Source organism: Acinetobacter sp. AS5 (genome assembly GCF_048957595.1).
Lineage (GTDB): Bacteria > Pseudomonadota > Gammaproteobacteria > Pseudomonadales > Moraxellaceae > Acinetobacter.
Window position 1 is genome coordinate 1 of the sequence record NZ_JARDAL010000018.1, and the last position, 57,671, is coordinate 57,671.

A 57,671-nucleotide genomic window follows, 5' to 3' on the forward strand; every position below is an offset into this window, starting at 1 on the left:
CTTAGCGCTGATGGTAGTGTGGGGTTACCCATGTGAGAGTAAGTCATCGCCAGCTCATTATTCAAAACACCCCCAACTTAACAGTTGGGGGTGTTTTTTTATGTGCGGGATTTAGTCAAATCACTGTTATTTACATGCCATTTCGACCGAAACATCACATAAAAATAATATTGAGAGGCGTATACTGAACCGGTCTATGGAGCGGATATGTCCTCAAATTCATCTTCAAGCCATATTGAATATGGCTCTTCTGCTTTTAAAGCAGTGCTCTTTTCCTTATTTCTTGCTGGCTTTGCCATTTTTTCATCACTGTATTGCGTACAGCCCATGATGCCGATTCTGGCTGATTATTTCCAGGTCAGCCCGACTCAAAGCAGTTTCCCTTTATCTTTTTCTACCATTGCCTTGGCAGTTGGTCTTATTTTTACTGGGCTGATCTCGGACCGATTTGGTCGTAAGCCGATTATGGTCTGGTCTCTATTTTTAGTCTCAGTATTATTACTATTAAGTGCAATATTGCCGATCTGGTCCGTGTTTCTGACTACACGAATAATGATTGGATTGACAGTCAGTGGTGTCGCTGCAGTCGCGATGACTTATATCGGGGAAGAAATTGCAGAAAAAGATATCGGTTTTGCTATGGGTTTGTATATTTCTGGCACAGCGATTGGCGGTATGGGCGGACGTTTAATTGCTGGGGTGTTAGTCGATTTTATCTCTTGGCAATCTGCTACTTTGATGATTGGTATTTTAAATCTCTGTATTGCAGGCTTATTTTATTACCTATTACCCGCTTCACAACATTTTAAAGCCTATCCAATCAAGCTGAATCGTTTTAAAAACTCATTTAGGCAGAATCTCGCTGATCCGAAACTTCGGGTTTTATTCCTGCAAGGTTTTATCTTGATGGGCTGCTTTGTCTCGGTATTTAATTATCTGAGTTATCGCTTGATCCAAGCGCCATTTGAGTTATCTCATGTCTGGATTGGCGTGATTTCGATTACTTATTTGGCTGGTATTTATAGCTCCCCTCGAGCAGCACACTGGGGACGGCATTATGGCAAATTCAGAATATTGGCAGCCATGATCCTGATGATGCTTGTGGGCTTGGCGCTGATGCTGATTGATCAGTTGGTTATTGTTTTTATTGGATTGCTGATTTTTACTTTTTCTTTCTTCGCTGCCCATTCGACCGCCAGTAGCTGGGTGTCGATCCAGTCGCTACAGTATCGGGCAGTCGGTTCGTCGCTGTATTTATTTTGCTATTACCTGGGTTCAAGCGTGTTGGGGAGCTCAAGCGGATTGGTGTGGGAAAGCTATGGCTGGATAGGATTAACTGTGTTTATTGCCGCGTTATTACTGACGGGTTTGTCATTCAGTTTAAAACTCCGTTCAAATTAGAGATTCTGTCCAGTCTTTCAACCTAATAAATAAGATAAATTTCTTTTTTGAAATATTTAAACTTTAGATTTAAGGGACAAATAGAAAGTGATTCAGTTAGTCTCTGATTTTGTATAAATTATAATCAAGCAAGCTAGGGCTGATTCATGGTAAAATAATCGGCTTTCATCTTTGATCTTATTTTTAGATCTCCTATCATCTGCCAGCCGAGAATTGCTAGCCATGTCTACTGCTTATACCATGCAGACTGCGCCAAAAGCGTTGTTTGATTACGACAAATATTGGGCGTCTTGTTTTGACCCTGCGCCATTTTTGCCGATGTCACGCGAGGAAATGGATCAACTCGGCTGGGACAGCTGTGATTTTATTTTAGTTTGTGGTGATGCTTATATCGATCATCCATCTTTCTGTTCAGGCATTATTGGCCGTACTTTGGAAGCCCAAGGCTTCCGTGTCGGCATTATTGCACAGCCAGACTGGACCAGCGTGGATGCGTTCCGCGTTTTGGGTAAACCGAATATTGCCTGGGGTGTGACGGCAGGTAACATGGATTCCATGATCAACCGTTATACGGCTGACCGTAAAATCCGTTCTGATGATGCCTATTCACCAGACAATCAGCCAAACAAACGTCCAGACCGTGCGGCAACCGTGTATTGTCAGCGTGTCCGTGAAGCTTATCCGGATGTACCGGTATTGCTCGGCGGTATTGAAGCATCGTTACGTCGTATTGCGCATTATGATTACTGGTCAGACAAAGTCCGTCGTTCAGTCTTGATGGATTCAAAAGCCGATCTTTTGATGTACGGCAATGGTGAACGCTCAATCACTGAAATTATGCATCGTCTGGCGCGTGGCGAGAAAATTCACGAGATTACTGATGTTCGCGGTACAGCGTTTATTGTGAATAAACACAACCGTGCCTCTAAAGCCAAATTTGTTGAAATCGCATCGAATGATGTGGATGCGATTGGCCGTGTGGATCCAATTATTAACCCTTATGTCATGACTGAAGATATCGACGGTTGTGAGATTGAACAAGGGAAAGATTCTAGCCAGTACCAAGGTTTTCAAAAAGAACATGTAGCTAATCCGATTGTGCGAGCAGGGGATGACTTAGATCCTGATACGCAAATTGTGCAACTGCAACCGGCTTCTAAAGCGATTAAACATAAGTTACCGCCGCGCGAATTGGCCGTAATTCGTTTGCCTGCTTTTGAAGAAGTGGCTGCAGATCCAGTGCTCTACGCACATGCCAACCGTATTCTGCATTTGGAAACCAATCCAGGGAATGCGCGTGCCATGGTGCAAAAGCATGGTGAACGTGATGTCTGGCTGAATGCGCCGCCAATTCCGTTGACTACCGAAGAAATGGACTATGTGTTTGACTTGCCTTATGCACGTCTGCCGCATCCTGCTTATGGCAATGCACGTTTCCCGGCATTCGACATGATCAAGTTCTCTGTGAATATCATGCGTGGTTGTTTCGGTGGTTGTACTTTCTGTTCAATCACAGAGCATGAAGGTCGTATTATTCAGAACCGTTCTGAAGAATCAATTTTGCGTGAAGTAGAAAAAATCCGTGATACCGCACCGGGCTTCACGGGTATTATCTCGGACTTGGGTGGCCCAACAGCCAACATGTACCGTTTGGCCTGTAAAGATCCTGAGATTGAAAAGAACTGTCGTAAACCGTCATGTGTATTCCCGGGCGTGTGCCAAAACCTGCATACCGACCATGCGCCATTGACGCAGTTATACCGTAAAGCGCGCTCTTTACCAGGCATTAAAAAGATTCTGATTGGTTCAGGCCTACGTTATGACCTGGCGGTTTTAAACCCTGAATATGTCAAAGAACTTGTAACCCATCATGTGGGTGGTTACTTGAAGATTGCACCTGAGCATACCGAGAAAGGCCCACTCAATAAAATGATGAAGCCGGGTATTGGGACGTATGACCGCTTCAAGCAAATGTTTGATCGTTATAGTAAAGAAGCCGGTAAGGAACAATACTTGATTCCTTACTTCATCGCGGCGCATCCGGGTACCACCGATTACGACATGATGAATCTGGCGATTTGGTTGAAGAAGAATGGTTTCCGTGCTGATCAGGTACAGACCTTCTATCCTTCACCAATGGCGACTGCAACCACCATGTACTACACTGGTAAAAACCCGCTGGCGAAAGTGGCGCGTTATACTGAAAATGTCGACATTGTGAAAGGTGAGAAACGTCGTCGTCTGCACAAAGCTTTCTTGCGTTATCATGATTCGAACAACTGGCCGTTATTGCGTGAAGCCCTGAAAGAAATGGGTCGTCAGGATTTGATTGGTAATTCGAAACAGCATTTGATTCCGACTTATCAGCCTGTAGGCAGCGCAGACGGTCAGTATCAATCGGCGCGTAAGAAAAACTCGACGGTTGCAGGTGATTCGCAAAAACGTACCGGTGAGCAAGGTAATCGTAGCAAGGCTGCACAAGCTCAGTCACGTCCTTCAAATACCAAGAAACGTCCTGAACGTGGTCAAATTCTGACCCAGCACACTGGTTTACCACCACGTGAAACAGGCGATGCCAAAAAACCGTTTGGTGGGCCAAAGCCTAAAGCGAAGTCCAAATCACGTGCATAATTAAGTTAATAAAAAAGACACTTCGGTGTCTTTTTTTAGCTCTTGGGTAAAGTAACGTAGCCTGAGCTTGTTCGGTGAAAGTGTAAAAGAATATATTATTTGGACTAAGTTCTTTAAAAAAGTGATATAAAAATAACACTTTGTCGGAATTGTCCTACAGTTGGGCAGATATGTATTGCGATCAATTCCATGGATGTTTTAGAGTGCATTATCAGTACTTTAAATCCACTTTCATTGGCATCTAGAGAGATGTCACTTTAGGTAACACAGAATCGAGTTTTGATACTGGTTGTATGGGTATTTAAACAGATTGGTTGTTAGCTCTATTTAAAATAAAGCGTGGGTTTATACTGCACAACAATAAAACAAAAATGATTATAAGAATGCAAGGATTTAGGCATGACCACCTATATTATGATTGGGAGTTTCCTGCTCTTCTGTGTCGTGCTCATGGCATGGAAAAAGCTCGGAAATAATTCCAAACCACAAGACAGCGCGTTAAAGCAGCGTGCTATTTTTAACCTGAATGAGCAATTGACCTTCACTCGCCTGAGAGAAGTATTACCTGAATACATTATTCTGGCACATGTTTCCTATGATGCCTTAATGACGACTAAATTTAACCGGACTCGACATAAGTACCGCAACCTGACTGCAGATTTTGTAATTCTGGATCAGCAGCACCAGATTCTAGCCGTGGTGGGAGTAGATGACCCATTAATTTTGAAGCGTCCCCAGCAGACGGGTTTTCAGGATGCATTACTAACCATGGCAGGTTATCGGGTAATTCGTTACGATGATGTGCCAGAATATTATCAGTTGCGCCAGGACTTCTTGCAGGAGCAAGCGCAAATGCAGAAAATGCCCAAATATACAGTTAGCAATGATCTGAAAAAATATTATTTATATTCGGATTTAGAGCGCAGTAAAATCAAAGCAGTCGGTTAAAACAAAAAGGCATGCCAGAAGCATGCTTTTTTTTATGAATATCGATCTTGAAACATTATTCCGGTTTAACCGCCACGACAGTCAGTTCGACCAATACCCGTGGATCATAGAGTTTTGCTTCGACACAGGTACGAGGCAGGGCTTCGATATCAGCGACCCAGGCATCCCAGACTTCATTGAAGGCTGCATAATCTTTTTCAATGTCTTTCAAATAGATAGTTACCGACATGATGTGACTTTTGTCGGTACCGGCATCTGTCAGAAACTGGTCAATAATATCTAAAGTCTGTTGGGTTTGCCCTTTAATATCCAGTTCAACATCTGTGGCCAGCTGGCCGGCAAGATGTACCAGATTACCGGCAATAGCAATTTCCGAAAAGCGTTTCGATACGTGTAAACGTTCAACTGTCATGTTGTTCATCCTGAGTTTTGGGCATCAGGGCTGCGACCAATGCAGTCAGCAGACAACCCACCGCCAGATAGATGGCTACATAATGCCATGAACCATCCGCCCAAATCACCAGTGCCGCTGCAATAAATGGGGTAAAACCCCCACCAATGATACTCGCCACCTGATAACCAACTCCGGCACCGCTGTAGCGGTATTCTGTGCCAAACAAGGAGGTGAAAATCGGTTGATGGACACTAACCACCATATCGTGTGCGATGTTCGCCAGTAAAATTGCCCCGACGATAATCATCCAGGTGTTTTGTGCATCGAGTGCCATAAAGAAGGGAAAGGCTGAAAGCGCACCAATCAAACCACCCCAGACACACATTTTCTGATGATTGAATTTATCCGCCAGCCAGGCAAAAAATGGAATACTGAAACAGCTAATAGCTCCGACCATCAGGGTGATATTCAGAAAGAACTGTTTATCCATGCCCAGATTACTGGTCGAATAGTTCAGGGCAAAGTTGGTAACCAGATACATGGTCAGCAATTCGGTTAGACGTAAGGCAATGATATAAAAGAAAGCTTTAGGATGTTTGCTAATGGCCTGCAAGATCGGCAGCTTTTCTGGCTGATGGTCTGCTTTCACCACCTTTTCTACAAACTCTTGCGATTCATCCTGATCACGGCGGATCCACATTGCCACAGCTAACAGTACGATGCTGGCCAGAAAGGGAATACGCCATGCCCACTCGGCAAAGGCTTCTTCACCCAGTGTCGCAATAATAATCGACACTGCACCGGTCGCCAGAACCAAACCGACGCCGTAACCGACCTGAACGCCACTGCTATAAAAGGCTTTTTTACCCTTGGGTGCATTTTCAACTGCCATCAGAGCTGCGCCGCCCCATTCACCACCGACAGCAAAGCCTTGTAAGGCACGGCAAAACACCAGCAGTACCGGAGCCCACCAGCCAATTGCTTCAAAATTTGGCAGCAGACCAATCCCGACCGTGGAAATTCCCATCAGGATTACCGTAAGTACCAGCATTTTTTTACGGCCGAGCTTGTCACCAAAGTGACCAAATACCACACCACCTAAAGGACGAAACAGGAAGCCGACCCCAAAGGTGGCCAGTGCCGCCAAGGTGCCCATGTTCTCGCCAATACTGGGGAAAAACTGATCTTTAAAAATTAAGGCTGCAACAATGCCATAAAGGAGAAAATCATACCAATCGACAACAGCACCAACAAAACTAGACAGCGCAGCTTTACGTGCGCGTTGTTCTTGAACAACAGAAGAATTTACAGAAGACATGCAGGAGGGGATTCCATGAGTTACATCAGAGTTGCCCTGCAATATTCGGATTTGATCGTCACGCTAATCACAGGACAGCATGCTGAAAGTAAAGGTGATTTTCAGCATCTCAGCACATACATGGATAATGCATTGCGCAGATAGAGTACTCTAAAAAATCAAAATGTAAAAACAAAGTTGCCGTATTTTTAAACTGATGCCTAAAACGTGATCAAAAAAGGTTTAGAGTAGCAATAACTGGGTTTCAGTTTCGGGGACGCTGAGCTGATACACGCCGACGCCGATCAGCCGAAATTGCATCTGCGGGGCAATATGCAGGTCGTCGAGCAGTAAGTCCAAGGCTTGGGCTAATTCCTGTGGGCTACGCAGCACCTGTTTAAAACTTTTACTGTGTTGCATCACCTGAAAATTCTTGAGTTTTAATTTGACCGTAACGCCGCGAGCTGAAAGCTGTTTCTTTTGCAGACTTTGCCATACTTGTCCAAGTAAAGGTTCCCAATAGGGGCGACATTGGTTCAGATGCAGGTCATCATCAAAAGTGGTTTCTTTGGAAATTTGCTGGCGTTCCCGTTCCACTTCGACCGGCCGTTCATCAATGCCTTGAGCATACAAAAATAGCCGCCGTCCATATTTGCCAAATTGCTGAATCAGTAAGGCTTCATCAATTTGCTGTAAATCGCCTAAAGTTTCTAGATTCAGGCTTTTCAGTTTTTCTTGGGTGACTTTCCCCACACCGGGAATTTTTTTCAGGGGTAGATTCTGGATAAATCCCTGAACTTGTGACGGCTTAATCACACAGATCCCATTCGGTTTGTGCCAGTCCGAAGCAATTTTAGCGAGAAACTTGTTAGGTGCTACTCCAGCAGAAGCGGTTAATCCGGTGGCTTGAAGAATATCCTCGCGAATTCGCATGGCGACTTCGGTAGCACTTGGGATTTGTTTTAAATTTTCTGTGACATCCAGAAAGGCTTCATCTAGAGACAGTGGTTCAATCAGGGAAGTATATTGTTGGAAGATCTGATGAATCTGTGCCGATACCTGCCGGTATTTGGCAAAATCTGGCTCAATCACGATAACTTGAGGACACAGTTTGCGCGCCTGCCCCATGGACATGGCAGAACGCAGGCCATAAACCCGTGCCGGATAGGAGGCAGCCGCGACCACCGCCCGAGGATGATGCGAGGCTATCACCACAGGTAAGTCTTTCAGTTCTGGACGTTCACGCAGCTCAACCGAGGCATAAAACGCATCCATATCGATATGAATAATTTTGCGCATATCCGCTATCTTAAGGGGCTTTAATCGGATTGGGAAGCGAAGGCTGAGTTGAGTAAATAGGGCTGCGGTTCGCTGAGCAGGACGACTTTTGTCCCTTGTCTCTCGGCAGCCTGAATCAGAAGTTGCAAACTTTTTGGGGTGTCATCGGCAAGACGGGGTAAAAATTGCAGCGGCTGGTTTAAAGGCTGAAAAAAATCATCCCAATGCACCGGAATCACCACTTTGGGTTTGAGCATTTTCAAAGTTTCAGCCAGATATTGTTGCTGATAGGCAGAAGATTGTCTGGAGAGCTGGGCAATGCCTAAAAATAAAGTATCGACCTGTAGGTTTTTAAATTGATCTGGTATAAATCCGGTACTGGCCTTGACCAGAATCTTATGTCCCGCATGTTCAATTAGGTAATCGAAACTGCCACCTTCCTTAAATTCGGAAAATTTAGCCGGAAGCGTTAAAGGCTGCAGCAGCTCTTCGCCTAAATCATCATTTACCGCTGTGGGTGGGGTATGTTGTGAGGGAATTGCCGTGATCTGAAAATGGCCCCATTGCTGTACTTGCCTTGGCTTAACCAGCTGTAATTGCTGTGGAGTAACTTTGGGATTTTCCCGGGCGATATTCAGGGTGCTAGGCGAACCGACGACAACGGTTTCGGGAAGCATCTCCAGTAAGAGTAAGGCCGGTACATCCAGAACATGGTCATAATGCGAATGACTGACCAGAATGGCTTGGGTTCGGCTCAATTCATGGTGCTGCACCAGTTGTTCAAGGAGTAGCCTGTCACTTTGAATAGGGCGGCTAAGCACTTGCCACAAAGATGGCCGGCTAAAGAAACCATCGATCAGAATCTGATCGTGGCCATCATCGAGTAACAGGGTGGACACACCGAAAAATTTAACGGTGAGACCATGAATGGATGTACCAGTTTTCGGCTGCCAAGCTTTAAAGTCGCTGAGTTTTCCTGAAGCTTGCAACAGATAAGCCAGCATACCCGCGATGAGCAGGAGAAGAATCACCAGACCGAGTAAAACGCCTTTTATCCATTTCAATCTTTTTATTTCCTTATTGTTTTGTTTTTATAAAGAACCTATTTTCAGGCGATCAACTTTATTTCACCTGCTCTTCAGATGAAGGTGCTGCAATCGCATTCTTCTTGAGAAAATCCAGCCATTGCTGTTCTGAGCCATAAAATACATTCAGGTCTACAGGAGTGGTAATGCCGGAAATTTCCCCCTGACTGGTATGTTGCCAAAACGTCCATTTGGGCTGATCTTTTAAATCAGGCAGACCCTTGTATTCACGTACCCAGAGCGGTACATCAGGAAAATGTCCTGCCAGTACAATATTATAAAAAGCTTTAGAAATATAGAAAATCGGCTGCTTGCCATAATGTTTTTTCAGGGCATCGTGCATCACCTGAATTTCGTTTAAAAGCTGCTCTTTAGAATAGGTATTGATGCATTTGCTGTCATATTCCAGATCAATCACTGGCGGTAAGGCATCTGGTTTATTGGGAACAGAGTCAATAAAGTTCTGTGCCTGAATGCTACCCTCGCGGCAGAGGCGATAGAAATGATAGGCACCGACCAGAAAGCCGCGTTCCCGGGCCTTGAGCCAGTTTTCCTGAAAACGGGTGTCTTTAAAGTTGCCGCCTTCAGTGGCTTTCAGATAAACAAAACGGTATTTTTCAGGCGAAATCTGCTGCCACTGAATCTCTTTTTGATGATGCGATACATCAAAACCCTGAATAGGATAATCGGCTGCATGGGCAGACGGTGCTTTCATCAGGCAGAGATAGACCATGGCGATCGTGATCACAGTGATCAGAATGCCCAGCCCAATCAAGAGCGATTTATGAACTCTGTTCGGAGCCTGATTTTTTTGCATTTTCAGTCCTTGCCTATATGTGATTTAGCCTAAAACTTACAATCAGCCCAAAGTGAATATAGCGCATCAAACCGGGGTGTTTTTAGGAATATGCCAGAAAATATAGGCCGCAATAATATTGATGCAGCCTAAACAGATCAGTGATACATGAAAAGCAGCCACCAGATTGTCAGCGCCGTAATAGGCACTCAGCATGTTCACCAGTGTTCCTGCCAGTGCCACCCCGATACTCATTGACAGCATCATGATCATCGACAGGAAACTGTTGCCGCTACTGGCATCCTGCTGGCTTAAGTCCTTTAAGGTCAGGGTATTCATCGACACGAATTGCAGTGAATTTAAAATGCCGAAGATAAAGAAATGAATCGCACGGAGCCAGATTGGGGTTTCCGCCGTGGTCAGGGCAAAACTGGCAATACATAGACCTACCAGTAAGGTATTGACCAGCAAGACCCGACGGTAGCCAAAACGCTGAATGATGTTGCGGATAATCGGTTTGGAGGCCAGCGAACCAAGCACAGTCGGAATCATCAATAAACCGGTAATAAAAGGTTCGAAACCGAAAGCCACCTGCAACATCAGCGGCAGTAAAAACGGAATCGAGTTACCGCCGAGACGGGCAAAGAAATTACCCAAAATACCAATCGCATAAATTTTATTTTTAAACAGCCGGCTGCGAAACAGGGCGTTGCTATGGGTATGCGAATGATAGGCATAAACCAAGGTGGCCAATAAACCGGCTAGAATCAGGCTCAGGCTCCACCACAGCGAGTTTTGTGGACTGGCAAAATTTTCAATTCCCAGACAGAGGCCCACCATGGCCACGACCAGCAAGATAAAGCCCCAATAATCAAAGCGAGCGACTGTAGGTTCAAGTACATTCGGCATGGCCTTAAAGGTAATCAGTGCGCCCAGCAAGCCAATCGGCAAATTGATCAGGAAAATCCAATGCCAGGACAGATATTCGACCATCCAGCCACCTAGGGTCGGCCCAATTAAAGGACCAATCAGGCCGGCCAGACTCATCAGGCTCATAGCGGCCAGAAATTGGGTACGGGGAATGATCTTCAGCATCGCCAAACGGCCGACCGGCAGCAATAATGCACCACCGATCCCTTGAAAGATCCGGTACACCAATAATTCATTCAGGCTACTTGACCAGGCACAGCCCAAAGAGGCCAAAGAGAAAATAATAATCGCAGCAAAATAGGTATTTCTAACCCCGAACCGGTCTGCCAGCCAGCCACTTAAAGGAATGCAGGCTGCCACAGACAGCACATAAGCCACAACCACACTATGCATGCGTAGCGGATCTTCCTGCAAATTTTGGGCAATTGCAGGTAGGGCGGTATTAATAATGGTGGTATCCAGCCCCTGCATGAAAAAGCCAATCGAGACCAACAAGACCAGCAGTCTGAACTCGGGATCTAAGGCTTGATGCGTAGGCGTGGCATTCATAATTCTGGAAAACTGAAAATTTTGAATAGTTTAAAGGAATCAGTCGAGTCTGTCGTATATAAAGCGTGTCAACTTTTATAGCAGTGTTGTGTCAAGTAACTGCAACCGATCTGTCATGGCACTGCAATGCTCTGGTTATAAATTGGTCACGAATTCTTCATGATAGATCAACAAAAAATGAAATTAAAATTAAAGTCTTTGATAGTGGCCATGCTGGCTGTGGGGATGGTGGCATGTGGAAGTGAGAATGAAAATGAAACACCGGTTCCAATCGTCGAGGCTACACCGAACTCGATCGAGTTAAGCAAATTAGCTGCTTATGAATCGGGTATGTTTGCGCAAAGTGCAGCAGAAATTCCGGCCTTTGATGCCGAGAGTCAACGCCTATTCGTGGTCAATGCCAAAGAAGGCGTATTGGATGTACTGGATTTAAGTCGACCTGATCAGCCGAAAAAAATAACATCTATCACGGTCGATGACATTGCGCCAGAGGCTGAGGTCAACAGTGTCGCGGTACATAATGGCATTGTCGCCATTGCGATTCAGGCTGCTGTGAAAACCGATCCTGGCTATGTGGCCTTATATCAGGCCAAAGACCTGAGTAAGCTGGCCCACGTACAGGTGGGTGCCTTGCCGGACATGTTGACTTTCACACCGGATGGTCAAAGCTTGCTGGTGGCCAATGAAGGCGAGCCTTCTGATGATTATCAGGTCGATCCAGAAGGTTCAGTGTCTGTCATTAGTCTGGCCAATTTAAAAGCCCCGATCGTTCGTACAGCAGACTTTAAGGCCTTTAATGGATGGGAAGCAGCATTGCGTGAACAGGGCATCCGCATTTTCGGACCAAAGGCCAGCACAGCTCAGGATTTTGAACCTGAGTACATCACTGTTTCAAAAGATGGAAAAACCGCCTGGGTTGCCTTACAAGAAAACAATGCCTTGGCCAAAATTGATGTGGCTTCTGCCAAGGTACTCGCTGTTTATCCATTTGGCTTCAAAGATCATGGCATGAAGGGTCATGGCATGGATGTCAGCGATGCGGATGGTGTCGACGGTAAAGGCAAAATCAATATTCAAACTTGGGCCAATGTACGTGGCTTATATATGCCAGATGCGATTGCAAGTTTTGAGGTCGCCGGCAAAACCTATATTGTGTCTGCCAATGAAGGCGATGCCCGTGCCTGGGTTGAAAACAATCCTGCATATTTCAATAACGATACCAGCCAGGGCTTTGTAGAAGAATGGCGGGTGAAACACTTGGTCCATGCCAAAGGTTTTGACCGCCGTCTGGGCGATGATTTACCAGCCCATCTTCGGGTATTGGCCAAAGGTGCAGAACTCAATCCAACTAACTTTGCCTACTGCGGTGCTATTGTAGGGGATGCCAAAGACTGCCGTGAAGATCATCTGTTGGGCCGTTTAAATATTACGTGGACCGAAGGCTATCAAAAAAATGCCGATGGTACAGCCAAACTGAATGAACGGGGCAATCTGGTCTATGATCATTTATATAGCTTTGGTACACGCTCGGTCAGTATCTGGGTGGAAAATGATCAGCAGACCGGTTTAGAACTGGTATGGGATTCGGGCGATCAGTTTGAGCAGTATATTGCCAAACATCATCCTGAGATTTTCAACTTTAATCATGAAGAAGCCGGACTGGATAATCGCAGTGACAATAAAGGGCCGGAACCTGAAGGGGTGACCTTGGGGCAGATTGGTCAAAAAACCTTTGCCTTTATTGGGCTGGAGCGTGTCGGTGGCATCATGGTATATGATGTGTCTACACCTGCATCACCAGTCTTTGTGCAATATATGAATTCACGTGATTTTAAAGCGACTACAGCGCAGATTGAAATGGGACAAGCCGGTGATTTAGGACCGGAAGGTTTGGTATTTATCCCCGCCAAAGACTCCCCGAATAAGAAACCCCTCCTGGTGGTCGGCCATGAAGTCAGTGGCAGTACCACGATTTATCAAGTAAATCTCAAGTAGTCAAAAGCTTTTAAATTCAGGGCACTTCGGTGCTCTTTTTTGTAAGGTGACCATATATATGACAGTCTTGTCATTAAAATGAAATAAAACCGTCATAATCTTGGGCCAACTTTTCAGCACTGCTGAAATCTCCTCGCGTATAGGTTTGTTTTTATGACAATCGAGATTTTGATGGTGATCGGCTTCTGTTTGGCCGCTTACTCTATTGTCGGAAATGATGTACCTCAAACCTTAGGGACATTTATTTCTTCGAATTCACATCGCCCATGGTGGGTATTGTGGATTTATATCAGCTCAATTTTAATTGTCGTATTGGTCTATGGTTGGTATGCATCTGGGGTGGGTGATGCCTCATACGGTCGTTTAGAAACGATTCCTTTCCCTGAAGGTGGCATTACCTGGCTGTACATTGTGCCGCCAATTCTACTGTTGATGCTGACCAAATACGGGATTCCAGTCAGTACCACTTTCCTGGTGCTTACGATTTTCTCTCCCGCCAGCTTAGGCTCGATGATGGTCAAATCGATGATGGGCTATGCGGTGGCCTTTGTGGTGGCGATTGTCATCTATCGTTTTGTGGTCAAGCAGCTGGCACGCCATTTTGCCAAGACACGTCATCAGGAACACTCCAAGGTCTGGATGGGCTTGCAGTGGGTATCTACCGGTTTCCTGTGGAGCCAATGGCTGATTCAGGATCTGGCCAACATCTTCGTGTATGTGCCGCGTCAGGTACCGTTTGAATTCCTGATGTTTGCGATTACGGTATTCGTAGTCTTGCTGGGTGTGATTCTGTATCAACGTGGCGGGGCTATCCAAAACATTGTCGACACCAAAACCGGTGTGACCGACATTCGTGCTGCAACGATTATCGACTTCATGTATGCCATTATCCTGTTAGTTTTTAAAGAGTGGAGCAACATTCCAATGAGTACCACCTGGGTATTCCTGGGATTACTCGCAGGTCGTGAATTTGCCATGTCGATGATTCTGGATGAAGTCAACAAACATCGTACTTCACGTAATGTCAGTGCAGATGCCATGAAACTGATGTTCGGTCTGGCCATGTCGGTCATTCTGGCAACAACTTTGCCGATGTTTTATGACTTTGTGACGAATTATGGTCAATAAGTCCTGATATTAAAAATCCAATAAAAAAGCGAGCCAGGTGCTCGCTTTTTTCTTAATTGGAACGGTTTAAACCACAAATCTTTGCGGATGGCCTAAATTGGTTAAAGTTGTATAAATTTCTTCTTCGTGTTCGCAAATGATCAGTTTGGCGCGATGCTGTGGCGGTAAAAAACCATCTTCGACCGCACGGTCCAGCTGTGCAATCAAGGCATCATAGAAACCATTCACGTTATACAGCATCATCGGTTTCTGGTGCTGGTTCAGCTGCCCCCAGGTGGCAATTTCCAGAATTTCCTCAAACGTGCCCAGTCCACCCGGTAGTGCTACAAAGGCACAGGCCCGCTCAGCCATCATAGCCTTGCGTTGATGCATGCTGGTCACCACATGTAATTCAGTGAGCTGGTTATGGGCAATTTCATAATCCAGCATAAATTCGGGAATCACCCCAACGGCTTCACCGCCGTGCTGGATCATGGCATCCGCGACCTGTCCCATCAGGCCGATACTGGCGCCACCATAGACCAGTCCGAAACCATGTTCTGCCAGTCCTTGCGAGAGATGAATGGCTTTTTCTAAATAAACCGGTTTGTTGCCTGCACGTGAACCACAATAGAGTGCCACTAGAGGGCGAGTTGTTTTTGGGGAGTTGTCTTTAAAATAATCTGTCATTTGAATTACGCTTTGCATTTATTTTCTTCACCTTATCATTTTTCTTTCTTGTGACTCTAGCTTAATTAATAAATATGACAATTCTGTGAGCAGCTGCATTTTCACTGCATTACAGCCAGGCAAAATTCATCGATAAACAGCCATGAAAAAGGGTGAATTTCGATTTGATCTTGCTATACTAAAAATTGGTTTCACAACAATAGAACGAAAATGGGTAGTGGTAGTTGGCCGTGTAACTCTATAAATCGCCGTCAAGTAATTGGTATTGTTCAATATCAAAAATATTATGCTGTTTCATTACAGTCTCGGTTCATTCAATGCTGCAGTCCTGAGTTTCAGGAGCCAAGCGTATGATCTTTGAATGGATGTCGGACCCTTCAGCCTGGGTCGGTTTACTCACATTAATTGTTCTTGAGATTGTACTCGGGATCGACAATCTGGTTTTTATTGCCATTTTGGCGGAGAAACTGCCACCAGAACAGCGTAATGCCGCGCGGATTGTGGGCTTAATGCTGGCCCTAGTGATGCGTTTGATCTTACTGGCCTCGATTGCCTGGGTAGTGACCCTCACTGATCCACTATTCCACATCTTTGATCATGCTTTCTCAGGTCGAGATCTGATTCTATTGTTTGGTGGGGTGTTCCTGCTGTTTAAAGGCACCATGGAACTGCATGAGCGTCTGGAAGCCAAACCGGTCATCAAAGAAGAAAATCCGGTCCATGCAGTATTCTGGATGGTGATTGTCCAGATCGTGGTGCTGGATGCCGTTTTCTCATTGGACAGTGTGATTACTGCGGTTGGCATGGTTAAAGACCTGTCAGTCATGATGATTGCCGTGATTATTGCCATCGGGATTATGCTCTGGGCATCCAAAGCCCTGATGGATTTCGTCAACAGGCATCCGACCGTAGTGATTCTGTGTCTGGGCTTCCTGATGATGATCGGTTTCTCGCTGGTGGTCGAAGGCTTCGGTTTCCATATTCCGAAAGGCTATCTGTATGCTGCGATTGGTTTCTCGGTGATTGTCGAATTTATTAACCAGACCATGAAACGCAATCAGGAAAAAATGGTGACTACTACGGATATGCGCTACCGTACTGCTTCAGCAGTGATGCGGATGCTGGGTGGTAAACCTGCTCAGGACAATGATTCTTCTGAACCGGAAGATGTTCTGGCAACCCGTGCCTTTGCCGATGAAGTCTTTAATGATGACAATGGCATCTATCATAGTGTCATGGTACAGGGCGTACTGGGTCTGTCTGAACGTCCGGTCAAATCAGTGATGACACCGCGTCCTGAGCTAGAATGGATTGATCTGGACAATGATGCTGACAGTATCAAAGAACAGTTATTGCAGATGAGTCATTCACGTCTGATCGTTGCACGTGGTGAACTGGACAATATTGCCGGGGTGGTACTGACCCATAAAGTCCTGAATGAATACATTGAAACCGGGGTGCTGGATTTTGAAAAGCACTTACGTGAACCGGTGATCGTGCATGAAAATGCCCAGGTACTGATGGTGATGGAGCAATTGCGTCAGGCTCCATTGCAGATGGCGATTGTCCTGAATGAATATGGTTCGATTGAAGGGATTGCCACCCCAATTGATGTACTGGAAGCGATTGCTGGTGAATTCCCGGATGAAGATGAGCTGCAAGCCGCCGCAGAAAGCCTGGAAGATGGTAGCCTGATTCTGGATGGTTCTACCGATATTCGTCACGTTTCCTTATTGCTGGATCGTGATCTGGTCAATGAAACCGAAGAATATTCAACTTTATCTGGTTATGTATTGTTCCATATGGCACGTTTACCGCATAGTGGTGAAAAGTTTGAAGCAGACGGGCATATCTTTGAGGTCGTGACGATGGACGGTCATAAGATCGACAAAGTGCATATCATTCCGCAGCTTCCTGCACAGGACTAGACTCTAGCCAATGTTTGGCCTGTAAAGTTTGCTAAAATAGCCCGCATTGTCGGGCTATTTTTATGGAACTGAAATGTCAGAAGCATGTCCATGTGGACAAGGCGAATATCACAGCTGTTGTCAGCCACTGCATGCAGAGCAAAAGGTCGCAGAGACTGCACAGCAACTCATGCGTTCCCGTTACAGTGCCTTTGCCAAGCATGAAATCGATTACATTAAAACCACGACTGCGCTGGGTCAGCAACAGGCGCTGGACCTGCAGGCAATTAGTGAATGGAGTAAAGCCAATCAGTGGTTAAAACTTGAACTTGTTCAAATCAATGAAAAACTAGATAAAAATCATGCCTTGGTCGAGTTTAAGGCACATTATCATGATGGCAAGCAGGCACAGGTTCATCATGAAGCTTCGCATTTTGTGAAGTTTGAAGGTCGCTGGTATTTTCTGGATCCGACTACAAACCAGACCATCACCATGAAACAGGCCTGCATTTGTGGCTCGGGGAAAAAATTTAAGCAATGTTGTGCCGGATTCTTATAACTTTCACACAGATTTAGCTTAGAATAGCCGCCATCTCAAAGCCTCAGGTGGAAGCAGGGCGATGTTACTGACCGTCATCTATATTATTGCAATTACCGCTGAAGCCATGACCGGGGCATTGTCCGCTGGCCGGCGCAGCATGGACTGGTTTGGCGTGATGATTATTGCTTGTGTTACTGCACTGGGTGGCGGTTCGGTCCGCGATGTTCTGCTCGGACATTATCCCTTGACCTGGGTCAAACATCCCGAATATCTGGTGCTGACCTGTTGCGCAGCCTTCGTGACGATCCTGATTGCCAAATGGATGCGACAGTTACGTAATGTCTTCCTAGTGCTGGATGCCTTGGGTCTCATTGGCTTTACCATTATTGGCTGCCAGATTGCCCTGGAAATGGGACATGGTTTTGTGGTCAGCGCCGTCGCCGGTGTTTTGACCGGAGTGTCTGGCGGGATTTTGCGTGACATTTTATGTAATGATGTGCCGCTGGTGTTCCGCCGTGAATTGTATGCCAGTATTGCCTTTGTGTCAGTGATCTTTTACTGGCTCTGTAGTCATTACGGTTTGTCGCAGGATCTGACCATTCTGTCTACCCTGATTTTTGGTTTTAGCTTACGTCTAATCGCCATCTATTTTGGTCTGGAAATGCCAAAATTCATTTATAAAGATGATGATGAGCACTCGGCATCTTCCAAAGACGAATCTTGATTTTTAAATGTATGAAGTGCGGCAATAAAAATAGCCGCATTCAGCTCAATTCGTAGTATAAAAAATACAAAGCAGCCCACCTGTTGAGAAAGCAGCATCTCCCGTTCCACCTGATCAGAGATTTTTGTTATGGATTTAGTTTCTCGCATACAACGCTTACCGATTGGTAGGTTTCACTACACCTTGCTGGTGGTGATTGGACTGGGCTGGATGTTTGATGCGATGGATACCGGATTGATTTCCTTTATCCTGGCCAAAATGGCCGAAGACTGGCAGATGACTGCCGATCAAAAAAGCTGGGTAGTGTCGATCGGTTTTGTCGGCATGGCAATCGGGGCGATTTGTTCAGGTGGCCTGGCAGACCGTTTTGGCCGTAAAACAGTCTTTGCTGCGACTCTGGTCATTTATAGCTTGGCTACAGCGGCCTGCGCTTTTGCACCGAATTTGACCTGGTTGTTGGTGTTTCGTTTTATCGTCGGTTTAGGTCTGGGTGGACAGTTACCCGTGGCAGTGACGCTGGTCAGTGAATATATTCCTGCGCATGTGCGTGGCCGTTTTATCGTATTGCTGGAAAGCTTCTGGGGACTGGGCTGGTTGGTTGCGGCTCTGGTATCGCGCTTTGTCATTCCGGATTTTGGCTGGCAAACCGCTTTCCTGATCGGTGGTCTGCCTGCGCTATATGCGATTGTGATCTGGAAAATGGTGCCGGAATCTATTCCATTTCTGATTAACCGTGGCCGTGTAGAAGAAGCTTCGGCACTGGTGAAAAAGATCGAGCGTCAATGCGGCGTTGAAGTTTATGAAATCTTTGAAGTGAAGCCGGTCGCAGAGAAACAGCATATTTCATTTACCCAGTTGTGGTCGGGTATCTTTGCGCGTCGTACCCTCATGCTGTGGCTGATCTGGTTCGGCATTATATTTTCTTATTATGGCATTTTTACCTGGTTACCAAGTTTGCTGGTCAAAGAAGGCTATAGCATCGTCCAGTCCTTTGAATACGTGCTGATTATGATTTTAGCGCAGTTGCCCGGTTATCTGGTGGCAGCATGGCTGGTCGAAAAACTCGGTCGTAAACCGACCTTGGCAGGTTTCATCGGCATGTGTGCCATCTCGGCATATTTCTTTGGCCAGTCGGGCAGTGTCACCGAAATTGTGATCTGGGGCTGTCTGATGTCCTTCTTTAATCTGGGTGCTTGGGGCGTGCTTTATACCTATACACCAGAACAATATCCAACCAATATCCGTGCTTTTGGTTCAGGCTGGGCTGGCGCAGTAGGCCGAATTGGGGGCATCGCAGCACCTTTTGCTGTCACCCATCTGATGGGCATGCCAAATGGTTTCAGTTATGTCTTCACCATGTTTACTGCGGTTCTGGTTGCCGTTGCAATCGTGATTCTGGTTTTGGGTGAAGAAACCAAAGGCAAGACCCTGGAATCGATGGGCTTATAAACAGAATGATTTTTTAGTTGCTTAGGGCCTATAAAGTGGATATTTTTAGGCCATAAGACACAAATTGTCGCGCTGAACGATTTGATGCCCTTGTGTCATCTACAGCCACGACTTAGCATAAGAAACATTGATACAAAAACGAATTATTTAGGACTATAGGTTGTTATGACAAGCCTTGCGCATCATGCGACAGAAAACCGTTCCGTAGCAGAATTTACCGAACAAGCTTATCTAAATTACGCCATGTACGTGATTATGGATCGGGCACTCCCTCATATTAGCGATGGCCTGAAACCGGTACAGCGCCGGATTGTCTATGCCATGAGTGAGCTGGGCCTGAAATGGACCAGCAAACCGAAGAAATCGGCACGTACGGTCGGTGACGTACTGGGTAAATACCATCCACATGGTGACTCAGCCTGTTATGAAGCCATGGTGCTGATGGCGCAGCCCTTTAGTTATCGTTACCCGTTTATTGAAGGACAGGGCAACTGGGGTTCTCCGGATGATCCGAAGTCTTTCGCAGCGATGCGTTATACCGAAGCCAAGCTTTCCCAGTACAGTGAACTGTTGCTGTCTGAGCTAGGTCAGGGTACCTGTGAATGGCAGGACAACTTTGATGGTTCGATGAAAGAACCGGTGAACTTGCCAGCACGTGTACCGAATATCTTGCTGAATGGTACCACTGGCATTGCAGTTGGTATGGCTACTGACATTCCGCCGCATAATTTGCGTGAAGTAGTCAAAGGTACCATTGCCCTGATTCGTAATCCGAACCTGACCGATGAAAAAATCGCAGAATATATTCCTGCGCCAGACTTGCCGACCAAAGCTGAAATTATCACCCCGCCTGCTGAACTGTTAAAAATTCAGACCACAGGTCGTGGCAGCTACCGCATGCGTGCGGTCTATAGCGTCGATAAAAACGAAATTATTATCACTGAATTGCCATATCAGGTCTCAGGTTCCAAAATTATCACTCAGATTGCCGATCAGATGCAGGCCAAAAAACTGCCATTGGTCAGTGATGTACGGGATGAATCGGATCATGCCAATCCAACCCGTTTAGTGATTGTATTGCGTTCGAATCGTATTGATGCCGAATCGGTGATGAGTCACTTATTTGCTACGACTGATCTGGAATCCAGCTACCGCGTCAACATGAACATGATTGGTGCGGATGGTCGTCCACAGGTGAAATCGATTCGTCGTATTTTGCTGGAATGGATTGAGATCCGTAAAACCACGGTAACGCGTCGTCTACAATATCATCTGAACAAGATCGAAAAACGTCTGCATATTCTCGGTGGTCTGATCATTGCTTATCTGAATATTGATGAAGTGATTCAGATTATCCGTGAAGAAGATCAGCCAAAGCCGGTACTGATGCAGCGTTTTAATATTGACGAGATTCAGGCCGAAGCGATTCTGGAACTAAAATTACGCCATCTGGCCAAGCTTGAAGAAATGGAAATGCGCCGCGAACAGGAAGAACTGGAAGCGAAAGCGGCAGTGATTCGTGAACAACTGGCCAATCCGGAATCTTTAAAAAGCCTAATTATTTCTGAGCTGAAAGACGATGCCAAGAAATTTGGTGATGATCGCCGTTCGCCAATCGTACAACGTGCTGAAGCTGCTGCGATCAATGAAACTGAAATGTTGCCGGCCGATCCGGTGACAGTAGTGTTATCAGAAGCTGGCTGGATTCGCTGTGCCAAAGGTCATGAAGTCGATGCAGAAAATCTGAATTTCCGTGCCGGTGATCAGTACTTGAGTCATGCACAGGGCAAATCCAATCAACGCGTTTATGTATTAGATGACACTGGCCGTAGCTATGCCTTGGCCATCAACACATTGCCATCCGCACGTGGTCTCGGTGAGCCGCTCAGTTCAAAACTGTCTCCTGGCAGTGGGGTAGGTTTTAAACAGGTTCTGGTGGCAGAGGATGAAACTGAAATTCTAGCAGCAAGCAACAAAGGCTATGGCTTTAAAACCCAGGCCAAGCAGCTGGATACCAGTGCCAAAGCCGGGAAAGCTTTCCTGAATTTATCTGAAGGGGCAGAGGTCATGAACCTGCAGCCACTCGATGATGCCACGCATGTTGCACTGCTCAGTTCAGCAGGACGCCTGTTGATTGTTGATTTAGCAGAATTACCTGTATTGAACAAAGGTAAAGGAAATAAATTGATACAACTTGAAGGGTGTGATCAAATTTTGTCCATGACAATATTCAAGCTTGATGAAATAATTCAAGTGCTTGCAGGACAACAGCAGTTAAAATTAAAAGGGGATGATTTGCGCAAATATATCGGCAAGCGCGGTACGAAAGGACAGCTTTTACCACGCGGATATCAAAAAGCAAATAAACTGTTGATTCAAAGATAAGACTAGCATCCATCCTGTGAAATACGTTATATATGAACAACGATTCAACAAGATGGATGCAATATTGCACATATACAAGTCTAAAAATGGCGTGTGATATTGAAAAAAACAGTTGAAATACTAAGGATTATGATTGGAGAGATGGCCATTATGGAAAAAATTTGGTTTGCTGAATACCAAAAAACAGGGATTCCAGAAACAGTAGAATTACCAGCAGAAAATACTTCTCTAGTAGATGTTTTTGAGCGTAATTTCCAAAAATTCGGCTCGCGTGATGCCTTTATCTTTATGGATAAGGCCATGACTTTCAATGAACTGGAAGAGGCGAGCCGTAAGTTTGCAACTTATCTACAAAGCTTGGGGTTGGCAAAAGGTTCACGTGTGGCAGTGATGATGCCAAACGTTCTTCAGTATCCGGTTGTGGCACTTGGGGTGTTCCGCGCAGGTTTGGTACTGGTCAACGTGAATCCACTCTACACATCGCGTGAACTTGAGCATCAATTGAATGACTCTGGCGCTGAAGTGCTGGTGATTATTGAGAACTTTGCTTCTGTTTATCAAGCAATTATTGGTAAAACACCAGTGAAGCATGTCGTAGTAGCTTCTGTCGGTGACATGCTGGGTGCCTTGAAAGGAACACTGGTAAATTTTGTATTGCGTTCTGTACGCAAGCAAATTCCAGCTTGGGATATTCCAGGCCATGTGAGATTTAATACGGCGTTATCTAAAGTTAATCCAAGCAACTATAAACGCCCTGAATTGACCCTTAGCGATACAGCAGTTCTTCAGTACACAGGTGGTACGACGGGTGTATCTAAAGGTGCTGAACTGACACATCGTAACCTAGTTGCGAACATGTTGCAGTGTGACGGGATCTTCCAGAGTAAATTTGGTGCGCAAGATGGTCAGCCAGATGACCGTATTTTCTGTGCTTTGCCGCTTTATCATATCTTTGCATTCATGGTATGCGCACTTTACGGTATGTACAAAGGTCAGGCGAACGTTCTGATTCCAAACCCGCGTGATTTACCTGCGGTGATGAAAGAACTACGTAAATATCAACCGACTTTCTTCCCGGCAGTAAACACGCTGTTCAATGCGTTGGTAAACAATGAAGAGTTCAAGCAACTTGATCATAGCAAACTGAAAATGGCGATGGGCGGCGGTATGGCCGTACTTCCTTCTACTGCAGCAGCATGGAAGAAAGTCACTGGAACCAATATCGTTGAAGGTTATGGCTTGTCTGAAACTTCTCCGGTTGCAACAGCAAACCCACCTGCGTCTGAAGAATTCAGCGGCACTATTGGCATTCCATTGCCATTGACTGAAGTGGCTATTCTGGATGATGAAGGCAATGAAGTTCCACTGGGTGAGCAAGGTGAAATTTCAATTCGTGGTCCTCAGGTCATGAAAGGCTACTGGAACCGTCCAGATGAAACTGAAAAAGTCATGGTGAACGGCTTCTTCCGTACCGGTGATATCGGTGTCATGGATTCACGTGGTTATGTGAAAATCGTAGACCGTAAGAAAGACATGATTCTAGTGTCTGGTTTTAACGTCTATCCATCTGAGATTGAAGAAGTTGTAGCAACTCATCCAAAAGTACTGGAAGTGGCCGCGATTGGTGTGCCAGATGAAAAATCAGGTGAAGTACCAAAATTGTTTGTCGTGAAAAAAGATCCATCTTTAACCACAGAAGAAGTTTTAGCATTTGCTAAAGAAAACCTGACCGGTTATAAACGTCCACGTTATGTCGAGTTTATGGATGAATTGCCAAAATCAAACGTAGGTAAAATCCTGCGTAAAGATCTGCGTAAAACAGCCTAATACCTCAAAGAAAAAAAGCGCCGTTAGGCGCTTTTTTTGATTTAGGCTTTTTATTTTTTCATTAACCAGCGGTCAAAATACGGACGGCCTACGCCAACCACCCCCAAGAAGATAAACATGGTGCCAAACTGACGGGTAAATCCGGTTTGATTAAAGCTGCCATAACTTAGAATGTTATCGATCACACAATAAACCAGAATCGCGACCAGCCAGTGCCAGAGAGGCGTACGCTTGATACCTACGAAATAAAAGGCAATCCATAAAATGGCAAAGGTGAAGATTGGCGACCAGATATTCATATTGGCACAAATGACGGCCATTAAAAATGCCACGATCGGTAGGACAATTTTTAATACGCGATCCACTTGACGTTGATGCTGGCGTTGTTTCTCGAGGACATCGAACATTTCATTTTGATCAGGTGCGACCATAGTGAATCCTTAACAAGTAATAAAAAGCACTCTATTTAACAAAATTTATTCACGAAATGCCATGCTATGATAGAGATAAAATTTTCATGAGAAAAAACAGATGCACAGCATTAGTGGGGTTATTTATCTCATTTTGGCCGCTTGTCTTTTGCCTTATGTGTTTACATTGATTGCAAAAAAATCAGCAGGCTTCAGCAGCAAAGACAATCAGAACCCACGGGCATTTTTAGAAAAGTCTTCAGGACTGGCCAGTCGCGCCAATGCTGCCCAGCAGAACAGCTTTGAAAGTTTACCACTCTTTATTGCTGCTATTTTAATGGCGGAATATATGGTAGTGCCGCAAAGTGTAGTGATGACTTTTGGTGTGGCTTATCTGGTTTTTCGTGTGTTGTACGGAATCTGCTATTTGGCCAACTGGGCGACTTTACGCTCCATCGTATGGTTACTCTCGATGTTATGTCCGGTGGCTTTATTGCTGCTGATCATCAAGTTGGTTTAAGTCATCAAGTCAGCGGACATATTTACAGTTCGATATTTTAAAATCCAAAAAAATCTTTAAAAACCGTTATAATTGTCGCGGTTTTTTAAAAGATATAACTTGTTAAAGAGTGATGCTATGAGCTACAGCAATATCCCAGCGGGTAAAGATGCGCCAAACGATATCTATGTGATCATCGAAATTCCTGCAAATGCAGCACCAATCAAATACGAAATCGATAAAGATTCTGATGCGTTATTTGTAGACCGTTTCATGGGTACAGCAATGTTCTACCCAGCAAACTACGGTTATGTACCAAACACACTATCGCTTGATGGTGACCCATTAGACGTACTGGTTGTAACGCCTCATCCAGTAGAGCCAGGTTCAGTCATTCGTTGTCGTCCTGTCGGTAAATTGAACATGGAAGATGACGGTGGTGTTGATGCGAAACTGGTTGCAGTTCCACATGACAAACTGACCCCAATCTACAAAGATGTTCAGGAATATACTGATCTTCCTCCATTGTTGATCAGCCAGATCGAACATTTCTTTCAGCACTACAAAGATTTAGAGCCAGGAAAATGGGTTAAGTTAAGTGGTTGGGAAGGTGCTGATGTTGCGAAACAAGAAGTACTGGACTCAATTGCTGCTTATGCAGAAGCAAATAAATAATTGCTTTTTGTCGTCCAGGTTTTAACTTTTTAAAGCCTGGAATAAAAAAACCTGCACATTGTGCAGGTTTTTTTATGACTTGAAATTCGTGTGAATTAGAATAATTTCACAGGAATGTCTAACCAGATACGCCATTCATTAGTGTCACCAATGTAATTAGATTGATAATCATCACTTGCACGGTAGTAAGAATGACGAAGACGTAAGCTTGCATCTTTCGCAAAACCAGATTGAACCGTATATTTTACCTGGTTAAAGAATTCGCGCTCATGCTCATTATCACTGATCATAGTACCTGCATTGTTAGTAGCTTTAATATCCCAACCATAAACAAAAGCAGATGTCCAAGATAAGCCAGGAACATTTACAGCACCAAAGTCAAATGTATATTGAAGTTGCGCTGATTTTTCGTCATTACCAATAAAGTCAGACAGGTATGAATTCGGCATGTAAATCGATTGTTTGCCATCACCTACGCCCGTACCCAAACCATAATCATAGCCAGTGTTGCCAAAGTTTTGCTGGTAAGCAAGCATGACATTATGTGGACCATGATTATAAGTTGTAGATAAAGCTAAAATAGTATTATCGAATGAATCGTCTGGTGAGCCGATTTGAGAATAAAGATATGGATTTGCTTCTTTATCCCATTTTGTATGGTAACCACTGAAATCATGAGTTAATGTGCTTTTATCTGCCAATGCATAGCTATAGTTGGCATTAACATAGTGGCGGTCTAAGCGGTCTTTAATGTCTGTACCATAATAAGAAGCATTAACTGCATCATTAAATTTATATTTCGCGCCCCAAACCACTGCACGATCCAGCTTTGCACCATCGGAATTGATTTGGTTGGAAAGCTGATTTTCTGTGAATTTACCAGCAATCAGGTTTAAGTTTTCAATTTCGTTACTTTGAACCAATACGCCAGTATAGTATTCAGGCACTAAACGCGCAGTATTGCTTGCAAGTACAGGTAAGTCTAAAACCTGAGTACCGTAAGTCGCAGTCGTATTTGATACACGAGCTTTCACATATGCACCGCCACGAGCCCAGTGGTCATAAGCATCTTTAGTACCATCAGCATTATTTTGAGGGTGGACTGGGATCATATCATTGCCAGTATGACCATTTTCACCCAATTTAAATGAAGCATCACCAATAATACCAGCACCAAAGCCTACAGTACCTTGAGTAAAGCCAGAGTCTAGTTTAACAATCGCAGTTTGTGCAAATGAGCTCGTATCTGGTACGTTATTTTTCTTGTCACGGTGCAAATAGCCGGTACGGAAAAGTACAGAACCTTCAGCATCTTCTACAAAACCTTTAGACTCGCTTTGCTCGCTAGCGAAAGCGGTAGAAACCAAAGCAGCCTGAATCAAAACTGCTAATGTTAATTTTTTTGAATTTTGCATTGGGAAGAGAGCCTTATACAAATTGATCGGAATTTTTTAGGAATTGTATAAGAATTGCTGAAAAAATGTCATTTTTTATTGGATATATTCCACTAAAGTTTAGATTTTTTTAACTCAAATTAAACAATAGCAAGGATTTGAGGTGATTAATTTCTAACCTATCGGTAAAAAGTGAGTAAAAACATAATTTTATTGGAAATTATAAATGATATTTCTAAAGTGGTGAAATGAATGTGATCAGCTTATTTATTTTGAAACGGGAGAAAAATATGATCAAAAATTACGCACTATTTTTTAGCACAAATTTTAATCATTACAAAAATGGAATCAAAATGGGGCAAATTGTAAATGATTATGTATAAGTATTAAAAAAGTGATGAAATAGCCTTAAATACATTTATTTAAAAGAAAGCCTAGATAATTCAGTTTTTTATAATTCAAATTTTAAATTAAAAACAATAACTTAAATTTTATTTATATTTTTAGATTTATTATTTTGGTTCCTTTTATCCAGATTGGCATAGCTCTTGCAGATTTTGAACTTGAGTTTAATCAATGACCATAAAAAACGTCTCAGGACGATCTGGGGGAGTCGAAGAATGAAATTTATATTAAAAACATTATCAATCGCGGTACTAGGAGCCGCATCAACTCTCAGTTTTGCTGAGGAACCTACTGCTGAACATACGGTTTCAGGAAATATCAGCGTGCTTTCAAGCTATAACTTGCGCGGTATTACCAATGCTCCTGAAAATAGCGGAGCGACCTTGCAAGGTGGGCTGGATTACAACCATGCATCAGGCTTCTATGCAGGCTGGTGGGGATCAACATTAGACTATGGCGATGATTTGCCAAATGCCTTTGAAAATGACTTTTATGCAGGTTATAACGGTTCAATTAATGAGGATTGGGGTTATACAGCAGGTTTAGCTTATTATTACTATTATGATATTGGCAATACCGGTTCAAATGGTTTTGAAACCATGCTCGGTCTGACTTATAAAGATTTTGGTGTTACTGCTCAAACATTACTTGAAGATCTTGATTGGGGTAATGCAGGGGATACTTATCTAAAAGGAACCTATAGCTACGCACTGCCAAAAGACTTTAGCCTGGATACCGCACTTGGCTTATATATCTATGCAAAAGATGGGGATATAGAAGGTACGGAAAACAGTTTCGGTTTTCGTCATTTCGATATAGGTCTCAGCAAGCCACTGGGTGATACAGGTGTGACTGCAAGCATGAATTATACGGTTGGAGGTTATGATCGTTTTGAAGAAAAACAAAAGAATAAAGTGGTATTTGGACTTGGCTATAGCTTCTAATTCTATTTAGATAAAAAAGGCGACTTATTAGTCGCCTTTTTTAATGACTTAAATTTGCTGTTGCCCCCGATAAGACAAGGCTTCACTAAGATGTTGACTTTGAATATCTGGACTATGATTTAAATCGGCAATGGTTCGAGCAACCCGTAAAACGCGATGATACCCTCGTGCTGATAAGTTCAGTTTTTGCTGTGCCAATTCAATCATTTTCTGTGCAGACTGATCTAATGCGGCATATTGCTCTAACTGCTTTGGACTCAAACTCATATTCAAGGTATTTTGCCGTTGCATCTGAATTTCATAGGCTGCAATGACGCGTTGTCTAACCGTTTCTGAGTTTTCTGTAGGTCGATTGTCCTGTAATTCATGCGCTTGTAATGGCGGTACATCAATATGCAAATCAATCCGATCCAGCAACGGGCCTGAAATCCGGTTCTGATAGCGTTTAATACTTTCGGGTGAACATTGGCAGCGGATATCTTGATTGAATGCATACCCACATGGACATGGATTCATGGCAGCCACCAACTGGAAATTAGCCGGAAAGGTAATTTGGCGTGATGCCCGGGAAATGACGATTTCCTTGGCTTCCAAAGGCTGACGTAGAACCTCCAGCACTTTGCGGTCGAATTCAGGCAGTTCGTCCAGAAATAAAACCCCTAAATGTGCCAGGGTAATTTCTCCTGGCTTGGGGTGTGAGCCGCCACCGACCAATGCCACCGCAGAAGCAGTATGGTGTGGTGCTCGAAACGGCCGTTGTCCAAAAGGGTGATTGGCATTCGCCACCGAATAAATACTGGCCACTTCCAGATTTTCCTGCGTCTTTAAGGGCGGCAAAATACTGGCCAATCGAGAAGCCAGCAAGGTCTTGCCTGTTCCGGGTGGGCCTCGAAACAGCAGGGAATGACCACCTGCCGCAGCAATTTCCAAGCCACGCCGTGGTCGTAATTGTCCTTTTACATCCGCCAGATCAAACTTATAAAAATGGTCTGTATTGAGTGGACTGGCTTCTATTTGCGGTAAGCGCTGCGCTTGGGAAAGATGTTCACACACTTCTTTTAAATGATTGGCTGCAAAGACTTTAAAGTCTGGGAGCTGACAGGCTTCCTGTGCATTGGGGCCAGGCAAAATCAGTTGATGCTGGTCACTTTGACAGGCAATGGCAATACTTAAGGTGCCGCTGACAGGACGTAATTGACCATCGAGGGCCAATTCTCCAATAAATTCAAGATGCTCGGTGCAATTTTCAGGCAGCTGCCCAGAGGCCACTAAAATACCTAAAGCAATCGGTAAGTCCAGACGTGAGCCATCTTTTGGCAGATCTGCAGGGGCCAGATTAATGGTCAGACGTTTGGTTGGAAATTGAAAGCCGCTATTCAAAATGGCAGAACGGACCCGGTCTTTACTTTCACGTACCGCCGCTTCGGGAAGCCCCACTATAGTGAGCGAAGGCATACCCGAACTGACATGAACTTCGACTTCAATTAAAGGCGCATGCAGGCCCAGCAAGCCTCGCGTATAAATTTTGGCAAAAGACATTATTATTGTTCCAATTTGGTGCGTTATTTTTATAGTTCTGGTGTCTTTTATGCACTGTAGTTGTGCTTATTTTTTGTTCGAAATTCTCTCTTCTAATGCTTCCACCTGTTTGAGCAAATAATTCAGGCGATGATTGGCATTATTTAGGGCAGTACGCTGACGTTCTATTTCTTCTTTAGACACCAAATCCATTTTCGCCACAGCTTCATTTAACAAGGCACGGATATTATGTTCCACATCTTTCTTAGGTTGTTCGACTTGCTGCAAAATTGCTTGTAATAAAGTTTCAATCATCGTCTGATCCATCGCCGTAGAAAGGAGCGCACAGTTTAGCATTGCTAAAATGCAGACTATAGTATTTCAGACAAAATATAGACTTATTCGATTAAAGATATTGTAAAAATCCACATAAAAAATGTCTATTTTTTGAAGATTCGAAGCCTTTATCCGTATAAAATAAGGTATAAATAAACCACATGCCGGGCTTTCTAATTTCCCCCGACCTTAGGAATCTTGGCATGAAATTTGAACGTAAAACCTTACTGGTGAAATAAGCCGAAGGAAAACAAACATGAAGCTCGTAACTGCAATTGTAAAACCTTTTAAATTAGATGATGTTCGCGAAGCATTGTCTGAAATTGGTGTTCAAGGCATCACTGTAACTGAAGTGAAAGGCTTTGGTCGTCAAAAAGGCCATACTGAACTCTATCGTGGTGCTGAATACGTTGTAGATTTCTTGCCGAAAGTCAAAATTGAAATCGCGATTAGCGATGAAATGGTAGACGCGGTGATTGAATCTATTACTCGTGTGGCGAGCACTGGAAAAATCGGTGACGGAAAAATTTTCGTGACTAACTTAGAACAAGTCATCCGTATTCGTACAGGTGAAACAGGTGCAGACGCTGTCTAACTTGGCACGAAGTTTGCTGAGTACCTAATAACTCACAAAAACTTGGTTGGGGGATACGAATGAAAAAAATGCTACTCGCGTTCGGCATGGCCGGCGCTCTTTTTGGTGGTTCTGTTGCATGGGCTGAAGAAGCTGCAACAGCAACAACACCGACAGAAGAAATTGTGCTTGTTGAAGAAGCAGGCGATACAACAAATACAACAACAGACACTACAGCAGCAATTGCTGAAGCAGCGCCAGTTGAAGCTGCAGCACCTGCAGAAGAAGAACCAACTCTAGATACCGGCGATACCGCTTGGGTTTTAACCTCTACCGCTCTAGTTTTACTCATGACCATTCCTGGCTTGGCGCTATTTTATGGCGGTATGGTCCGCAAGAAAAACGTTCTGGCGACGATGGCACATAGCTTTATTGCTGCGGCGGTGGTCAGTATTGCTTGGGTGATTATTGGTTATACCCTAGCTTTCGGTGAAGGCAATGCCTTTATAGGTGGCTTGGATAAGTTCATGTTGGCCGGTATTACCACAGAGGCACTTTCAGGCACGATTCCTGAAATCCTGTTTGTGATTTTCCAAATGACTTTTGCCATCATTACGGTTGCCATCATCAGCGGTTCGATTGCAGAACGTATGAAATTTGGTGCTTTCGTTGCTTTTATCGCACTTTGGGTGGTGATCGTCTATGCACCAATTACCCATTGGGTATGGGGTGGTGGCTGGTTAGGTAACGACGGCGCGCTTGATTTTGCTGGTGGTACGGTTGTACATATCAACTCGGGTGTTGCCGGTCTGGTAGCAGCGTATATGCTGGGCAAACGTATGGGCTTGGGCCGTGAATCTATGGCACCACATAACCTGACCCTTACTGTAATTGGTGCATCTTTACTCTGGGTAGGCTGGTTCGGTTTCAACGGTGGTTCTGCATTAGGTGCCAACGGTTCTGCAGGCTATGCTTTGATCGTGACTCAAGTCGCAGCGGCAGCAGCAGCCATTTCTTGGTTAATCACTGAAAAACTGGCACGTGGTAAAGCTTCTGTACTGGGCGGCGTATCGGGTGCAGTTGCTGGTCTGGTGGTCATTACTCCAGCTGCAGGTTTTGTGACTGTAGGCGGTGCATTGGCGATGGGTCTGATCGGTGGTGTGGTGTGTTTCTGGGGGATTACAGCACTGAAACGCGTATTGAAAGCCGATGATTCTTTAGATGCTTTTGGCTTGCATGGTGTAGGTGGTATTGTCGGTGCGATTTTAACCGCGTTCTTTGCTAGCGAATTCATCATGGGTGACAATGCCCCTGCCAATGTCATGCATCAGCTTTGGGTGCAAGTGGAAGGTGTACTGGCGACAATTGCTTACTCTGCGATCATGACCTTCATTATCCTGAAAGTCATCGACTTGATCATTGGAATCCGTGTGGCATCTGATGATGAGCGTATGGGTCTGGATTTAAGCCAACATGGCGAACGTGTCGAATAATAATAAATACACCATAATCAATATATAGTGTAAAACAGCCCGAATGGGCTGTTTTTTTTCTATATGTTGCGTAAAACTCTACAAAGTTTGTAATTTTTGCTACACTCGGAATCCATCTGGATTTGTTCAATTAAACCGCTATGCATTGCCCATTTTGCAATACTGCAGACAGTAAAGTGATTGATTCACGCCTGGCAGCTGAAGGCTGTCAGATTCGTCGTCGCCGTGAATGTGTCAGTTGTAATGAACGCTTCACTACCTTTGAAAGCTATGAAGTGGTGATGCCGCGCGTCATCAAGTCGGATGGCAAGAATGAACCTTTCGATGAAGCCAAATTACGTCGTTCCCTGATGCATGCCTTGCAAAAACGCCCGGTGACCCAGGAGCAGATTGAAACGGTGCTGAGCGATATTCAGCTACAGATTCGTCGTTTAGGTGAGCGTGACGTGAAATCTCGTACTATTGGTGAAATCGTGATGCAGTCTTTATTTGCTCTGGATCATGTTGCTTATGTGCGTTTCGCTTCGGTCTATCAGGATTTTCAGGATGTTGAAGCTTTTCGTCATCAGATTGAACAGATGCAACAACGAGAATTACAAGAATAAGCATGGTTGAACTGAATCAAGATCAAGTCTGGATGCGCCGGGCCATTGAATTGGCTCGTCAAGGGCAATATTCCACCAAACCGAATCCGAATGTCGGCTGCGTCATTGTTAAAGATGGTGTGATTGTTGGAGAAGGTTTTCATCCTCAAGCCGGCCAGCCACATGCTGAAGTGTTTGCGTTGCGTCAGGCCGGTGAACAGGCACGTGGTGCAACCGCTTATGTGACTTTAGAACCTTGTGCGCATTATGGCCGTACGCCGCCTTGTGCCAAGGGTCTGGTTGAAGCAGGTGTGGCTAAAGTTGTCGTGGCCTGTCCAGATCCCAATCCGCTGGTGGCTGGCAAGGGTGTACAGATCCTGAAAGATGCCGAAATCGAAGTCGAGATTGGCATCTGTGAAGATGAAGCGCATCAGCTGAATCAAGGCTTCCTGAAAGCCATGGCGACCGGTATGCCTTATATGCGTTTAAAAATTGCCTCAAGTCTGGATGGCCGTACCGCGATGGCATCGGGTGAATCAAAATGGATTACCGGTGTAGCAGCACGTCAGGATGTACAGCACTGGCGTGCGATTTCAGGCGCAGTGATTACCGGGATTGATACGGTTCTTGCGGATGACTGTGAACTGAATGTGCGTCAACTGGATGGCCTTGAAGATATCAAGACTGTGGTGCAACCGAAACGGATTATTCTGGACCGTCAGGGGCGTTTACCACTCAACGCAAAAATTTTAGTGCAACCTGAAACAGTGATGGTCATGGGGCCATTTCGTCAAGAGCTTGCAGACCTGGGTGTGCTACACTTGCCGGTACAGCCTTTAGCAGAATTATTAAAGCAACTGGTTCAGCAGCATCAGATTTATGATGTCCTGGTGGAAGCAGGGGCGACCTTATCTACGGCATTTTTACAACAAAAATTGGTTGATGAACTGATCAGTTACGTTGCACCGACCCTATTGGGTCAGTCTGCGCGTACCATGTTTAATGCAGAATTTAGCCATATGGCCGAACAACTCCGATTTAAGCTGCGCGATGTAACTCGCTTAGGTGATGACGTGCGCTTCAGGCTAATTCCTTTTCAAGAGACACTATGAGTTCAGAGTCTACGGTTTATCATAAACGTCGCCATGCGGCACGTACCACCGATGAATATCTTTTCCATCAGCTGGTTCCTTATCTGGGCAATAAACGCCGTTTACTGCATTTAATTCTGGAAGCGTTGGAAAGTACGGGAACTCTGAACCGTGCTGATGGTCGTGCGCCGATTTTTGCTGACTTTTTTGCAGGTTCAGGCGTGGTCTCGCGCTTGGCCCGTCAGAATGGCTATCGTGTGATTGCCAATGACTGGGAGCCGTATAGCCACGCGCTGAATCATGCGGTACTGGCCTGTACTGAAGCACCGGCATTTAAAGAACTCGGTGGCTATCAGAAAGCGATTGATTATCTGAACCGTCTGCCGGAAGTTAAAGGCTGGGTGACGCATAACCTGTGTCCGCGTAATGATGAAATTTATGATCCAGCCCGTGATCGTTTGTTCTTTAAACGTCGTAACGGCATGCGTATTGATGCCATCCGTCAGCAGATTGCAGCCTGGCAGGCACAAGGTGCAATTGATGATGTGGAAATGTCTGCCTTGCTGGCACCCTTGCTGTATTCCGCCAGTTTTGTCAGCAATACTTCAGGCGTTTTCAAAAGCTTTCATCATGGCTGGGGCGGGAAAACCCAAACTGCGCTGGAACGGATTGAATCATTGCTGTGGCTGACTCCAAGCCGTTTTTGCGAGTCGGATCAGAAAAAGGGAATGGCCGCAGAAATGTGGTGTGTCGATGCCCAGCATCTGGCCAACCAGATGAGCGGCTTTGAAGTAGATGTAGCTTATCTGGATCCACCGTATAATCAGCATGCTTATAGCAGTAATTATCATGTGCTGAATGCGCTGACCTTATGGGATCAGGCCGATTTACCGACTCCGGATACCAAGGGCTTTAAGAGCGGGATTGACCGGGCATGGCGCAAAGAGCGTCCGAGCCAGTACAATTCCTCTAAATATGCCAAAGAAGCTTACGAGAGCCTGTTGGCCACCATCAATGCACGTTTCATTCTGACCAGTTATTCAACTGACGGTAATATCAGCGCTACCGATTTGTTACAGGCCAATCTGAAACGTGGCCGGGTGACCTTGCTAACCCAGGATGTGCCGCGTTATCGTGTTAGCAAACAGCGCCAGTCTGAACGTGCCCGCGTGCTGGAATTTATTGTGATTACCGATACCCACGCCAAGTCAGGTCCACCGATCCGTCAATTACTCAGCCAGCTGCATCATTATGCAGAATTGGGTGGTGTGGATACGACCGGCGTTAGTACCCAGTTGGCCCTCTGGTAAAAGAATTGAAAAGGAAATAAAAATGTTTACAGGTATTATCGAAAGCCTCGGCAAAGTCGAAAGTCTGCAAAGCGTTGGAGGCGATGTGCGTTTACGCATCCACACCGATCTAGACATGTCCGATGTACATCTGGGTGACTCTATTGCGACCAACGGCATCTGCCTGACCGTGATCGACTGGGGCGAGAACTGGTATACGGCTGATGTTTCCCGTGAAAGCCTGAACCGGACTACACTCGGCACCTGGAAAGCCGGTCAACCTGTCAATGTCGAAAAAGCCATGTTGCCGACTACGCGTTTTGGCGGTCATATTGTGTCAGGTCATGTCGATGCAGTCGGCGAGATCACGCTGGTTCGTGAAGATGCACGTTCGATTTATTATGAAGTCACTGCACCTGCTGAAATTGCCAAATATCTGGCAGAAAAAGGTTCGGTTACAGTCGATGGTATTAGCCTGACGATTAATCATTTGCGTGGTAGTGTGATTAGTCTGAACCTGATTCCGCATACTGCTGAACGGACCAATATTGGTACCTGGAAAGTTGGCAGCAAGGTCAATCTGGAAGTGGATGTATTGGCACGTTATATCGAGCGTTTATTGCTCGGTGATAAAGCCGCCGAAACCACTGAACAATCGAAAATCAGCATGGATTTTCTGGCTGAAAATGGTTTCTTAAAATAAGAGAAATGTTGATTTACTAAACAGTCTGATTGGAAAATTAGACTGTTTTTTTATTTTTCGGGATAATCAGCAGTTCAACTTGCAAATATTGCCTGGGTGGACGGGTCGAATGCTCGATTTTTTACTTAACTTGGAACAGTCATTGCCGCTATTGCTCGATCAATACGGGGTATGGATTTATGCAATCCTGTTTCTGGTGATTTTTGCAGAAACCGGTTCGGTGTTTTTCTTTTTCCTGCCCGGCGACAGTTTATTGCTGGCTGTGGGCGCTTTGTGCGCCAGCAGCGATCTGGTGACACTGCATTCGATGGGGCTGTTGTTATTCACTGCCTCGGTGCTGGGCTATAGCGTGAATTATTACACCGGAAAAGTTCTCGGTTTAAAATATTTCAATCAACATTCACGTTATTTTAAGCCGGAATATATGGTGAAAACCAATCACTATTTTATGAAACATGGCGGTAAAACTATTTTAATCGCACGTTTTATTCCCTTTGTCCGCTCATTTGGCCCTTTTGCCGCCGGTTCAGCGCATATGAGCTTTGCCACATTCAGCTTTTATAATATTGCGGGTGGCATCCTCTGGATTAGTACGTTATTAAGCATTGGCTACTTGCTCGGAAATGCTGCCTTTATGCTGGCAGATTTTTTCTAAGACGCGACATAGAAGACAAAAAAGCCCGAATTTTCGGGCTTTTTTAATCTGAAAGGATCATTTAAATATTGCGTGGCTGATCAGAAAATTCCGAATTTTTCAGCATATACTCGATTTCTTCTTTGGCCGCCGCACGCATTTTTTCACGCAGTGCATTGACGGTCTGTTCAATCACGGTTTCTGCCTCAAGTTCCAGACGTAAACGCACACTTTCTAATTCGGATAAAATGCTCTGGTCCTCAATCTGGATGCGACCTCTGGCAAAATCAAAAGTCGTCACAGGATTTTTTGCATAACGTGCGACATAGTGCTGCACTTCAGCCTCTAGATGCGTCTTTATTTCAGCGAGCGCCTGACTCTGTTCGCTAAATTTACGCTGTTCCTCATGACGTAGCTGTTCCTGATAGGCCTGTTCTTCAGCACGTTTCTCGGCTAAGGCTTTTTCGAGCGCGAGTTGTTTGCGAATACGGGCTTCTTCAATTAATTCGGCCTTACGCTGTGCATAGGCAGCTTCAATCTTGCGATCAGATTCCTGTTGCAAGCGCTGGTCGCGATTCTGCCATTCTTCCAAAGACGTTTCTGGCTTTAAAATATCGCAGATCCGAGAGAGGTCATCGATAAAGGTCTGACGTACAGCTTCCGGTACATTTAACCAGCGCTGTTTAAAATCGGGACCTACATTTAATGCCACGTGCCTCTCCTTGTGGATGATATCGGTTAAAGCTTATGGGTGTCCGGTTCAATACCTAAACGACGATATTGCTTGAATTTTTCACGACCCAGCTGTTTAGCCGTTTCATGGTTTTCAATGATCTCAATAATGTGACTAAATTTTGCGTAAGGTTCAAGTGCTTCCGGATTAAAATTGAAAATAATCCAGTCGGACTGTCCCGGCAGTGTTGCCGAAATACAGACCGTCGCCTGAGGCTGGTCAATACCATGTGGAATAAAACTGACTGGATCAAAACTCCACAAACATTCATCTAGCTGCTGTTGCAAATCTATATCGGCACACAGTAACCAGATCCGCGCCGGCTGACGCAGAATCTTACGACATAAACGACAAGTGCTGTCCACTTGTCGTTCAGGGCTTTTTTCAAATAAATAAAAGCTGACTTTAGCCATTGCTTTGAACGCGATTCGCCAGGAATTGCATCAATAATGGAACTGGACGGCCAGTCGCTCCTTTATTGGTGCCTGAATTCCACGCTGTACCTGCAACATCCAGATGTGCCCAGCGATATTCACGGGTAAAACGTTGCAGGAAGCAGGCTGCAGTCACAGAACCTGCTTTTGGACCACCGATATTGCCAATGTCGGCAAATGGTGAATCCAGCTGTTCCTGATAGTCTTCCAGTACCGGCATACGCCATACCCGGTCAAAGGAATGCTGGCCGGCAGCTTCAAGTTCTGCTGCCAGTTTATCATCTGGCGTGAACAGACCCGTCAGCACTGATCCCAAAGCGACCACACAGGCACCGGTTAAGGTCGCAATATCAATCACCAAAGCAGGGTTAAAACGTTTTACATAGGTCAAGGTATCACACAGCACCAGACGACCTTCGGCATCGGTATTCAGGATTTCAACCGTCTGACCACTCATGGTCGTTACAATATCGCCAGGACGGGTGGCTTTACCTGAAGGCATGTTTTCTGCTGCAGCGATGGTTCCCACCACATGCAGAGGTAAGCGGGACTCACACAATGCACGCATCGTACCGAGTACAGAGGCTGCGCCGCACATGTCATATTTCATTTCGTCCATGCCTGCGCCCGGTTTAAGTGAAATACCGCCAGTATCAAAAGTAATACCTTTACCCACCAAGACTACCGGTGCTTCGCTACGCTCTGACTGATATTCCATGCTGATAATACGACCAGGACGGTCTGAACCTTTACTTACCGCAAGGAAGGCGCCCATGCCTAAATCCGCCATCTGCTGTTCATCCAGCACAGTGACTTTAAGCAGGTCCGGATATTCAGCCGCCAAAGCCACCGCCTGTTCTGCAAGATATTCAGGGAAACAGATATTGCCCGGACGGTTGCCCAGATCACGTGCCAGGTTTTGTCCGCTCTGCACTGCTTGTACCAGTTGCAACTGTTCGCTGGTTAATACGCTATGAGTGGCAATCAGGTCGATCTGCTCGAGCACAAATTCATTCTTCTTGGATTTATATTCATCATAACCATAGCTGGCCTGAGTCAGGAAGAGCGCAAACAGATAGTGGAATTCTTGTGGAAGTTGTGTCAGATCTACAGAAATCTGTTTGAATTTTTTTTGAGTGACTTGAATAATAGTTTGCGCGATTTTTGCAAGTTTTGCCGGTTGCAGTTCAGCGACCTTGCCTAAACCAATTAGTGCTGCATGGCTGGACTGGCTCACCTGACCAATCAGGCTCAGGCTTTCCGCCAACGCTGCCTTGAATTGAGAGGCTTCAATTAATGTGTCTAAATTATTGATTTGATAGGTTGCGGTTGTATTCTGAAGTTGTTCTGAGTCAACTAAAATCAACAAAGATTGACTTGATCCATTCTCTGGGAATGACGTATTAATTGTAAGTTTCATATTCTGTTTTCACGCCTGTCTAGATGGGTAAATCATTCAGTCATTGAAACATTTATCCGAATAGATTTTCAATGGGCAGGGCGGCCTAGGTTTTATATTTTTGCTATTCGGGTAAACTAGCACTCGTTTTATGGACCTTATTTTGGAAGAATTAATTTGATTATTCGGCGTTATCTGGTCAAGCAAGTTGTCTCGACATCCTTGGTGGTGATTGCCTTATTGACCTTGATCATGATGGGCGGTCGACTGATCAAGTATTTTGGTGTCGCGGCGCAAGGCCGTCTGGATGCAGGCATTTTATTTAGCATTATTGGCTACCGTTTGCCTGAATTCTTGACCCTGATTCTTCCGCTCGGTTTCTTTATTGGACTGATGCTGGTGTTTGGCCGTTTATATGTCGACCATGAAATGGCCGTGATGAATGGCAGTGGCGTCAGTCGGCATCAATTGGCGCGTCTACTGGTGCCGATGACCCTGGTGTTTTTGATTGCTCAGGCCGGATTGATGCTGTGGGCTGCGCCGTGGGGCATTCGCCAGTTTGAAGCCCTGACCACCAGTCAGGCGGTACGTACCGGCTTTGACCTGGTGCGACCGAAAGAATTTATCTCCTCTGGGCCCTATACCATTTATGCCGGTGACCTGTCAGAAGACCGTAAAAATTTAAAAGATATTTTCTTTTATCAGCGTGCGGAAAAAGAAGGCAAACCGGATGTGATGATTCTGGCGCAGGAAGCCACCCGAATTGAAGTACCGAATGATGCTGCCAATGTGGTCGATCTGGTTAATGGACGCCGTTATGAGATCTATCCGGGTACACCGCAATATACTCAAGCTGAATTTGAAAGCTATCGTCTGCGCTTAGAAAGCGATGAAGAAGCGCAATTTGCCAGTACTGAAGTTGAGGCCTTACCGACCTCGCAATTGTGGCAGAACCGTCAGGATCCTGTGGTGGCCAGTGAGTTGGGCTGGCGGGTGTTTGTTCCTTTTGCGATTCTGATTGCCCTGATTCTGGCTGTGGCCTTGTCTGAAGTGAGTCCACGACAGGGTCGATATCTCAAGTTATTTCCTGCCCTCATGATTTTTGCCAGTCTGATTGTGGCCCTGATGGCAGTGAAGACGCGGATCAGTAAAGAAGAAATGGGCATTTGGGCCTATCCATTGATTCTGATTGCCTATGCAATTGCGGGTGCCTTGTTCTCGCGTAAACAGAAATTAGGCCCGAAAATCAAGAAACAGATTCAGCGAGTGAGGTCTTAACAATGTTGGCACGTCGTATAGTTGCAAAACATGTGACCCAAACCACTGCGCTGGCGATGCTGGGTGCAACCGCGGTATTGGCGGGTTTACAGGTATTATTTACTTATCTGGGTGAGCTTGGCTCGCTCAAAGATGGTTATGGCGCCTGGGATGCCTTGAAATATGTACTTTGGGGCGCACCAAATTATTTATATGAAATCCTGCCGATTTCTGCACTGATTGGTGCTGTCCTAGGTCTTGGTACATTGGCCTCGAATAGCGAGCTAATTGTGATGCGTTCGGTCGGCGTGAGCTTATGGCGCATTGTCGGTTGGGTGATTCGTTCGGCACTCTTGTTGGTCATTTTGTCATTTGCCCTGAGCGAATGGGTCATTCCGTATACCAATGAACAGGCCAAAAGCGTAAAAAGTGCCAGTAAAGCGGCTCAACTCGGTGAAGTGCGTGGTTACTGGACCCGGGAAGGGCAGCGCTTTATTTATATCGATTATGCCAACTCCCAAGGCCAGTTGAAAAATGTGCAGATGCTGGACTTTGACCAGAACTATCGTTTGCGCGGTACTTTGCAGGCAGATCAGGGCCAATTCGTTAAAGATGGTTCCTGGACGCTGGACAACACAGAGCAGTTCGATATTTTACAAAATGGTAATGCCACACTGGTCAAGCAGCAACAGCAACCTTTAGCGCTGGCATTACAGCCCAAATATGTGCATATGGTGACGATTGATCCAGAAGATTTATCGCCAAGCCAGCTAGTGAGCTTTATGAGCTATATGCATGAATACAGCCAGGTGCCTAAAACCTATCAGTTGGCCTTCTGGCAAAAACTCGGCTCGCCTTTTGCCCTGATTGCACTAGTAGTGATTGCCTGTTCATTTATCTTCGGGCCATTACGTCAGCAATCCATGGGTTTTCGTCTGGTGATTGCCTTATTTGTCGGCCTAGGTTTTTTCTATCTGCAGGACTTCCTCGGCTATGCCAGCTTGATTTACGCACCATCTCCGGCCTGGTTTGTGTTTATTCCGATTCTGATCATGTTCGGTATCGGCGGGTACTTGCTGCATCGGGCACGCTAAACCATAGGAAAATAGAACAAATCAATCATCATGAGAGGCCTAAACCATAGCCGGGTCATGGCCTCTTTTTATAAACTTCGCTAAAATAGAGCGATTAATTCGTAGACGAACAGAGTATTTCATTATGACGGATGCAACTGCTGGCAAAATCCCTCACGTTTTGGTGATTATGGATGGTGTGGGTCATCGCGAAGCGGTCGAAGACAATGCGTTTTTAGCAGCTAAACGACCAAATTTAACTGCGATACAGGACAAGCATCCGCATGGTTTGATCTCGGGTTCAGGTGAAGATGTCGGCCTGCCAGATGGCCAGATGGGTAACTCTGAAGTCGGACATATGAACCTCGGCGCAGGTCGTGTGCTGTATCAGGACTTTACCCGAATTACCAAAGACATTCGTACTGGTGACTTCTTTGAACATGAAGTGCTGGTCGATGCGGTGGAGAAAGCCAAAGCTTCAGGTGGGGCAGTACATTTGCTTGGCCTTTTGTCGGAAGGCGGTGTGCATTCACATGAAGACCATATCGTGGCAATGGCTGAACTGGCCCTAAAACGTGGTGTGCAAGTCTATTTACATGCTTTTCTGGATGGTCGTGATACGCCGCCTAAAAGCGCACAGCCTTCTTTAGAAAAACTTGATGCCTTATTCGCGCAATATCCAGGTCAAGGTCGTATTGCGACCATGATTGGCCGTTATTTTGCCATGGATCGTGACAACCGTTGGGATCGTGTTGAACAGGCCTATCGCTTGTTGACTGAAGGTGAAGCGGTTCGTACAGCTGCTAGCGCAGTTGAAGGTCTCGAACAAGCCTATGCCGCAGATGAGTCTGACGAATTTGTTAAAGCCACCCGTATTGGCGAGCTGGCAAAAATCCAGGATGGTGACAGCGTTGTATTCATGAACTTCCGTGCCGATCGTGCCCGTGAATTGACTCGCGTATTTGTAGAAAAAGACTTTACTGGTTTCGAGCGCAAAGTCGTGCCAAATCTGGCGAGATTTGTCACGTTGACGCGTTATCAAGCCACGATTGATGCACCTGTGGCGTATATGCCTGAAGCATTGGTCAACTCGATTGGCGAATACCTCTCTAACCTGGGTAAAACCCAGCTGCGTATCGCGGAAACAGAAAAGTATGCGCATGTGACCTTCTTCTTCAGCGGCGGCCGTGAAGATGAATATCCGGGTGAAAAACGTATCCTGATTCCATCGCCAAACGTAGCCACTTATGACCTCAAACCGGAAATGAGTGCTTATGAAGTGACTGATGAGCTGGTGGCTGCGATCAATTCAGGTGAATTTGACCTGCTGGTCGTGAACTTTGCCAATGGGGATATGGTTGGTCATACTGGCGTATTCGATGCTGCGGTGAAAGCAGTAGAAGCGGTTGATACCTGTTTGGGCCGGGTTTACGAAGCCGTGATGGCGCAAAAAGGTCATATGATTGTGACTGCCGATCATGGTAACGTAGAGCAGATGCAGGACTATCACAGTGGTCAGGTACATACTCAGCATACCACTGAACTAGTTCCATTTATTTATGTGGGTCCAACTCAGGCCACGATCGCAGAAGGCGGTGTACTGGCAGATGTCGCACCGACTTTATTAAGCCTGATGCAAGTTCCGGTACCTGCTGAAATGCAAGGTCGTAACCTGATTCAGCTTGATGCATAATTTTCGATAAAATTCTAAAAAAGGTCAAAGAATGGCAAGAACACGCTGGAAGTCTGTTGTAATACCATGCTTACTGATGTGTTTGAGTCATTCAGCCTGGGGGGCGGGTTCAAATGAGCCGGCATTCGATGATATGGAAATGGATGGGCAGGTCTATTCCGAAATTCCTGTGGCATCCATTCAAGAATTCGTACAAATTTATGGCATCGTAAAAGATAATTATATTCAAGATAAAAATGACGATGCCTTGTTTCAACAGGCCATTCAGGGTCTGGTCAGTGGCTTAGATCGCTATTCCCGTTATTTGTCGCCTGAAGATTATAAGCAACTGCGTGAATATACCGAAGGTGATCTGGCCAGCATTGATTTTGATCTGCAATTTGACCCGCGGTTGAAGCAATGGGTAGTTCAGGGACTGAGTTCCGATGCTGATTCAGCCAAGCAGGGACTTCGAAATGGCGTCACGGTTTATAAAATTGACGATCAGGTATTAAATAGCCTGAATCAGGAACAAGTCCGGCAGTTATTGAGCGGAGCCGTTGGCTCTACGCTCATGATTCAGCTCTCCCCGCAAAGTCCGGCCGTTCGTCTGGTCCGCAATACCAAACTGGATACTGAAATTAAATCGAGCCTGCACAATAATCAGGTTCTGGTTTTACAGGTCAAGGTTTTTCAGCAAGATACTGCCAATGAAATCAAACGTCTAATCGAAAGCTATGCCGACAAGCGCTTAAAAGCCGTGCTATTTGATTTACGCAATAATCCCGGTGGCTTACTCTCGGCTGCAGTTGAATCTGCCGATTTATTTTTGAATCAGGGCGTGATTGTGTCGACCAAAAGCCGCGCTGAAGGTAATCAGCAATTTCAGGCCTTGCCGAGTTTTGAGTTTCAGAATCTGAAAGTTGGGGTATTGATTAATAACCGCTCGGCTTCTGCAGCAGAAGTGTTTACAGCAGCCCTGAAAGAACATAACCGTGCCTGGGTCGTAGGCGAAAAAAGCTATGGCAAAGGCGTAGTACAGAAACTCTTTCCTTTAAGCAACGGTTCGGCTCTACAGATGACAGTATCGCAATACTTTAGCCCGAGTGGCCAGATGATTGAAGGGCGGGGCGTACAGCCGCATTTCAACTATCCGTTTAAGCAGGAAATGCGTGAGGAGAGTTATCTGGAACATGTCACAGACTTGCTGCTCCTGCAAAAATAATTATTCGTCTTCTTCGGTATCCAGCCCGAACTTTTTCAAACGATAGCGCAGGGAACGGAATGACATGCCGAGTTTTTTGGCGGCCAGTGTCCGGTTCCAATGGGTCAGATTCAGCGCATTCAGTAAAATTTCTTTCTCGACCTTTTCCAAATATAGTTCTAGACCCTCTTCAGGCAGCTTTTTAGGTGCAATCAGGGTTTCGGTCGCAATGATCTCGCTCGCAATGATCTCGCTCGTGAGCGTATTTATCTCCTGAGGGCTGTTAAGCGCCTGACGTAGCGGTGCACTCTGCAAATGCTGAAGATCAATCCGCTCTTCATCACTTAAAGTAATTGCGCGTTCCATAATATTACGCAATTCACGTACATTACCTGGATAATATTGTCCCAATAAGAACTCTTTGCTACGTTCGGTCAGTTTTTTATTGGGAATGCCCCATTCCTGGCAAATCTTGTGAATGAAATGTTCGGCCAATAACAGAATATCCTGACCGCGTTCACGCAGCGGCGGTAAAGTCAGATCCATCACATGAATACGGAAATATAAATCCTGACGGAATTTGCCTTGTTGCACCAAGGCTTCCAGATCTTGATGCGTGGCACTGATCACGCGGAAATCCACATCAATTTCGGTATCCGAACCGAGTGGACGAATACGTTTTTCCTGTACGGCACGTAACAGTTTGACCTGCATGGAAAGTGGTAATTCTGCAATTTCATCCAGAAACAGGCTGCCACCATGGGCAGATTGAATCAAGCCCTGTTTGTCCTGAGCAGCGCCGGTGAAGCTGCCTTTTTTATGCCCAAACAGTTCACTTTCCATCAATTCAGTCGGAATGGCACCACAGTTAATCGCAATAAAAGGACCTTCATTGCGGTTACTCAGGCGATGGACCAGATTGGCCACGACTTCTTTACCTGTTCCCGATTCACCCGTGATAAAAACCGGTGCCTGGGATCGAGCAATTTTTTGTAAGGTAATGCGTAATTGCTGAATTGGCATGGATTGTCCAATCAGCATTTTATGTTCGAGTGCATCATTTGGATTATTATGCGAATAATCCACCGGTTTATTCAGCGCTTTTTGTAAGAGCTGTTCCAGATGTTTCTGATTAATCGGTTTGCTGACAAAATCAAAGGCCCCTGCTTTGAGCGCGGCAATGGCGATTTCCATGTTGCCATAGGCGGTCAGAACTGCGACCGGAAGTGCCGGATAGAGGTTGCTTATCCAGTCCAGAAGCTCCAAACCATTGCCATCGGGCAGATTCAGGTCAGTCAGACAGGCATCATATTGATGATTGGCAAGGCATTTTTTAGCGTCTTCCAAACGATGGGCAATGTGTGTGCGAATTCCCATGCGCAGCAATGACATTTGCATGAGGGTACACAAATCTTCCTCATCATCCACCAAGAGCACCAGTGGTTGTTGTTCCCCATTCATCTTCCTTGACCCCTTTAAAGCGTGATACGTTGACAGCTGATGCGAAAGCATGCGCCCTGTTCTTGTTGTATATAGTTTAATTGTGCCTGATTTGCTTCGCAAAAACTATGTGATAAATACAGTCCTAATCCGGTACCACTAATCGATGTGCTAAAAAAGGGTTTAAACAGTAAGGCCTGGTCATGTACGGCTACGCCAGAGCCAAAATCCCTTACATCAATCCACACCCGATGTTCATAAGGATGCACATTCAGCTGAATATAGGCTGCATCTGCTGAATTGTGACGAATAGCATTACGAATCAGATTAATCAGAATTTGCCGGAATTGTGCTTCATCAAACTGGATCACCAGCGGGATATCAATATTAAATTGAATCTGATCATGAATATCGGCCAGATCTTCTTGGATAAATAACGGGATAAAATCATTGAGATGAATCGGTATCGGGTGGGTTTCTTTATTTTTGACCATATTCAGTGTGTCCTGAATAATTCGGTCAATCCGGGTCGCCTGTCGACCAATCATCTGGTTGAGCACTTGTTGTTGTTTAGCTTCCGAGTCCAGATATAAATCATTGGCCTGTACAATGGCCGCCAATGGATTACGAATTTCATGCGCAATACTGGCCGAGAGTTGACCCAGTGCAGCAAGTTTAAGTTGCTGCACCTGCTGATTCAGTTTTTTGGCATCCTGTAACACCAGTAGCATTAGAGTCTGATGCGGCACAATCAGCTTTTGTACTTGCACATAAATATTATAGCGACTTTGCTGTGATTCAAATTGAAAACGCTCACCATTTTCCAGTGTTTCAAAATGGATCAGTTCAAATAAATCCGGCTGTGATTGAGATAATGTGAATTTCTCATGGCCGTATTTGGACTCAATTCCAAGAAGATTACAGGCGGCAGGATTACTGAGTACCACATGGTAGTTTTCATCCAGAACCAGATAGCCGGTTTCAATCTGTTCCAGAATATAGCGGTTGATATTCTGTAAGCGATGCAGTTCCAGCGACTGAGAAAAATTCAGATTTTCCAGAATCTGAAAACGACGCACGGCAATTTGTCCGGTGCCATAGACCACAAAAAACAAAAAGGCCAGCAAGGCGCTATTACTGATATTGCTTAAGGAAGAGAAGGCAAAAATACTGCCGATAAAATGCTGATAAATAACGCTGATGACTGCAATGAGCGTGACGACCAAGGCCTTTTTTGCATCTAATAATAAAGATGCAGAAAAGATAGTAATCACAAACAGCAGCCCAATTTGCAAATTAGGACCGTCGCTCGCCAAGGTCAGCAAACTTAAAACGCAGACATCGCTAAAGAAAATCATGATCAGCTGCGGCTGGATTAGGCGTCTGATCCATTTCAGCGCAAACAGCTGTACGGTATTGATCGCAACCCCGATTCCCAGCGCATAATAATACAGCTGCGGGTATTGATAATCGCTGGTGAGTTCGGGATAGGTCAGCAGAAAAATCAGCAGCAGGCCGGTGCTGATCAGCAGGCGATAAGCGCTATACCAGATACCGAGATGATATTGATTGAGCGCAGAATAACTGGATTTTTGTGCCATATGCACCGGAACTCGTTAAAAGCTAAGGTTTAATGAGTCCATAGCGCATGGCTAGATGAGTCAGTTTGACATCGCTATCGATATTCAGTTTTTCAAAAATACGGTAACGATAAGTATTCACTGTTTTAACACTGACAAAGAGTTTATCGGCAATTTCCTGGGCGCTGATACAATTCACCACCATCATCGCGACTTGCATTTCCCGTTCTGAAAGGGCATCAAAAGGGGATTGTTGTGTATCAGAAAGGTAAGAGCTGGCTAACTGTTCCGCAATGTCTGCACTGAAATATTTGCCGCCTTGCATGACTTTATTAATCGCACGGACCATTTCCGAAATCGGGGCCCCTTTGGTGATATAACCTTTGGCACCGGCTTTCAATAACAGGGACGGATAAGGTTCTTCTGCCAGACCGCTGACCGCTAGAACTTTGGTTTCCGGCGCACTCTGAAGTAGACGGCGCGTGGTTTCTACGCCGCCAATACCCGGCATATTCACATCTAACAAAACTACATTAGGATGATGTTGACGAACCAGAGAGATCGCTTCTTCACCAGATTCAGCTTGTCCAATTACCTGAACCTCCGCATGGTCTTCTAGCATTCTGCAAATTCCAGTACGAACTAATTCATGGTCGTCCACAACTAAAACTGTGATCACCTACGCTCTCCCTCTGTTAAAAAAATCATTTTTTTGTTACATAAAGCAAAATAAGCTTGCAATGAAAGTACAAAATTAGCAATCCTATTCGCAAGATTAAATCTGAAACTTATCACACAGTGTCAAGAACAAAAAATGTTCTGCATTGTGTTTAAATGTAAGGCATATTAGAGGTAATACGCAAATCAATCTTACCTCTGTTAGTTGAGTGAAGGAATAGTGAAGAAAATAAACAAGTCTTTAAGGCATCTACTCGGCCTGTCCGTGTTAATCAGCATGAGCACGACAAGTTTTGCTGAAATCATTATGAATTCTGGCACGGCAGAGGGCGGTTCCAGCATTAGTTGGTCTTCTGAAGAAGTTAACCAGTTAATGAGCGACGATTTTAATGCATTTGCCAATGAACCGTCGCCACCCGGGTCTGCCACAGTGACTACCACTTTGCGTCAGGCCGGCACAGCAGCGCCAACAACAGCCAAACCTGCTTATACTGCGCCGCAGATTATTGATACGAATCATTTTAGTAATCAACCTTCTGTCAATGCGCGGGCTGCACTGGTCATGGATGCACAAACCGGTGAAGTGCTGTTTAGCAAAAATACCAATACTGCCTATCCGATTGCATCGATTACCAAGCTGATGACAGCAGTGGTGATTTCTGATGCACGTCTGAATATGTCGGAAAAAATCACCCTGCAACAGGCTGATTTTTCCTGTTCAGGGTGTAAAAGCTCAAGCTCGACTTTAAGAGCAGGGGACAGTATGAACCGTGCTGAAGCTTTATTATTTGCTTTGATGAAGTCCGAGAATCCGGCTGCTGCCGCTTTGGCACGAACCTATCCGGGTGGCCGAAGTGCATTTATTGCAGCGATGAACAGTAAAGCCAAAGCTTTAGGCATGAACTCTTCCCGCTTTATGGAATCAACCGGCTTGCATCCTGGAAATGTGGCATCGGCGCGTGACTTGGGGATTTTAGTCAATACGGCTTCTCAATACGGCCTGATTCGCCAGTTCTCGACCACCCCGAGCTATGACTTTAACTTGGGCTATCGTGTGCTGAAATCGAATAATACCAATGCGCTGGTGCGTAATGGTGGCTGGAATATCAATATTTCCAAAACCGGTTTTATTAATGAAGCAGGGCGTTGTGTGGTGATGCATACCACTTTGAATAACCGTCCGGTGGCAGTGGTCCTTTTAGGTGCCAACAGCTCACAGGCCCGTACCAATGATGCGACCCGTTTAATGAGTTGGGTCAGCCAGCAACCTAAACGAATCTAATTGATTGGTTCATAAAAAAAACCCTGCACTTGCAGGGTTTTTTTAATTCTGTTCGAAATTACATATTCGATAGAATAGAGTCTTTCACTTGAGCCATAGTTGCATCAATCGACAACATCACGGCATCAGCACATTGCTTGATGGCAGTGTCTGGATCTTTCAGACCGTTACCCGTTACGGTACATACGATCACTGAACCTTCAGCAATTTTACCCGCTTTAATATCACGGATTGCACCGCCCACAGACGCAGCAGATGCCGGCTCTACGAACACACCTTCATACATAGAAAGCAGACGTTGAGCTTCCAGAATCTCCGCATCAGTCAGTTCATCGAACCAGCCGTTTGAATCACGAACAACCGCTTTAGCATGATTGAAGCTTTGCGGATTACCGATACGAATCGCAGTTGCAACAGTTTCCGGGTTTTCTACTGGACCGCCGCGAAGGAACGGTGCAGCACCAGAGGCTTGGTAACCTGCCATGATTGGCAAGCCAGCCGGTTTAGGACCAGTAAAAGCATCAGTTTCAGCATCGTAAACGACTTGCTCAAATTCTTCTTTCGACTGGTTGGCAACCGCTTCGGTATAACCCATCCAGTGTGCAGTGATGTTACCCGCGTTACCGACTGGCAGGCAGTGATAATCCGGTGCACGACCTAAAGCTTCAACGATTTCATAAGCAATGGTTTTTTGACCTTGCAGGCGGTATGGGTTGATTGAGTTTACAATCGTTACCGGTGCCTGATCGGCAACTTCTTTCACTAGACGCATACCGTCATCGAAGTTACCGCGAATTTGCATGGTGATCGCACCATACATCATCGCCTGCGCCATTTTACCCATGGCAATTTTGCCTTCAGGGATGAGCACGAATGCTTTGATGCCGGCACGCGCAGCATATGCAGCCGCCGCCGCAGAGGTGTTACCAGTAGATGCACAGATGATGGCTTTAGAGCCTTCTTCAACGGCTTTGGTCACGGCCATAGTCATACCGCGGTCTTTAAATGAACCAGTCGGGTTTAAGCCCTCGTACTTCACATAAATTTCAACATCTTTACCAATAATGCGTGGAATATTCTCAAGCTTGATCAGTGGAGTATTACCTTCACCCAAAGAGATCGCACGAGTAGTTGCAGACACTGGTAAACGGTCGCGATAGCGGTCAACTAAACCAGTATAACGATTGGCATTCGACATGATGATGTTCCAATTGTGTGTAGAGCTTGGCAAGGGGAATCCTCCCCTCAACCCGATTAATTATCAAGCGATTCTAAACGAATTCGTACAATTTCGCCATGAATGACGGGTAATGCTTGAATTTGTGAAAGCGCTGCATCCATTTTTGATTCCTTGACTGGATCAGTCAGAATCACGATAGGAATAAGGTCTTTGGATAAACGTGGTTGCTGCATGATCGCATCAATACTGATGCCGGCACGACTGAGAATCGTGGTCACATCAGCGAGCACGCCCATCTGATCTTCGGCATTAATACGGATGTAATAGCCGGTGGTCATTTGTTCACGACTCAAGATCGGTAAATCACTGAGCGCTTCGAAGGCCAGTTGCGGAATGGTTCCTGCGCCGTCTTCTGTGTAAATAATGTCACGGACAATATCAACCACATCGGCAACAACCGCAGAAGCCGTTGGTCCCGCACCCGCGCCAGCACCATAGTACAGTGTTGGGCCAACCGCATTCGCTTGTACCAGAACCGCATTTTTCACGCCGTTAACATTGGCAATCAGCTGGTCATCTGGAATCAGGGTCGGGTGTACACGGAGTTCAATCCCGGCATCGGTACGGCGTGCAATACCCAGGTGTTTAATCCGGAAACCGAGGTCTTCGGCATATTTCACGTCTTGTGCAGTGACTTTGCCAATGCCTTCAGTAAAGACTTTGTCAAACTGTAGCGGAATACCAAAGGCACATGAGGCCAGAATGGTGAGCTTGTGCGCAGCATCAATACCTTCCACATCAAAGGTCGGATCAGCTTCAGCATAACCCAGTTCTTGAGCCTCTTTCAGCACATCTTCAAAAGCACGGCCTTTTTCACGCATTTCACTGAGAATGAAGTTACCCGTGCCGTTAATAATACCGGCCAGCCATTCAATCTTGTTGGCTGCCAGACCTTCACGAATCACTTTAATAATTGGGATACCACCAGCCACTGCGGCTTCATAGGCAATCTGTACGGCATTGTCTTCAGCCGCTTTAAACAGTTCATTACCATGTTCAGCCAAGAGCGCTTTGTTGGCCGTTACAATATGTTTGCCATGTTTCATGGCTTCCATAATAATTTCAAAAGCAGGATGAATTCCGCCCATCACTTCAACCACCACGTCTACATCAGGTTGACGGACGATGTCCATCAAGTCGGCACTTTGTTTAACCGATTCTGGTAGATCCAGATCAGGACGTGGACGACGGGTGCCTACATGGGTAATTTCAATTTCACGACCGGTGCGACGTTTGATCTCAGCAGCATTTTCTTTTAATAGTTTCAAGGCACCACCACCTACAGTACCAAGACCGAGGATTGCCAGACGAACTGGTTTCACGTCACACTCCAAATATAAACAGTTTTTTACAAGAGCCTAGATCATAGCTAAAAAACCCGCCTGACTCTAGGGTCATTTCAGAATATCTTTATCTATAAAATAAAGTTAAATAACGTATTAAAATGAGTTATTTAAGCCGATTCAATAATTCCGATGTAGACAGGTAACCGCCCAGATAAGTACCTTCTGAATTATAAATGGCAGGGGTGCCATTCACGCCCATATTCAGACCCATTTGATATTGATCTTGAACAGGATTTTCACATTTCTTTGTACTAATCTGTGCACCCGCAATCGCTTGGTCAAAGGCACTGCGACGGTCGGCACTGCACCAGATTGCTTCCATGGCCGGCATATGCTGTTCACCACGCGGCCAGGCGATATAACGCACTTCAATGCCTTTGGCATTCATCTCATCCATTTGCTCATGGAATTTATGGCAATACGGACAGCTGACATCGGTAAACACATAAACCACATGCTTGGCTTTGCCTTTGGCTGGATAGACCAGTAAGTCTGCTGGTTTGAGTTCAGCAAAGAGTTTACTGTTGATGCCTGCCTGCAGATTTTCGCTGACATTGTGTAGCTGTTTGTCGCCGAGACGGATCACATCGCCTTGAATCAGATATTTACCGTCACTGGTGACATAGACCGCAGACATGCCTTCCAGACTCACCCAGTACAGGTTTGGCACTTCAGTGGCTTTAATGTCGGTAATTTTGGCACTAATGCCAGCGGTTTTGAAATGCTTTTCCAATGTAGAAGCCAGACGCTGTTCTGCATTGCGTTCGGTCAGGGTAGAGGCTTCGCCCGTCGCCGGTGCGCTCGCAGTCAACTCTTGCTTTTTATCGTTGTTAGTGGAATTGGAACACGCAGTCAGACCCAAACCAGCAGCAAGTATGCAAGCCATAAAAATTTTTGAGCGGGCAAATGTCATAAAAAACCCTTTTCTTCTTGGATTAAAAACAGAGCATTAGCATAACAAAAAAAAATACCCACACGTCAAACTTCTCAGTTTATTCCGTCCGGATCTGATTCAAGCCCGTGGATGATGGGTCGCGTGTAGCTGCTGCATTCGTACCTGTGCCACATGGGTATAAATCTGGGTGGTAGACAGATCACTATGCCCGAGCAACATCTGCACCACGCGTAAGTCTGCGCCATGATTAAGTAAATGCGTCGCAAAGGCATGGCGTAAGGTATGCGGTGACAGTTCGGACTGAATTCCGGCCTGCAGCGCATAACGCTTAATGGCATACCAGAAATTCTGCCGGCTCATGATGCCGCCATGCTGGGTCAGAAATAGATAATCAGTCGAAGTCTTGTACAGTTGCGGACGGGCTTCGTTCAGATATTTTTCTACCCATTCACAGGCCATTTGTCCCATCGGCACCAGACGTTCTTTATTGCCCTTACCGACGATACGCAAATAACCCTGTTTTAAGTTGATCAGTTCCAGACGCAAGTTAATCAGTTCGGTCACCCGGAGTCCGCAGGCATACAATACTTCAAACATGGCACGATCGCGCAGCCCTAATGCTGTGTTGATATCGGGAGCATGAATCAAGGCTTCTACATCTGTTTCGGAGAGATCTTTAGGTAAGGCCCGGCCCAGTTTCGGGGTTTTATGTGCAGCAACCGGATTGTCACTACGCAGTTTTTGCTCACGCAGAAATTTATAAAATGAACGCAAGGCAGACAGGCAGCGAGCAATTGAACGTGGACTTTTTTGCTGTTTGGTCAGTGCAATCAGTACATCGGAAATATCATCATGATTCCATTCCGGCAGAGGCTTGCTCAGGCATTCTGCACATTGCACCAGATCAGACAAATAGGCATTGCGGGTATGCGGGCTGACCGTTTGCGCAATCAGATAATCACGAAAACCCTGTAAATAACTGAACGCATCAGGAATCTGGACAGGGGCAGGAATACGGGGTTTTTTATTCAGCATAGGGTGAAAGGATCTGATCTGAAAAAGCGATAATCGGGATTGGTATTCTCCACTGTAGTGTAATTTTATGACAGTGTCGATGTGGTATAAGGCTAAATCGAAATGTAATTAATCTTATTTGTTAATTATTCTCATTTGTTTGTATACTGTACAAAATAGTTTAGGAATTTCACGGTGCGTTTGTCTGATTTAAAAGCAAAACAAATTGCCATCATTCGAAAAGTGAGTCGAACAACTGATGGTGAAAGTGCTCTACACGATGTCGTCGCGAGTCGTTTGGAAACTTTAGGCTTTGTACCAGGTACAAAGGTACAGGTCATTACTAAAGGTATTTTTGGTGGAGATCCCATTTTGATTCAAGTTGGATTCACACGTTTTGCTTTGCGTAAATCAGAAGCAGCCAAAATTGAAATCGAACAGGCGGTGTCGGCATGAGTGATACATTACGTATTGCCCTTGTCGGTAACCCTAACTGCGGTAAAACTTCATTATTCAACCATTTAACCGGAACACGCCAAAAAGTCGGTAACTATGCGGGTGTGACGGTTGAACGTAAAGTCGGTACGTTTCAGCTTGCCTCAGGCAAAGCGGTACGGGTACTGGATTTGCCGGGAACCTATAGTCTGGATGCGACCAGTCCGGATGAAGAAATCACCCGCAATGTGGTACAAGGTAAAATTGCGGAAGAGCAGGAGCAGGATGCATTTTTGTGTGTGGTAGATGCCACCAATCTGAAATTGCATTTGGGTCTGGTGCTGGAAATGATTGCGCTGGGTCGTCCAGTGCTGGTCGTGCTGAACATGATGGATGAAGCACGCCGGCGTGGCATGCAGATCAATACTCAGAAGCTGTCTGAGCGACTGGGCGTACCTGTGGTAGAAACGGTGGCTGTGCGCAGTTCAGGCATTGAAAACCTGAAAAACGCCCTGGATCAAGGCAAGTATTCTGTACCCCAGACCGAACTCAGCGGCTTGAAAGGCGACAGTCACCAGCGCGTGGAAAACATTCTGAATGACGTCGTCAATTTCGTCGATCAGGAAGATAAACGTACCGATTTTCTTGACAGGATTTTTCTGCATCCGGTACTGGGCTTAATTAGTCTGGCCGTGATGATGTTTGTGATTTTCCAGGCGGTATTTGCTTGGGCTGCGCCGTTTATGGATGGGATTGAAACCTTCTTTGGCTGGCTGGGTGAGTTCCTCGGCGAATATATTTCGCATCCCTTACTGAATAGTCTGGTGGTGGACGGGATTATTGCCGGTGCCGGCGGAGTGGTAGTATTCCTGCCGCAAATTCTGATTCTGTTCTTCTTTATTCTGGTACTGGAAGAATCAGGTTATTTACCGCGTGCTGCTTTTCTATTAGATAAGCTGATGTTTAAAGCAGGCTTGTCAGGACGTGCCTTTATTCCGTTATTGTCCAGCTTTGCCTGTGCCATTCCGGGGATTATGGCTTCGCGTACCATTAGTGATCCGCGAGATCGTTTAACCACGATTTTTGTTGCACCCTTAATGACCTGTTCGGCGCGCTTGCCAGTTTATGCCTTGCTGATTGCAGCATTTATACCATCACAAACTGTTTGGGGTTTCCTCAATCTGCAAGGTCTGGTGCTGTTTGGTCTGTATATGGCGGGTATCGTGAGTGCCTTGCTGGTGTCTTTTGTGTTGAAATTCTTCCACAAAGATAAATCACAGCACATGTTATTGATGGAACTGCCAAGCTACCGTTTTCCGGACCTGAAGAACGTCTGGATCGGCTTGCTGGATCGCGGCAAAATCTTCTTGAAACGGGTCGGTGGCATCATCTTCGCATTATCGATTGTACTGTGGTTCTTGTGTACTTTCCCACAGCCGCCAGAAGGCGCAACCTTGCCGGCCATTGATTATTCATTGGCAGGGATGCTCGGTCATCTGATGCAGCCGATCTTTGCACCGCTCGGTTTTAACTGGCAGATCTGTATTGCCCTGATTCCGGCGATGGCAGCGCGTGAAGTGGTCGTTGCAGCACTGGGTACAGTGTATGCGATGTCGGCAGTTGATGAAGATGCGATGTCTGAAGGTTTGGCTGCACTGATCAGCGGTGGAGGCGATCTGGGCTGGTCAGTGGCGACAGGTTTGTCTTTGTTGGTGTGGTTTATTTATGCACCGCATTGTCTGGCGACCCTAGCAACGGTGAAACGTGAAACCGGTTCCTGGAAAACTGTCAGTATCATGACTGTTTACCTGTTTGGTCTGGCATATTTCATGTCATTCCTGACTTATCAAATTGCTTCATATTATTTAGGCTAAATCTCAGATTGGCCTTGACCAGTTGAGTTTGCTGCATTGTATACGTATGGGAGATTGAGATGATTGAAATTCTAATTGTGACAGCACTGGTGCTTTGGAGCATGCTGGTTGTCTTTAAAAAGGTGTTTCCGAACACCTCTAACTCAGTCTTCCAGAAGCTGTCTGATGCCTGCGCAGCCAAGGGCTGGCAGCGTCTGGCCAAATGGCTGCAACCGGGTATAGCTGCAGGCTGTGGTGGCAACTGTGCCTGCCCAGTTTCAGAAAAAAGTGTAGAGGAAAAGCCAGCCCAACAAGCGGTAAAATGGAAATAATTTCCTTTTCGAGCTAAATTTTAAAAACCGTCATGATCATGACGGTTTTTTTACGCATGGACACAAAAAAATGTGCAGAAAAGCCAATCAGAAAAGGCATTCAAAACAGCAAAGTGCTACCATTTCGTCAGTTTCAAAATAGACCAAAATATGGGGCGAAAATGTTAATACAACGTGGTGGGTTAAAAGTCGTTGCAGGACTCGGAATATCAGGTGTTGCAGCAGTCAATTTCTTGCATAGTCAGGGCTACCGCGTTGCAGTAACAGATTCTAGAGCCAATCCGCCAGGACATGACCAGATACCCGCTGAGGTTCAGACCAGTTTTGGTCAGTTTGATGCCGAGCTGTTGTTGTCTGCAGAAGAAATCGTGATCAGCCCGGGGCTTGATCCTAAACTTCCTGAAATTCAGGCAGCGATTAACAATGGCATTCCAGTAGTCAGTGAAATCCAGATTTTACGCCGTGCTACGGATAAGCCTATTGTGGCGATTACCGGTTCTAATGCCAAAAGTACCGTAACGACCTTGATTGGCTTGATGGCAGCGGATGCAGGCAAAAAAGTTGCCGTCGGTGGTAACTTAGGCCGTCCTGCGTTAGACCTGACCAAAGATGATCCTGAACTGTATATTCTCGAGCTGTCCAGTTTCCAGCTGGAAACCACCTCAAATCTGGCGGCTGAAGTCGCGGTAGTGTTGAACATGAGTGAAGATCATCTGGATCGTCATGGCGATATGATGGGTTATCACACGGCGAAACACCGGATTTTCCAGGGTGTGAAAAAAGTCGTATATAACCGTGATGACTCTTTGACCCGTCCGTTGGTACCAGACGTAACACCGATGCAAAGCTTTGGTCTAAATGCGCCAGATATGAACCAGTACGGTATTCTCAAAGATACCGATGGCAGCATCTGGCTGGCGCGTGGTCGTGAGCGTCTGCTGAAAAGTACCGAGATGTATATGCAGGGCACGCATAATGTTGCCAATGCCTTGGCCTGTCTGGCACTGGGTGAGGCGATTGGTTTACCACTGGACCGTATGCTTGACACTTTAAAGACTTTTAAAGGTCTGGAACATCGCTGTGAATTCGTTAAAGAAGTGCAAGGCGTACGTTATTATAACGACTCCAAAGGTACTAATATTGGAGCAACCTTGGCGGCGCTAGATGGTCTAGGCATGGCGATTGAAGCCCAAGGCGGTAAGGTCGCGATTATTCTTGGTGGACAAGGTAAGGGTCAGGATTTTAAAGCCTTGCGTGAATCACTCGCTAAATATGCCAAAGTGGCCGTGTTGATCGGTGAAGATCGTCCCGTCATTGAAGC

52 protein-coding genes (1 of these 52 running past the window's edge) are annotated in these 57,671 nt (G+C 45.5%); 31 read left to right on the plus strand and 21 right to left on the minus strand.

What is annotated here, in order from left to right; genetic code table 11:
• Positions 1-207: 207 nt before the first annotated feature.
• From PV763_RS07245 to PV763_RS07255, 3 genes are all read left to right on the plus strand, one after another.
• Positions 208-1,401: an MFS transporter gene (locus PV763_RS07245; protein WP_420937546.1), complete on the plus strand. Its 1,194-nt coding sequence runs from the start codon at positions 208-210 to the stop codon at positions 1,399-1,401.
• A gap of 222 nt (positions 1,402-1,623) precedes the next feature.
• Positions 1,624-4,032, plus strand: a complete 2,409-nt coding sequence (locus PV763_RS07250; RefSeq protein ID WP_420937547.1) for a YgiQ family radical SAM protein — start codon at positions 1,624-1,626, stop codon at positions 4,030-4,032.
• A 399-nt stretch (positions 4,033-4,431) separates the two neighbouring features.
• Entirely contained in the window at positions 4,432-4,980 is a 549-nt protein-coding gene (locus PV763_RS07255; protein WP_004732580.1) for a DUF2726 domain-containing protein, read from the plus strand.
• Between the two features lie 55 nt (positions 4,981-5,035).
• On the opposite strand, the gene PV763_RS07260 is transcribed toward PV763_RS07255, so the two are convergent.
• Both PV763_RS07260 and shiA read right to left on the minus strand, forming a co-directional pair.
• Positions 5,036-5,392 (minus strand): RidA family protein, encoded by a 357-nt coding sequence (locus PV763_RS07260; protein WP_004732579.1) that lies wholly within the window; start codon positions 5,390-5,392, stop codon positions 5,036-5,038.
• Positions 5,382-6,692 (minus strand): shikimate transporter, encoded by a 1,311-nt coding sequence (shiA, locus tag PV763_RS07265; RefSeq protein WP_004732577.1) that lies wholly within the window; start codon positions 6,690-6,692, stop codon positions 5,382-5,384. The genes PV763_RS07260 and shiA overlap by 11 nt, the downstream gene beginning before the upstream one ends.
• Before the next feature lie 15 nt (positions 6,693-6,707).
• Here shiA and PV763_RS07270 point away from each other — a divergent pair, with 15 nt between their 5' ends.
• Positions 6,708-6,836, plus strand: coding sequence for a hypothetical protein (locus PV763_RS07270; protein WP_004732574.1), 129 nt, complete (start codon positions 6,708-6,710; stop codon positions 6,834-6,836).
• 78 nt (positions 6,837-6,914) lie between these two features.
• Here PV763_RS07270 and dinB read toward each other — a convergent pair whose 3' ends face one another.
• From dinB to mdtD, 4 genes are all read right to left on the minus strand, one after another.
• A complete protein-coding gene (gene dinB, locus PV763_RS07275) occupies positions 6,915-7,970 on the minus strand; it encodes a DNA polymerase IV (RefSeq protein ID WP_420937548.1) in 1,056 nt (351 codons plus the stop codon).
• Positions 7,971-7,990: 20 nt separating this feature from the next.
• Complete coding sequence (locus tag PV763_RS07280) at positions 7,991-9,013, minus strand: MBL fold metallo-hydrolase (RefSeq protein WP_420937549.1); 1,023 nt, start codon at positions 9,011-9,013, stop codon at positions 7,991-7,993.
• Positions 9,014-9,071: 58 nt separating this feature from the next.
• Complete coding sequence (locus PV763_RS07285; protein WP_191112178.1) at positions 9,072-9,851, minus strand: GH25 family lysozyme; 780 nt, start codon at positions 9,849-9,851, stop codon at positions 9,072-9,074.
• A 66-nt stretch (positions 9,852-9,917) separates the two neighbouring features.
• Positions 9,918-11,309, minus strand: coding sequence for a multidrug transporter subunit MdtD (mdtD, locus tag PV763_RS07290; RefSeq protein ID WP_005249647.1), 1,392 nt, complete (start codon positions 11,307-11,309; stop codon positions 9,918-9,920).
• A 177-nt stretch (positions 11,310-11,486) separates the two neighbouring features.
• Here mdtD and PV763_RS07295 point away from each other — a divergent pair, with 177 nt between their 5' ends.
• A complete protein-coding gene (locus tag PV763_RS07295) occupies positions 11,487-13,304 on the plus strand; it encodes a choice-of-anchor I family protein (RefSeq protein ID WP_420937577.1) in 1,818 nt (605 codons plus the stop codon).
• A gap of 153 nt (positions 13,305-13,457) precedes the next feature.
• Positions 13,458-14,432: a hypothetical protein gene (locus PV763_RS07300; RefSeq protein ID WP_420937550.1), complete on the plus strand. Its 975-nt coding sequence runs from the start codon at positions 13,458-13,460 to the stop codon at positions 14,430-14,432.
• A gap of 66 nt (positions 14,433-14,498) precedes the next feature.
• Here the strand turns inward: PV763_RS07300 and PV763_RS07305 are convergent, their stop codons facing one another.
• Positions 14,499-15,119 carry a TIGR00730 family Rossman fold protein gene (locus PV763_RS07305; RefSeq protein WP_004732555.1) on the minus strand — a complete coding sequence of 207 codons (621 nt, stop codon included), beginning with the start codon at positions 15,117-15,119 and terminating at the stop codon, positions 14,499-14,501.
• A gap of 332 nt (positions 15,120-15,451) precedes the next feature.
• Between PV763_RS07305 and PV763_RS07310 the strand changes: the two genes are divergently transcribed.
• The 6 genes from PV763_RS07310 (at position 15,452) to PV763_RS07335 (ending at position 23,934) form a co-directional block, all read left to right on the plus strand.
• On the plus strand, positions 15,452-17,029 hold the full coding sequence (locus PV763_RS07310; protein WP_420937551.1) for a TerC family protein: 1,578 nt from the start codon (positions 15,452-15,454) through the stop codon (positions 17,027-17,029).
• A gap of 73 nt (positions 17,030-17,102) precedes the next feature.
• Positions 17,103-17,567 carry a YchJ family protein gene (locus PV763_RS07315; protein ID WP_253147161.1) on the plus strand — a complete coding sequence of 155 codons (465 nt, stop codon included), beginning with the start codon at positions 17,103-17,105 and terminating at the stop codon, positions 17,565-17,567.
• Positions 17,568-17,628: 61 nt separating this feature from the next.
• The gene (locus PV763_RS07320; protein WP_004644893.1) at positions 17,629-18,273 is read left to right on the plus strand and encodes a trimeric intracellular cation channel family protein; all 645 of its coding nucleotides are present in this window, start codon (positions 17,629-17,631) and stop codon (positions 18,271-18,273) included.
• Positions 18,274-18,402: 129 nt separating this feature from the next.
• On the plus strand, positions 18,403-19,722 hold the full coding sequence (locus tag PV763_RS07325; protein ID WP_420937552.1) for an MFS transporter: 1,320 nt from the start codon (positions 18,403-18,405) through the stop codon (positions 19,720-19,722).
• A gap of 165 nt (positions 19,723-19,887) precedes the next feature.
• The gene (parC, locus tag PV763_RS07330; protein WP_420937553.1) at positions 19,888-22,107 is read left to right on the plus strand and encodes a DNA topoisomerase IV subunit A; all 2,220 of its coding nucleotides are present in this window, start codon (positions 19,888-19,890) and stop codon (positions 22,105-22,107) included.
• Positions 22,108-22,257: 150 nt separating this feature from the next.
• Entirely contained in the window at positions 22,258-23,934 is a 1,677-nt protein-coding gene (locus PV763_RS07335; protein WP_216986393.1) for an AMP-binding protein, read from the plus strand.
• Positions 23,935-23,984: 50 nt separating this feature from the next.
• On the opposite strand, the gene PV763_RS07340 is transcribed toward PV763_RS07335, so the two are convergent.
• Complete coding sequence (locus tag PV763_RS07340) at positions 23,985-24,365, minus strand: hypothetical protein (RefSeq protein ID WP_004732541.1); 381 nt, start codon at positions 24,363-24,365, stop codon at positions 23,985-23,987.
• A gap of 100 nt (positions 24,366-24,465) precedes the next feature.
• Between PV763_RS07340 and PV763_RS07345 the strand changes: the two genes are divergently transcribed.
• The gene (locus PV763_RS07345) at positions 24,466-24,864 is read left to right on the plus strand and encodes an MAPEG family protein (protein ID WP_005108437.1); all 399 of its coding nucleotides are present in this window, start codon (positions 24,466-24,468) and stop codon (positions 24,862-24,864) included.
• A 117-nt stretch (positions 24,865-24,981) separates the two neighbouring features.
• Positions 24,982-25,518 carry an inorganic diphosphatase gene (gene ppa / locus PV763_RS07350; RefSeq protein WP_004281037.1) on the plus strand — a complete coding sequence of 179 codons (537 nt, stop codon included), beginning with the start codon at positions 24,982-24,984 and terminating at the stop codon, positions 25,516-25,518.
• A 95-nt stretch (positions 25,519-25,613) separates the two neighbouring features.
• Here ppa and PV763_RS07355 read toward each other — a convergent pair whose 3' ends face one another.
• Complete coding sequence (locus tag PV763_RS07355; RefSeq protein ID WP_044108965.1) at positions 25,614-26,933, minus strand: OprD family outer membrane porin; 1,320 nt, start codon at positions 26,931-26,933, stop codon at positions 25,614-25,616.
• 599 nt (positions 26,934-27,532) lie between these two features.
• Here PV763_RS07355 and PV763_RS07360 point away from each other — a divergent pair.
• Positions 27,533-28,261 carry a TorF family putative porin gene (locus tag PV763_RS07360; protein WP_420937554.1) on the plus strand — a complete coding sequence of 243 codons (729 nt, stop codon included), beginning with the start codon at positions 27,533-27,535 and terminating at the stop codon, positions 28,259-28,261.
• Between the two features lie 48 nt (positions 28,262-28,309).
• On the opposite strand, the gene PV763_RS07365 is transcribed toward PV763_RS07360, so the two are convergent.
• Both PV763_RS07365 and PV763_RS07370 read right to left on the minus strand, forming a co-directional pair.
• Positions 28,310-29,800, minus strand: coding sequence for a YifB family Mg chelatase-like AAA ATPase (locus tag PV763_RS07365; RefSeq protein WP_420937555.1), 1,491 nt, complete (start codon positions 29,798-29,800; stop codon positions 28,310-28,312).
• Between the two features lie 66 nt (positions 29,801-29,866).
• Positions 29,867-30,094: an accessory factor UbiK family protein gene (locus PV763_RS07370; protein WP_420937556.1), complete on the minus strand. Its 228-nt coding sequence runs from the start codon at positions 30,092-30,094 to the stop codon at positions 29,867-29,869.
• A 277-nt stretch (positions 30,095-30,371) separates the two neighbouring features.
• On the opposite strand from PV763_RS07370, the gene glnK reads away from it, so the two are divergent.
• The 7 genes from glnK (at position 30,372) to PV763_RS07405 (ending at position 36,504) form a co-directional block, all read left to right on the plus strand.
• Positions 30,372-30,710 carry a P-II family nitrogen regulator gene (gene glnK / locus PV763_RS07375; protein WP_004281042.1) on the plus strand — a complete coding sequence of 113 codons (339 nt, stop codon included), beginning with the start codon at positions 30,372-30,374 and terminating at the stop codon, positions 30,708-30,710.
• A 59-nt stretch (positions 30,711-30,769) separates the two neighbouring features.
• A complete protein-coding gene (locus PV763_RS07380; protein WP_004644905.1) occupies positions 30,770-32,182 on the plus strand; it encodes an ammonium transporter in 1,413 nt (470 codons plus the stop codon).
• Positions 32,183-32,322: 140 nt separating this feature from the next.
• Complete coding sequence (nrdR, locus tag PV763_RS07385) at positions 32,323-32,787, plus strand: transcriptional regulator NrdR (RefSeq protein WP_004281044.1); 465 nt, start codon at positions 32,323-32,325, stop codon at positions 32,785-32,787.
• 2 nt (positions 32,788-32,789) lie between these two features.
• Positions 32,790-33,878: a bifunctional diaminohydroxyphosphoribosylaminopyrimidine deaminase/5-amino-6-(5-phosphoribosylamino)uracil reductase RibD gene (ribD, locus tag PV763_RS07390; RefSeq protein ID WP_409654575.1), complete on the plus strand. Its 1,089-nt coding sequence runs from the start codon at positions 32,790-32,792 to the stop codon at positions 33,876-33,878.
• A complete protein-coding gene (locus tag PV763_RS07395; protein WP_004644908.1) occupies positions 33,875-35,167 on the plus strand; it encodes a DNA adenine methylase in 1,293 nt (430 codons plus the stop codon). Before ribD ends, PV763_RS07395 begins: the two co-directional genes overlap by 4 nt.
• Positions 35,168-35,189: 22 nt before the next feature.
• Positions 35,190-35,849, plus strand: a complete 660-nt coding sequence (locus PV763_RS07400; protein ID WP_420937557.1) for a riboflavin synthase — start codon at positions 35,190-35,192, stop codon at positions 35,847-35,849.
• Positions 35,850-35,958: 109 nt separating this feature from the next.
• The gene (locus PV763_RS07405; protein WP_086044360.1) at positions 35,959-36,504 is read left to right on the plus strand and encodes a VTT domain-containing protein; all 546 of its coding nucleotides are present in this window, start codon (positions 35,959-35,961) and stop codon (positions 36,502-36,504) included.
• A gap of 61 nt (positions 36,505-36,565) precedes the next feature.
• On the opposite strand, the gene blhA is transcribed toward PV763_RS07405, so the two are convergent.
• The 3 genes from blhA to PV763_RS07420 are packed head-to-tail and all read right to left on the minus strand — an operon-like array spanning position 36,566 to position 39,070.
• Entirely contained in the window at positions 36,566-37,195 is a 630-nt protein-coding gene (gene blhA, locus PV763_RS07410; RefSeq protein WP_420937558.1) for a cell division protein BlhA, read from the minus strand.
• A gap of 26 nt (positions 37,196-37,221) precedes the next feature.
• Complete coding sequence (locus PV763_RS07415; RefSeq protein ID WP_420937559.1) at positions 37,222-37,629, minus strand: DNA polymerase III subunit chi; 408 nt, start codon at positions 37,627-37,629, stop codon at positions 37,222-37,224.
• Positions 37,622-39,070 carry a leucyl aminopeptidase gene (locus tag PV763_RS07420; RefSeq protein WP_420937560.1) on the minus strand — a complete coding sequence of 483 codons (1,449 nt, stop codon included), beginning with the start codon at positions 39,068-39,070 and terminating at the stop codon, positions 37,622-37,624. The genes PV763_RS07415 and PV763_RS07420 overlap by 8 nt, the downstream gene beginning before the upstream one ends.
• Positions 39,071-39,226: 156 nt before the next feature.
• On the opposite strand from PV763_RS07420, the gene lptF reads away from it, so the two are divergent.
• From lptF to PV763_RS07440, 4 genes are all read left to right on the plus strand, one after another.
• Positions 39,227-40,327 carry an LPS export ABC transporter permease LptF gene (lptF, locus tag PV763_RS07425; protein ID WP_004281053.1) on the plus strand — a complete coding sequence of 367 codons (1,101 nt, stop codon included), beginning with the start codon at positions 39,227-39,229 and terminating at the stop codon, positions 40,325-40,327.
• A 2-nt stretch (positions 40,328-40,329) separates the two neighbouring features.
• Positions 40,330-41,400, plus strand: a complete 1,071-nt coding sequence (gene lptG / locus PV763_RS07430) for an LPS export ABC transporter permease LptG (protein WP_420937561.1) — start codon at positions 40,330-40,332, stop codon at positions 41,398-41,400.
• Positions 41,401-41,524: 124 nt separating this feature from the next.
• Positions 41,525-43,072, plus strand: coding sequence for a 2,3-bisphosphoglycerate-independent phosphoglycerate mutase (gpmI, locus tag PV763_RS07435; protein WP_420937562.1), 1,548 nt, complete (start codon positions 41,525-41,527; stop codon positions 43,070-43,072).
• A gap of 31 nt (positions 43,073-43,103) precedes the next feature.
• Complete coding sequence (locus PV763_RS07440) at positions 43,104-44,276, plus strand: S41 family peptidase (RefSeq protein ID WP_005263947.1); 1,173 nt, start codon at positions 43,104-43,106, stop codon at positions 44,274-44,276.
• Here PV763_RS07440 and PV763_RS07445 read toward each other — a convergent pair whose 3' ends face one another.
• The 3 genes from PV763_RS07445 to PV763_RS07455 are packed head-to-tail and all read right to left on the minus strand — an operon-like array spanning position 44,277 to position 47,954.
• Positions 44,277-45,716, minus strand: a complete 1,440-nt coding sequence (locus tag PV763_RS07445; RefSeq protein ID WP_420937563.1) for a sigma-54-dependent transcriptional regulator — start codon at positions 45,714-45,716, stop codon at positions 44,277-44,279. It lies immediately after the preceding gene.
• Between the two features lie 14 nt (positions 45,717-45,730).
• Positions 45,731-47,296, minus strand: a complete 1,566-nt coding sequence (locus PV763_RS07450; protein WP_420937578.1) for a sensor histidine kinase — start codon at positions 47,294-47,296, stop codon at positions 45,731-45,733.
• Between the two features lie 22 nt (positions 47,297-47,318).
• The gene (locus PV763_RS07455) at positions 47,319-47,954 is read right to left on the minus strand and encodes a response regulator transcription factor GacA (protein ID WP_005108454.1); all 636 of its coding nucleotides are present in this window, start codon (positions 47,952-47,954) and stop codon (positions 47,319-47,321) included.
• A gap of 219 nt (positions 47,955-48,173) precedes the next feature.
• Between PV763_RS07455 and PV763_RS07460 the strand changes: the two genes are divergently transcribed.
• Complete coding sequence (locus tag PV763_RS07460) at positions 48,174-49,235, plus strand: serine hydrolase (RefSeq protein ID WP_420937564.1); 1,062 nt, start codon at positions 48,174-48,176, stop codon at positions 49,233-49,235.
• Positions 49,236-49,293: 58 nt separating this feature from the next.
• Here the strand turns inward: PV763_RS07460 and thrC are convergent, their stop codons facing one another.
• The 4 genes from thrC to xerD all read right to left on the minus strand — a co-directional run bounded on the left by thrC (position 49,294) and on the right by xerD (position 53,751).
• Complete coding sequence (thrC, locus tag PV763_RS07465) at positions 49,294-50,433, minus strand: threonine synthase (RefSeq protein ID WP_005169011.1); 1,140 nt, start codon at positions 50,431-50,433, stop codon at positions 49,294-49,296.
• Between the two features lie 56 nt (positions 50,434-50,489).
• On the minus strand, positions 50,490-51,797 hold the full coding sequence (locus tag PV763_RS07470; RefSeq protein WP_034438395.1) for a homoserine dehydrogenase: 1,308 nt from the start codon (positions 51,795-51,797) through the stop codon (positions 50,490-50,492).
• A gap of 127 nt (positions 51,798-51,924) precedes the next feature.
• The gene (locus tag PV763_RS07475; RefSeq protein WP_305158216.1) at positions 51,925-52,734 is read right to left on the minus strand and encodes a DsbC family protein; all 810 of its coding nucleotides are present in this window, start codon (positions 52,732-52,734) and stop codon (positions 51,925-51,927) included.
• A 99-nt stretch (positions 52,735-52,833) separates the two neighbouring features.
• Positions 52,834-53,751, minus strand: coding sequence for a site-specific tyrosine recombinase XerD (gene xerD, locus PV763_RS07480; protein WP_420937565.1), 918 nt, complete (start codon positions 53,749-53,751; stop codon positions 52,834-52,836).
• Between the two features lie 174 nt (positions 53,752-53,925).
• Between xerD and PV763_RS07485 the strand changes: the two genes are divergently transcribed.
• From PV763_RS07485 to murD, 4 genes are all read left to right on the plus strand, one after another.
• Entirely contained in the window at positions 53,926-54,186 is a 261-nt protein-coding gene (locus PV763_RS07485; protein WP_004281065.1) for a FeoA family protein, read from the plus strand.
• A complete protein-coding gene (gene feoB, locus PV763_RS07490) occupies positions 54,183-56,039 on the plus strand; it encodes a ferrous iron transporter B (RefSeq protein WP_420937566.1) in 1,857 nt (618 codons plus the stop codon). Before PV763_RS07485 ends, feoB begins: the two co-directional genes overlap by 4 nt.
• A 59-nt stretch (positions 56,040-56,098) precedes the next feature.
• The gene (locus PV763_RS07495) at positions 56,099-56,350 is read left to right on the plus strand and encodes a DUF6587 family protein (RefSeq protein WP_420937567.1); all 252 of its coding nucleotides are present in this window, start codon (positions 56,099-56,101) and stop codon (positions 56,348-56,350) included.
• A gap of 161 nt (positions 56,351-56,511) precedes the next feature.
• Positions 56,512-57,671, plus strand: the 5' portion of a protein-coding gene (gene murD / locus PV763_RS07500) for a UDP-N-acetylmuramoyl-L-alanine--D-glutamate ligase (RefSeq protein WP_420937568.1). 187 nt of this gene lie beyond the right edge of the window; the window shows 1,160 of its 1,347 coding nt (coding positions 1-1,160); it begins with the start codon at positions 56,512-56,514; its stop codon lies off the right edge, out of view.

Excerpts from the sequence above, each read along its gene's own strand:
- gpmI (WP_420937562.1), top strand. The coding sequence starts at position 41,525 with ATGACGGATGCAACTGCTGGCAAAATCCCTCACGTTTTGGTGATTATG.
- PV763_RS07365 (WP_420937555.1), bottom strand. The coding sequence starts at position 29,800 with ATGTCTTTTGCCAAAATTTATACGCGAGGCTTGCTGGGCCTGCATGCG.
- PV763_RS07355 (WP_044108965.1), bottom strand. The coding sequence starts at position 26,933 with ATGCAAAATTCAAAAAAATTAACATTAGCAGTTTTGATTCAGGCTGCT.
- PV763_RS07370 (WP_420937556.1), bottom strand. The coding sequence starts at position 30,094 with ATGATTGAAACTTTATTACAAGCAATTTTGCAGCAAGTCGAACAACCT.
- PV763_RS07310 (WP_420937551.1), top strand. The coding sequence starts at position 15,452 with ATGATCTTTGAATGGATGTCGGACCCTTCAGCCTGGGTCGGTTTACTC.
- ribD (WP_409654575.1), top strand. The coding sequence starts at position 32,790 with ATGGTTGAACTGAATCAAGATCAAGTCTGGATGCGCCGGGCCATTGAA.
- shiA (WP_004732577.1), bottom strand. The coding sequence starts at position 6,692 with ATGTCTTCTGTAAATTCTTCTGTTGTTCAAGAACAACGCGCACGTAAA.
- PV763_RS07285 (WP_191112178.1), bottom strand. The coding sequence starts at position 9,851 with ATGCAAAAAAATCAGGCTCCGAACAGAGTTCATAAATCGCTCTTGATT.
- PV763_RS07475 (WP_305158216.1), bottom strand. The coding sequence starts at position 52,734 with ATGACATTTGCCCGCTCAAAAATTTTTATGGCTTGCATACTTGCTGCT.
- PV763_RS07250 (WP_420937547.1), top strand. The coding sequence starts at position 1,624 with ATGTCTACTGCTTATACCATGCAGACTGCGCCAAAAGCGTTGTTTGAT.
- PV763_RS07495 (WP_420937567.1), top strand. The coding sequence starts at position 56,099 with ATGATTGAAATTCTAATTGTGACAGCACTGGTGCTTTGGAGCATGCTG.
- PV763_RS07395 (WP_004644908.1), top strand. The coding sequence starts at position 33,875 with ATGAGTTCAGAGTCTACGGTTTATCATAAACGTCGCCATGCGGCACGT.
- PV763_RS07360 (WP_420937554.1), top strand. The coding sequence starts at position 27,533 with ATGAAATTTATATTAAAAACATTATCAATCGCGGTACTAGGAGCCGCA.
- PV763_RS07245 (WP_420937546.1), top strand. The coding sequence starts at position 208 with ATGTCCTCAAATTCATCTTCAAGCCATATTGAATATGGCTCTTCTGCT.
- dinB (WP_420937548.1), bottom strand. The coding sequence starts at position 7,970 with ATGCGCAAAATTATTCATATCGATATGGATGCGTTTTATGCCTCGGTT.
- PV763_RS07340 (WP_004732541.1), bottom strand. The coding sequence starts at position 24,365 with ATGGTCGCACCTGATCAAAATGAAATGTTCGATGTCCTCGAGAAACAA.
- PV763_RS07325 (WP_420937552.1), top strand. The coding sequence starts at position 18,403 with ATGGATTTAGTTTCTCGCATACAACGCTTACCGATTGGTAGGTTTCAC.
- glnK (WP_004281042.1), top strand. The coding sequence starts at position 30,372 with ATGAAGCTCGTAACTGCAATTGTAAAACCTTTTAAATTAGATGATGTT.
- PV763_RS07415 (WP_420937559.1), bottom strand. The coding sequence starts at position 37,629 with ATGGCTAAAGTCAGCTTTTATTTATTTGAAAAAAGCCCTGAACGACAA.
- PV763_RS07305 (WP_004732555.1), bottom strand. The coding sequence starts at position 15,119 with ATGCAAAGCGTAATTCAAATGACAGATTATTTTAAAGACAACTCCCCA.
- PV763_RS07315 (WP_253147161.1), top strand. The coding sequence starts at position 17,103 with ATGTCAGAAGCATGTCCATGTGGACAAGGCGAATATCACAGCTGTTGT.
- PV763_RS07260 (WP_004732579.1), bottom strand. The coding sequence starts at position 5,392 with ATGACAGTTGAACGTTTACACGTATCGAAACGCTTTTCGGAAATTGCT.
- PV763_RS07255 (WP_004732580.1), top strand. The coding sequence starts at position 4,432 with ATGACCACCTATATTATGATTGGGAGTTTCCTGCTCTTCTGTGTCGTG.
- mdtD (WP_005249647.1), bottom strand. The coding sequence starts at position 11,309 with ATGAATGCCACGCCTACGCATCAAGCCTTAGATCCCGAGTTCAGACTG.
- PV763_RS07400 (WP_420937557.1), top strand. The coding sequence starts at position 35,190 with ATGTTTACAGGTATTATCGAAAGCCTCGGCAAAGTCGAAAGTCTGCAA.
- lptG (WP_420937561.1), top strand. The coding sequence starts at position 40,330 with ATGTTGGCACGTCGTATAGTTGCAAAACATGTGACCCAAACCACTGCG.
- PV763_RS07335 (WP_216986393.1), top strand. The coding sequence starts at position 22,258 with ATGGAAAAAATTTGGTTTGCTGAATACCAAAAAACAGGGATTCCAGAA.
- parC (WP_420937553.1), top strand. The coding sequence starts at position 19,888 with ATGACAAGCCTTGCGCATCATGCGACAGAAAACCGTTCCGTAGCAGAA.
- PV763_RS07405 (WP_086044360.1), top strand. The coding sequence starts at position 35,959 with ATGCTCGATTTTTTACTTAACTTGGAACAGTCATTGCCGCTATTGCTC.
- PV763_RS07445 (WP_420937563.1), bottom strand. The coding sequence starts at position 45,716 with ATGAATGGGGAACAACAACCACTGGTGCTCTTGGTGGATGATGAGGAA.
- PV763_RS07270 (WP_004732574.1), top strand. The coding sequence starts at position 6,708 with ATGAGTTACATCAGAGTTGCCCTGCAATATTCGGATTTGATCGTCACG.
- PV763_RS07450 (WP_420937578.1), bottom strand. The coding sequence starts at position 47,296 with ATGGCACAAAAATCCAGTTATTCTGCGCTCAATCAATATCATCTCGGT.
- PV763_RS07380 (WP_004644905.1), top strand. The coding sequence starts at position 30,770 with ATGAAAAAAATGCTACTCGCGTTCGGCATGGCCGGCGCTCTTTTTGGT.
- PV763_RS07345 (WP_005108437.1), top strand. The coding sequence starts at position 24,466 with ATGCACAGCATTAGTGGGGTTATTTATCTCATTTTGGCCGCTTGTCTT.
- PV763_RS07295 (WP_420937577.1), top strand. The coding sequence starts at position 11,487 with ATGAAATTAAAATTAAAGTCTTTGATAGTGGCCATGCTGGCTGTGGGG.
- PV763_RS07440 (WP_005263947.1), top strand. The coding sequence starts at position 43,104 with ATGGCAAGAACACGCTGGAAGTCTGTTGTAATACCATGCTTACTGATG.
- thrC (WP_005169011.1), bottom strand. The coding sequence starts at position 50,433 with ATGTCGAATGCCAATCGTTATACTGGTTTAGTTGACCGCTATCGCGAC.
- feoB (WP_420937566.1), top strand. The coding sequence starts at position 54,183 with ATGAGTGATACATTACGTATTGCCCTTGTCGGTAACCCTAACTGCGGT.
- PV763_RS07320 (WP_004644893.1), top strand. The coding sequence starts at position 17,629 with ATGTTACTGACCGTCATCTATATTATTGCAATTACCGCTGAAGCCATG.
- nrdR (WP_004281044.1), top strand. The coding sequence starts at position 32,323 with ATGCATTGCCCATTTTGCAATACTGCAGACAGTAAAGTGATTGATTCA.
- PV763_RS07420 (WP_420937560.1), bottom strand. The coding sequence starts at position 39,070 with ATGAAACTTACAATTAATACGTCATTCCCAGAGAATGGATCAAGTCAA.
- PV763_RS07300 (WP_420937550.1), top strand. The coding sequence starts at position 13,458 with ATGACAATCGAGATTTTGATGGTGATCGGCTTCTGTTTGGCCGCTTAC.
- ppa (WP_004281037.1), top strand. The coding sequence starts at position 24,982 with ATGAGCTACAGCAATATCCCAGCGGGTAAAGATGCGCCAAACGATATC.
- xerD (WP_420937565.1), bottom strand. The coding sequence starts at position 53,751 with ATGCTGAATAAAAAACCCCGTATTCCTGCCCCTGTCCAGATTCCTGAT.